We start from the raw sequence: 56,128 nt of genomic DNA, 5'->3' as shown, positions 1-56,128 counted from the left end.
CCCGGCGGATACTCCACGGTAAGGATCAGCGCTTCCTTGCCGGGCTGCTCCGGCAGGGCGCGGGTCATCACCTCGCGCACCAGGGGCTCGGGCGCAGCAGAGGGCGGGGTGGCGGCAGCGCCGCACAGTGGCAGCAGCGCAAACAGGGCCAGAACAGAACGACGCATGGCAGGTCTCCAAAGCGGTAGAGCAGGGCCGCAGCATGGGGCAGCGGCGGAAGGATCAGGCCAGGCCGGCCTTCTCCAGGCCAAAGACTGCGTCCAGGGTGCCGGGCGTGGTACGGAAGGCAACGTTGGCGCGGTTCCAGGCGTTGATCGCCATCACCGCGTGGGTGAGGTCGACAATTTCCTGATCGGACAGCTGGCCGCGCACGCGTGCGTACAGCTCGTCGGGCACGCCCTGCGCCGGCAGCTGGGTCAGTACTTCGGTCCAGGCCAGGCAGGCGCGCTCGCGCGGGCTGAACAGCGTTGATTCACGCCATGCCGCCAGGTGATGCAGGCGCAGCGGACGCTCGCCGCGCAGGGTGGCTTCCTTCACGTGCATGTCCAGGCAGAAGCCACAGCCGTTGAGCTGCGATGCACGGATGTTGACCAGATGGATGATGGCCGCTTCGATCGAGGCGGTGTGGGCGGCATGCGAGTACAGGCCGAGCTTCTTGAACAGTTCGGGGGATTGCGCGGCGTAATCCAGGCGTGCGGTCATGGTGTGTTCCTGTAGCGTGTGAAGGGCACAGCGAGGCTAGGCCTGCATTCGCAATGCCGGTAGGCGGGGGCCGGGCCGCACGCTGTTGTATGAAAAGCACCAATGTCCTGTCACAGCGGCCGATGCTCGGCCGTCTGCCGGGCATGGACACCTCATCGCACCTGCGCACCGCATCGCGCCCTGCCAGCGAACAGGTCTGGCAGGCCTTCCTCACCGCATTGCGCGAACTGCCGCCCGATGCACGTGCGGTACTGTTGCTGCACGACGTGCTGGGTGCCGGATTCGAGGACATCGTGCCCCTGCTGGGGCTCGATCTTGCCGCGTGCAGGCAACGGTTGAAGCTGGCGCGGAGCCACCTGCACGCACAACGTGCCCGCCCGGAGCCAGGCCACCCATGAACGCCTCAACGCCCCGCCTGGCCAGCGACGGCCACGATGCGCTCAATGCGTCCTTCTCCACCAGCTACGCCGGCGTGCTGGCCTTCATTGCAGTGGCGTCCGAGGGCAGCTTCGCGCGCGCGGCCGACCGCCTCGGCATCGGCCGCTCGGCCGTCAGCCGCAGCGTGCAGAAGCTGGAAAGCCAGCTGGGCGTGCGGTTGTTCCTGCGCACCACGCGCTCGACCACGCTCACCCGCGAAGGCGAGCTGTTCCTGGAGGGCTGCAACCCGGGCGTGACCTGCATCCTGCAGGCGCTGGAGGAAATGCGCGACCTGCGCGAGGGCCCGCCGCGCGGGCACCTGCGCATCAGTGCCAGCCACGGCTTCGGCCGTCGGGTGATTGCGCCCTTGCTGGCAGCCTTCCGTGCCGAGTACCCGCAGGTATCCGTGGAGCTGCTGCTGGACGAGCAGGCCCCCGACCTGGCCGGTGATCGCATCGACGTGGCGTTTCGCGACGGCCTACTGGAAGACAGCCAAGTGATCGCCAAGCAGCTGGTGCCGATGCAGCTGGTCGTATGTGCATCACCGGCGTACGCGCAGGTGCACGGCCTACCCGCGTCGGTGGACACGCTGCCCACGCATGCCTGCATCGGGCGGCGCCTGCCGGGCGGACGCATGCAGCCCTGGGAATTCCGTGTCGACGGTGCCGAAGTACACCTGCAGCCGCCTGCTGCACTGGTGTTCAACGATGCCGACCTGGCCCTGCAGGCCGTCATCGACGGGCTGGGCATCGCCCAGCTGCCCAGCTATCAGGTGCGTGAAGCGCTGTGGGCGGGCAGGGTGGTGACCTGCCTGGATCGGCATGCGCCGCTCGATCGCGGCCACTACCTGTGCTACCTCAGCCGCCGCCAGCTGCCCAAGCGCGTGCGTGCCTTCATCGACTTCAGCACGCAGCGGGTGCGCGCGCTCGAACTGGATGTGATCTCGCACTGGGAAGCACGCCAGCAGGCCACCCCTCTGAAGCCAGGCGCACAGCCTGCCTTGGCCTGAGCGTACTGGTGCGTGCCGGGCAACAGTGCGCGGCCGGTCACGGACCTACTCCCTCGCGCCCGCGCCACCTACGATGCCTGCGCCCGGCCACACCCGGCAGCCCCTCTACATACCAGGAGACACGCAATGAAGTTCCTCGTCATCGGTGGTACCGGCCGCATCGGCAGCAAGGTGGTGGAACGCCTGCGTGTCGCCGGGCATGCGGTCGTGGTGGCAGCGCCCTCCACCGGGGTGGATGTACTGACCGGCGAGGGCTTGGATGCCGCCATGGACGGCGTCGACGTGGTGGTGGACCTGGCCAACTCGCCCTCGTTCGAAGACGCAGCAGTGCTTTCGTTCTTCGTGACCGCCGGCCACAACATACTTGCGGCCGCCACCCGTGCCGGCGTGCGCCACCATGTCGCGCTTTCTGTTGTGGGCACCGACAAGCTTGCCGCCAGTGGCTACTTCCGCGGCAAGATCGCCCAGGAGCGGCTGATCCGCGACTCGGGCCTGCCGTACACCATCATCCATTCCACGCAGTTCTTCGAGTTCCTGCCGGGCATCATCCAGTCCGCCGGCGACGGGACGGCCGTGCGGCTGCCGGCCGCCGACGTGCAGCCGATTGCCGCCGAGGATGTTGCCGAAGCGGTGGCACGCATCGCGCAGCAGGCGCCAGCCAATGGCGTGCTGGAGATCGCCGGGCCGCAGCGCAGCGCGATGGCGGATCTGGCCAGGCGCTATCTGCAACTGACGGGTGATTCCCGGCAGGTGGTGGCGGACGCCGATGCACTGTACTTCGGCGCGCCGCTGCAGACCGAGACGCTGGTGCCCGCGGGCCACGCGTGGCTGGGGCAGGTCGATTTCGAAGCCTGGCTGCAGCAGTCCGGTCTGTTGCAGCGGCAGCCTGCCTGAGCGGCGAATCGATCGCCTGCCGCAGCTGCGTTTGATGGAGCCGTGCAATGACCGAGCTGAAGCCGCCTTCGCCTGCCATGCTGGACCGCTACCAGGGCGACGACGTGAAGCCGCTGTACACCGGCCGCGTGCGGGTGAGCGGAGGCCAGGCCCAGCATGGGCGGGCGTCCGGCGTCGTGCGATCGGACGACGGTGCACTGGCGGTGGACCTGCGCCTGCCGCCGGAGCTCGGCGGGCCTGGCGGCGGCGCCAATCCCGAGCAGCTGCTGGCTGCGGGCTATGCCGGCTGCTTCCACGGCGCCATGGTGCTGGTGGCCGCGCGCGCCGGCCTGCTGCTGCACAACCCCAGCATCGAAGTGGCGGTCACCTTCGCCCGTGATCCGGCAGATGGGCTGTACCTGCTGTCGGCCGAGATCGTGGTACATCTTCCCGGCATGGATGAGAACCTGGCCTGCGAACTCGTTCGCAACACCGAACGCGTCTGCCCATACGCCAAGATGTTCCATCGTGGCGTCAGCCATGCGGTGCATGTGCGGGTCGGCCCGCAGGCTTCGCCTCTGTAGAGTCGAGCCATGCTCGACCATGGGAAGTGGCAACTCAGACAAGCCCGCCGTAGTTGGCCTGCAGGCTGGGAATGAGTCCGGGTGTCTTTGAAAGGGCTGGATGCAGTCGATTTCTTCGGACTTGCTACAACATGTTCTTCTGGCACTCAGGCTGGTTGCCTGCCTCGGTAGGGTCGTACATTTCGCCGACTTCACAGATCTGTACCCCGCAGATGGGCATAGTGGCCCTTCGGTAGTGTGAGCGCGTCCATCCAGCCACGGGGTTTCCCCGAACGCCAGGAGGTCACTGTGCCAAGTTGTGATGAAGGAATGAAGTTGACGCGTCGCCAGGTGATCGCCGGCGGCGTCACGACCGTGGCGATGTCCGCCGCACCGGGGGCGTCATCGCTCGCCGCCGAACTGGCGGCGCCCCCGCCGCCCAGGCCGCCGGTCATCAGCACAGTGGCCTTGACCGTCAACGGCGAGCGGCGGGAGCTTGAGCTCGACACCCGGACCACGCTGCTCGATGCCCTGCGCGAACATCTGAAGCTGACTGGAACGAAAAAGGGCTGCGACCACGGTCAATGCGGTGCCTGTACCGTGCTGGTCAACGGTGAGCGCATCAATGCCTGCCTCAGCCTGGCGGTGCAGCACCAGGGCGATGCCATCACCACCATCGAAGGCCTCGGAACCCCCGATGACCTGCATCCGATGCAGGCCGCCTTCATCAAGCATGATGGCTACCAGTGCGGGTATTGCACGCCGGGGCAGATCTGCTCGGCGGTGGCGGTACTGGACGAGATCAAGCGGGGTGTCCCCAGCCATGTGCAGGCGGATGTCAGCGCACGGCCCCAGGCCACCAACATGGAAATGCGCGAACGCATGAGCGGCAACCTCTGCCGCTGCGGCGCCTATTCCAATATTGCCGAGGCGATGGCAGAGGTCGCTGGCGTGACCTCTGCAGGGAGGCGCGCATGAGGGCCTTCAGTTACGAACGCGCGAAATCCCCGGCCGAGGCCGCCAGGGCCGTCGCCGGTACCGAGGGCGCGAAGTTTCTGGCCGGAGGGACCAACCTGCTCGACCTGATGAAGCTGGAGGTCGAGACGCCAGCGCACCTGGTCGATGTGCAGGACATCGGCCTGGACAGGATCGAACCCACCGACGAAGGCGGCCTGCGCATCGGCACGCTGGTCACCAATACCGCATTGGCGTCGCATGAGCGCGTGCGCCGCGACTACGCGGTGCTGACCCGCGCGATCGTGGCAGGTGCCTCCGGGCAGTTGCGCAACAAAGCCACCACCGGCGGCAACCTGCTGCAGCGCACGCGCTGCCCGTATTTCTACGACCCCAATCTGCCCTGCAACAAGCGCCTGCCCGGATCCGGCTGCGGCGCACTCGAGGGGTTCTCCCGGCAGATGGGCGTGATCGGCACCTCGGACAGCTGCATCGCGACCTATCCGGGCGACATGGCGGTGGCCCTGCGGGTGCTGGACGCCTCGATCCAGACCGTCAGGGGTGACGGCAGTACGCGCAGCATCCCGATTGCCGATTTCCATCGTTCCCCCGGCGACAGGCCGCAGCAGGACAACGTGCTGCAGCGCGGTGAGTTGATCACCCACGTCACGCTGCCACAACCCCTGGGCGGTCGGCACGTGTACCACAAGGTACGTGACCGCGCGTCCTATGCGTTCGCGCTGGTGTCGGTCGCCGCGGTCGTGCAGCGTGACGGCTCGGCGCGGTTCGCCTTCGGTGGGGTCGCGCCGAAGCCGTGGCGCGTCGAGGCGGCCGAACCGCTGCTGCGCGACGGCGTAAAGGCCGCGACCCGGCAGGTGTTCGCCGGTGCCCGCCCGACGCGGGAGAACGCGTTCAAGATCGCGCTCGCCGAGCGCACCCTCGCGGCGGTGCTGGTGGAAGGAGAGCGCTGATGCCCCTTGAATTCAACGCCCCCGCCGGCGACAACCTGTTCGACAAGGCCAAGGTCGTCGGCAAGTCGACGCCGCGCATCGACGGCCCACGCAAGACCACCGGTACCGCCCCCTATGCCTACGAGCGCCATGACGTGGCGCCGAACCAGGCCTACGGCTACATCGTCGGTGCGGGCATCGGCAAGGGGCGCATCATTTCGATGGATGCCTCCCGCGCACGTGCCGCGCCCGGCGTACTGGCGGTCATCACCGCACCGGAAACCAAGCCGGTCGGCAAATCGAACTGGAACAATGCACCGTTGTTCGGCGGAGCCGAGGTGGCCCACTACCACCAGGCCATCGCCTGCGTGGTGGCAGAGACCTTCGAGCAGGCCCGCGCCGCCGCGGCGCTGATCCGCACCCGCTACGAGCGCGGCAAGGGCCGCTTCGATTTCCCGGCTCTGGCACCGTCCGCGCCGCTGGCAAAGGGGCGTGACGGCAAGCCCGACCGGCAGACGCTCGGCGATTTCGACACCGCCTACGCGACCGCCGCGGTCAAGCTCGACGAGACTTACCACACCTCCGACGAAAGTCATTCGATGATGGAGCCGCACGCCACCATCGCCGCCTGGGAGGGTGACACGCTCACGCTGTGGACGGCGAACCAGATGATCGACTGGGCCAGGCAGGGCATGGCGGCGATCCTCGGCATCGATCCTGCCAAGGTGCGCGTGGACTCGCCCTATATCGGCGGCGGCTTCGGCGGCAAGCTGTTCATCCGTGCCGACGCGGTGCTGGCCGCGCTGGCGGCCAAGCAGGTCGGGCGGCCGGTGAAGATCGCGCTGCAACGCCCGTTGATGCCCAACAACACCACGCACCGGCACGCCACCCTCCAGCGCGTGCGGATCGGCTGCGGAAAGGATGGCCGGATCTCCGCCATCGCCCATGAGAACTGGTCGGGCAATATCAATGGCGAGGATGGCGAAAACGGCACCCTGCAGACGCCCAAGCTCTATGCAGGCGCCAATCGCCTGGTGGCCAATTACATCGCCACGCTCGACATGCCCGAAGGCAATGCGATGCGCGCACCGGGCGAAGCACCGGGCCACATGGCGCTGGAAGTAGCGATGGACGAAATGGCCGAGAAGCTGGGCCTCGACCCGATCGCGTTCCGCATCCTCAACGAGCCCGAGGTCGTGCCCGGCGATCCGTCCAAGAAGTTCTCCGACCGCAACCTGGTGCGCTGCCTGCGCGAAGGCGCGGAGCGCTTCAACTGGAGCAAGCGCAACCCCAGGCCGGCGCAGGTCAGGGAAGGGGACTGGCTGATCGGCATGGGCGTGTCTGCGGGCTATCGCGGCGCACCGACAATGAAGTCGGCGGCGCGGGTCCGGCTTGACGGCCAGGGCGGGGTGATTGTCGAGACCGACATGACCGACATCGGCACCGGCTCCTACACAATCATCGCGCAGACGGCAGCCGAGACCATGGGCGTGCCACTGGACCGGGTCCAGGTGACCCTCGGTGACTCCCGTCATCCCGCCTCCGCCGGTTCCGGCGGCCAGTGGGGCGCGGCAAGCTCCACCGCGGGCGTGTACGCGGCGTGCGTCAGCCTGCGCCGCAAGGTGGGCGAGAAACTGGGCTTCGACGGCGACACCGCAGACTTCGCCAATGGCCGCATCCAGGTGGGTGGGCGGACCATCAAGCTGGCGGAGGCGGGCACACTGTCGGCGGAGGACGGCATTGCCTTCGGCGACTTCAAGCAAGGCTACGACGTCGGCACCTATGCAGGGCATTTCTGCGAGGTTGCTGTGCATGCCTACACGGGAGAGACACGCATCCGCCGCATGCTTGCCGTATGCGATGGCGGCCGGATCCTCAATCCGCTCTCCGCACGCAGCCAGGTCATCGGCGGGATGGTGATGGGGGCGGGCGCGACCCTGATGGAGGAGCTGGTGGTCGACAAACGGCTGGGCTTGTTCATCAACCATGACCTGGCCGGCTACGAGGTTCCCGTGCACGCCGACATCCCGTATCAGGAGGTGGTCTTCCTCGACACGCTGGATCCGGTGATCTCGCCGATGAAGGCCAAGGGCGTGGGTGAACTGGGCATCTGCGGGGTTGGCGCCGCGATCGCCAATGCGGTCTACAACGCAACCGGCGTGCGCGTGCGCGACTATCCCATTACCCTGGACAAGCTGTTGCCCGGCTTGCCCGACGTGGGCTGATCATTGCGCATGGACCGACCCGCAGCCTCGCCCACTCTGGAGGCCTCCGCCGCAGGCGGAGGGGAGCCCTGCGATCTTGCCGAGCACCTGTCCGCAGCGCCGGGCTTCCTCGCCGAAGGCAGCCCGCGCGGCGTGCTCGAGACGGCCTTGACGCGCGTGCGCGCGGGCGAGCACGCCGTGCTCGCGCTGGTGCTGGAAACCGATGGCTCCACCTACGCCGGTGCCGGCGACATGGCGCTGTTCTGCAACGGCAGCCAGGTCGGCTGGCTGAGCGGCGGATGCCTGGAGCCCGAGCTCGCGCGACGCGCGGAGCAGGTGAGCGCGGCAGGGCGGGTCGACTGGATCGAGATCGACACCCGCAGTGACGACGACCTGTTGAGTGGGTCCGCGCTCGGCTGCCGCGGCCGGCTGCGGATGGCGCTCCTGCCATTGCGTGCCATGGCCGGCATCGACGACGTCATCGAGGCTTGGTTGCGCGAGGGTGTGTCACTCCAGCGCGACCTTCGCACGTCGGGGCAGGTCATTTTCCGTGCCGGCCATCACGAGCAGGCGTGGCAGCTGCATACGATGGAGGGTACGCAGCCCTTTGGCGAGGGTGCGTGGCGTTTGCCGTTGCCCCGGCTTCCGCGGGCCCTGGTGTTGGGGGGCGGTCCCGAAACGCCCTCCCTGGTTCCGTTGCTGCGCGGCCTGGGGTGGCGGGTCAGCGTGGCCGAACGGCGAGCGCGCTGGGCCTCAGCCGGGCAGTGCGCAGATGCGCATCGTCAGACCAACCCGGCCGAGGCCCTTCATGGCGACCCGTGCGACGCGGTACTGGTGATGCATCACGATTTCGAACTGGACCGGGAGGCGCTGGTGGCCCTGGCTGATACCAACGTCGCGTTCATTGGACTGCTGGGGCCACGGCGAAGGCGCGAGGACCTGTTCAAGCTGCTGACACCGGAACAGCGCCACCGCCTGTCCCCGAGACTTCGGTCACCGGTCGGCCTGAGCATCGGCGGCCGGGGGCCAGAGGCGATTTCGCTCAGCATCGCCGCGCAGCTGCAGCAATGGCGAAGCGCGCACGGCAGGTGACTGACGCGCATGCGGTCGTCGTGCTGGCTGCCGGCGGGAGCACCCGACTTGGCCAGCCCAAGCAGCTTCTGACCCGGCAGGGCGAGACCTTGGTACATCGCGTGGTGCGGTTGGCGCGGGAGCTCGCGCCAGCGCAGGTCCTGGTCGTGGTGGGCGCGAACACACAGGCCGTGACATCCAGCATTGCCGGGCTGGATGCCACTCCGGTAACCAACCACCACTGGGAACGCGGCCTGGCGAGCAGTCTGCAGGTTGCCGACGCACACCTGCTGCCCACGGTGGGCGCGGTGATGGTCGTGGCATGCGACCAGCCCGCGATCGAGCACTCCCATCTGCAGGCGCTGCTTTCGGGTGCCCGCGCCTCGGCGTCGGGGTGCGCCGGCACCCGTCATGGAGACGCGCCTGGCATTCCCGCGGTAGTGCCGCGTGCATGGTTCAACTCTGCGGGTGCAACCGGTGACCGCGGCTTCGGAGCGCGCCTGCGGCAACTTCCTGTCGATACGGTGCATGTCCTACAGGCACCGGAACTGGGCCTGGATATCGATACGCCAGAAGATCTTGCGCGTGCGCGCGATGCGGGCTGGATCGATGCCGAGGGGTGACCCGCATGATCACTGGGCCAATGCCTGTCGCGCAGGTGACGAGCGGCAGGGCTGGAGCCCGGACCCTCGCTGCCCTCAGCCCTGTAGAGTCGAGCCATGCTCGACTACGGCACGCCACATCGCGCCCCATCAGGCACATCACCAGCAAGGATCTGCAGCACCCGATCCAACAGAACAGGTTCCGGCACGCCAGCCAGTACCTGCTCCAGGTAATCCAACGGCTCCAACTGCCATTCGAGGAGCGCCCGCAACCGCATAACGGCAGGCGCCCGCTGCTTCGCGTCCAGTGAGACCTGCAACAGCAGATGTTGCGAGCGCCTCTCCAGCCACAGCACGGGTATGCCTCGGCAATGAACCTGGAACTCGGCATCTCGGCGCCGCTCAACGAACTGGAAGCCCTGTCGTGGCCGAGCCTCCACGAACTGCATGGCTTGGCGGCGCAACTGCAGAAAGCGATCGCCGGGGATGCTGTGGAAACCGATAGGCGAGGGCTTGGGCGGCGCCGGCCACTGCGTCTGTGCCGCAACCACCACCACAAGACAGAGCGCGGTGGCCGCCCAGCGCCACCAGGCCACTCAGCCCTCCGGATGCAGTCGGGTACTGGCGTGTGCGGTAAGGCCGATTCCGGCCATGATCAGCCCCTCCATCACGCGCGGGCCGACGTATTGCTCCAGCTCGCCGTTCTCGCGGGCGCGCTGCGCGGCCAGCAGAATCTCCAGGACCACGCGAAGCCCGGCCAGCGAGCAGTCGGTATCCGCCAAGGCGATGCGCCGGCCGGGCATCTGATGGCGTTCAGGCCACGGCTGACCATCGGAGGCGGCGCCGGAGCTGATGCTGTGCAGCAGGGCGATGAGGGTGTTCGGGTCCAAGGCAGGACCGTTGGCAGGCGCGTCGTGGATGGGGTGCGGGGCAGGGGAGGGGGGCTGGGTCATGGCTGGGCTCCTTGCGTGCATGCAGAAGCCGCCACCGATAAAGGTGGCGGACGATGCGTGGTTCGAAACCCCGTGTGTGGATGACCGGGCAGGCGCAAGGCCTCCACGCACCGCCCGCCATAGCCGACTGACGGATTGCCAGCCGGCACCGCGCGAAGCAGTGCCGGCTGGCAAGTGCGAGCAACATCCACACAACCGGGGTTTCGAATCCCGACCACCGATGCACGGTGGCAGGGCAAGGAATACGCGGACCTATGCGTGATGCCAATGCAGTAGGGCTGATGACGTCACCACTTTCAACATTTTCAGAATCGTTGCATACGACGAAACCAAGCTGGAGCCTTGCGCTGCAACGCTATCGACCATGTCGGTGGTGCAGCTCTGCGCGCTGTCGGCATCCGCCCGGCGGGGCTGTGTGCAAGGCAAATGCGACAGGCGTGTCCAGCAATGCGCTACCAATTGCGCGTGACGCGTCACGTTAATAGGTGAAATCTGCGAAGCAAAGCGCTGCGTGTCACCATGTGGCGGGGCGAATCATCTGCACAATGCCCCTTGGTACCTCATGGACGCATCCGCCCAAGAAGGTTTTCATGTCTGGCATGACTGACGGGCAGCAACTACGCAACGCGCAATGGGGCAAGGTGTCGCGCCTGTTCAAGCCTGCGATGATCATTAGCGCGACGCTGGCGGCAAGCGCAGAAACGCTCTATCGCACAGGGGTATACCCGCGAGCCATCTTCGAGGCGGGCAGCGCTGATGCTCGAACCTGGTTGTATGTGGCATTGATGTACCTGATCGCCTTTCCAGTACTGTTTCTTTGGATGAGGCGACTGCTCGCAGGCTATCCCATGCCATGGAACCCGCCATTGAAGCGATGGTTGCTGGGTACCTTCTCCCTGATCCTCTGCAGCGGAATGATCATGCTGCCGGTCATCGTGCTGACTGTTGGAGGCAGCGCTGCAGGTCGCGGCAAAGGGCTGTATCAGCTGTTCACCGGCAGTCTCTTCGGCACATTCCTTGTGGGAACGGTGCTCGCCTACGGAGCGGCCCTGGGTGCATGGCTGCTGTTTATCGGAACCCCCAGGCTGCTCTTCCCCAAGCCGGGCTCCCGCTAGGCCGGCTGCGATAGTTTCCTGGAAGTGCAGGTGTTCGAGCCCACACCTGCTGCCGGGTCGTCAGTAGCCCTTCAACGCCGCCTTGGTTCGCTCCAGCCATGCGGCATTGTGGCTCCGCGCGTGGCGCGACCAGTGCTGGGCATCGTCGATGATGCTGGCGAACAGGCTGCGGGCTTGCTCGCGATCGTCGGGTTGCGGCTGCGCCATCAGCCATTCGGCGTAGAGGCAGCGAGCGGCCGCATCGTTTCCGCATTCGACGGCGCGCTCGAACGCGGCGCGGGTGCCGGGCGCCTGGGTAGCTGCCAGTGCCTGCGCGTAAAGCAGGGTCTGTTCCGGCTTGCGGCGCACATCCGGATGGCGGGCGAACAAGCCGTCCAGCGTCTCCGCCGCAAGCGCGGGCTGCCCGGAATCGAGGCGGGCACGCGCCAGGCCGGTCAGAATGTAGGGATCGTCGCCCAGCGGCGAGTTGGCTGCCTGCTCAAGCAGGGTTCTGGCTTCCTCGGCTTGGCCGGCATCCAGCAGCGTCATGCCCAGGCGAACCCGGTTCTGCACGGTGGGCGTGCGGGCCAGTTCGGCACGGGCGTTGCGCAGGTCCTGGCCCGGGTCCATGAGCTGCTTGGCGGAACGGACGACCTGTCGGGCGCCGCGCGAGTGACGGACTTCCGGGAAATAGATCGCCAGGAAGTAGACGACACTGCCGAGCAGCGGGAACGAGAACAGCAGGATGAGCCAGTAGAGGCTCTGGCCCGAGCGGATGGCGTGCACCGCGAAGTAGATGGCGGCCAGTACGTGGAGTCCGATTCCGATATAGGGCATGTGGGGTGCCTCGTCCTTGTTAGGGGGGGGAACTATAGTAGGGGAGGGGGGGGCGCCAATGAGGCGGGGGGTGAACGGGCGTGACGCGTCACGTTAATAGAGTGATTCTGCAGAGCGGAGCGCAGCATGCCACTATGTGGCGGGGCTGCATCGATGGAAGGGGATACATGGAACGTACGCAGAAGACGCTAACGATGGCTGATGTTGCTGGATGGGGTTCGGCGCTCGTCACCTTTGGATTGATTCAAGGGGCTTTGTACCTAAAGGAGTATTGGGGGCACTTCGGCCTGGATCCCTTTCAGTTTGTTGCGGTGAGTGAGCTTGCACTGGCAGGGCTTGCTGGGATCGGCATGGTGTTATTTCTCATGCTGCTGGCCTCGCTGCTTGGCGGCTGGGTGGAGATGAAGGTCACGAGCGGCAGCTCCAAAAGCAAGCTGTTCGCATGGCTGTTTCCAGTGCTTTTCTTCGCTGTCCTGGGGCTGCTGCTTTGGTGGTCGAACACGTGGCCTCTTCTGATAGGGGTACTTCTGACGATCATCTGTGCGTTGATCGTGCATCTTTCGCCGGTGGTGCCCACCGCAGTGAAAGATTCCCCTTGGCTGATCTACGCCTTGGTGATGTTGGTCTACGTCTCGATAGCGTCAAGCATGCTTGGCTCCCAGCGTGCCGAGAAGATTTCCTCTGGCGGCGGCAAGCACGTGACGGCTGTGACTGTTGATGGAAAGGTGCAGGGCGACCTAAGCCTGATTGGTCGTCTTGGTGACAGCTATGCACTGTGGGACCCGGTGCGGAAGGCTACAGTGCTTGTGCCTGTTGGCGATGTTGGGAGGTTGGAGATTCTGCGAAAGGGTGTGATTCCTGCTCCGGCAGTCCAATAGGGCTGGATCTCGGCAAGCGCCAAGCTGAGAGTGGCAGTGCACTTCAGTACGGGGATAGCGATAAGGGATGTTTATCGGGGGTAGGGGCACGGAAGCTACGGACCCAAAGCGGACATCCATCAGTGCTTCTCCACGGCTCCTGAAATGCGTCCTGCTCAGCTCGGTGGCCCCGGCGATGCATCGGCTTGTTAACCGGACCCCGTCGCCCTAAGATCGGCCATGCCAATGGCATTGTTCGCCATACGGTGCGCTGTGGATGAATTGTATAGCCGGACCCAAGAATCCGGTTACTAGGTAGTTAGACCCCTGCATCCCCACTTCTACAACTCAAAGAAAAAATGGACTTCACTAAAGTAGCGACGATCACTATCGAGTTTGAAGCACTGCAGGATTTACTGGCGGAGCGAACGAACAACCCAATCGCTAACGCGGAAATTCCAGAAATGCTGCGTACCGCGATCCAGTCGGGCACCAAAGTACTTCTCACTGATGCTCTTAGCGACAACTCACTTGAGTTAAAACTTGGCGCTGACGGCAACTTCATGTATGAGCCAGCTGTCTAATAGTTCATCCAAGCCGACGCCGCTTCGCGGCGCGGACTAGTTCAGGCGTTGGGCGACACAGGAGGAAACATGCTTACTGAGAGAGTCCCGAACGAAACAATCTTCTACACTGGCGGCTCATTGGTACGACACGCCATCGCCGAGGGTGATCGGTTAAGCCTCCGCTCTGGAGATCAGAACGTGCTCGTACGGGACATAGCAATCATCGGTCTCGATCACTACGCTGGAACCATCTATGGGTTTGAGCCAAGTCATGCAATTGAGCATAACGGCCTCAGGCTAGATCAGCGGATCGAGTTCTGGGACAAGAATATCTTCGGCGTAGATGCCGTCTAACAATTTATTCAAGCCGAACCCGTCCTGCGGATCGGCTTAACTCTGATGTTAGCGCCCACACAGGAGAGTCCATGAGCACGCTATCGGGACCCGAAGACACATACAAACTCCTTGTCGAGCAGTCTCAGGATAATTGGTTGTATGGTCTTGTGGCCTTCGCCGTTCTTGAAGAACAGCGAATAGAGTGGATGCGCCACATAGAATCAAGAAGTGGCTCGCTACCTAGCTCTCAACAGATTCGAGACTGGTATCAGCAACAACCGGACTCAGTCCTTCTTCGAGTTCGTGGCACCGCTGAAAACGCATTGAAGGTATATGCAGAGGAGATCGCCGCGACGATAGAGGAGGACTATAAGAAAGACATTCTTAATGATGTGATTGTTTCGGAGATCCGCTCTAGCACCAAATTTTGGCCGCAGTTTGGCGCTAACGTTGCCGCCGGGATCGTAAGCACGCTTCTCTTCTCACTGCTCCTAGTACTGCTAGCATTGATTGTTCTTCGTGATCCATCGCCAGTCGCAATGGTCAAACAGGCCCAGGAGGCAACAAATGGCAACTGAAAAGACGTCAAAGCGCGCGGCATCGGCTGCGTCGAAAGTCTTGAGTGACAGTTCCAGTAGCAAGAAATCTAAATCAGCTGCGGGATCTGCACTGTCACAGTTCAAATCAAGCAATGTCACTTCCGCAAGCGCAGCCTCAGCCGCTTCGAGAACGCTGAGAGACTCGTCAACCAGCAAGAGTTCCAAGACTGCGGCCGGCTCGGCCCTTACTCAGCGGTCGGCCAAGAAGCGATAGTGGGCGCTAACAGTTTATTCAGGCCGAACTCGCTTTGCGGGTCTGCGTATTTCAGACGTTGGTCGATGCCCGCTTCTGGCCGGAAGCGGACAGTCGCGGAGTAGGGATTAGGAAGATTTATCAAGGGTAGGGTGGATGTCCGCTTGTGGCCGAGAGCGGCCACTTAGCTGTAGTCGTGCAAGACCCGGCGGCACTGCAATGCGGCGTCTTAGTAATGGCTGGGAGCAGTTGCGAAATGCTAAGGGCGAATGGCTCCGCTGCCGGGAGCCATGAATAAGAACCCTAGAAGGGTATGTCGACCGCAAACCGGAACTTGCCTTGATACCTGGCCCTCTTCTTTAGGAGCGCCGCCACTGAATCGGATAGTTCGGCTTCTTGATTCAGCAGGTCGATAGTGAACTGATCTTCATTCAGTTCGATCTCCAGGAAATCATCCTTAACCCCTAGCTCGATGGAAGACACTTCACCGTAAACCCCAGTCAATCGGCGCAACGCCTCATTGATCCTCCAGGTCAGCATGCCCTTCATGGCTTTTGAGAAATAGGAACGGACATGCACATTGGACTTGATTGCCTCATAGGACCGTCCCACCAACTCGGCGAAGAACTCCGACGAAGGTGCCGTAGACTCTGTAAGACACTTCAAATATTGGGGTAGGGCGCTCGCCTGAACAAAGTGCACCAAGGCGGACAGCTCTCTTCGATTAACCATGTAGCGAGATAGATGGGTAATTCCATCAATTTCGGTCACAGTCGGTGCATTTCCTTTGTAGAAGACATCTACCAAGGGGGCATCCACGATGGAAAGCAAGGTGAAGTGGTAGAGCCGCTTCTTGTTCTTTGCCCTGTTTGGCAAAGACTCCATCTCATGGTCCAGCGCCTTCATCACACTAACGATCGAGCCAAAAATCTGATCATCGTTCTGCGAGGTAACTGGCGCCGTCACAACAGGCTGCGGCACTGCAGCGTCACGCTTCGCAGCACCTCTATTCTTTGCTTGATTCTGCTGAGTCACTCCAAGCTGCTGAAAAGCAAAGACGGATCTTGTTGCAGTGAATAGGTCCTCGTAGCTACCGCCCAGAGCGCCGTAGAGATCTTTTCGCCAATCTTCCGTATTCATGTACGTACGCAAAGGTTCAACGTCCGTCCAGAAGTGCACAGGATTCCAATCATAATTCGGGTCTTGGCGGGGCTTCTCTTCAGTAAGGAAGGCCCATGTACGCGCTTCATCCTTCTTGCAGCTTGCGAGAACTGCCGACACCACATCCAAGTCTCTACTTGCAACAGTCCTGTAAGCGATTAGATCTAGCTCTCGGGCACGCCCGTCCACATCGTCTGCGTAGTAGCGGCTTCCTATGGTTGTCCATCGGGACTTCTTGAAGGCGTCTGCAACGACATGCTCAAGAATGAAGCCCGTCTTTTCTAGAGCTGCCGGTATCTGGTCTAGGGGCACGACCTGTCGCTTGGGTAGCATTACGGATCCTCCGAGGGTTTCATTCCTGATGAGGATCCCAGTTTAGCGGGGTGTGGGGGCAGCGCCCCTACGAAAGCGCCTCACACGCGCTGGCGAGGTTTACGCCCCGGTACCGTCAGGACGCCTATCGATAGGTCGGCGTCAGGGCCAGTCATCGCCACCGCCGAACGCTGTTTGCGCTGGCTCACAACGTCCCGCAGATTAACGACAGTGGCAGGATGATGGCGACTGCCGGCATCGCGATTACGTCCATCCAAGTCGATACGTTGTCGGGGGAGCGAGCAGGCAGGCAAGAGCCGAGCCAGAGGCCCAGCCATTGCCACGCCGAAGACACGAACGCGGCCACAGACCGATACGGCATTTCGCATAATGTATATTATGTTCATTACGCCATTGCCCGATCCAGGCTTCACCAGTCACTGTCGTCGTTCCAAATTGATGGCATTTGTCCCTAGATCGCGCCCCATCTTGATTTTTAAAGAATTTTTAAAGGCCTCGAGCCGGTCAGTGACAACGACTAGGTCCAAAACTGCTCCAAATTTGGCCCTAATTCGTGTCAATCAAGTTAGTCATAGCGCCGCGCTGTCACAGCGATAGCCCGTGGCGACGTGGTATTGGAGTACGCTCTGTACATGGTCACGCCCGATTACAGCAGTCCCGAACCTGAGTCAGCCGAGACCGCTGACAGCTACGCCAAGTGGCTGCGAGCGAAAGTCGAACGCGCCATTGCCGATACGCGACCGGCGATTCCTCACGATCAAGTGGTGGCGCGAGTGCGAGCGACAATCGATGCAGCCAGGATGTGTCGGAAAGCTGCAGAAGATTGATGCACCTCTTCGCGAACCCCTGGGCGCTTACGCTCACTTCGACTTCGGGCTCTGCCGCCGTGCGCGCAACCTCGGGGTCGCATCCTTCGGTGTGTTCCGTTTAAAAGCTGCCTCCAGCTGCGCCGGAAGCTCTCGCAGACTACTGAGTTGCTTCTCAAGTGCCTCGCATCTACCCCGGAGAACATCAGCAGCTTGACCGGCCGAGATGGCTGCAGATTGGGCAGCATGCAGCTCCTTACGTAGCTGCTCCTCAATTGCCCTTTGGGCTTTGGCCTGATTGTTGAGTTGAGCCTGAAGATCTTTCGCCTCCTGCCGAGATCGATCCACGTCGCTGAGCGTTCGATTCTCGACAGATCTGACGTACTCGGTCCAGTCCTCGCGCTCAGATTTCGCCGTTTCCTGCGCTTCATGAAGCCGGGCATCAAGCTGCTGTCTTGCTGCCTCAGCTCGATCGGCTCTCCTAAGCCCGAGATCCCGCTGATCCGTGAGCTCCGAGATCTGCAGGCGTAGCTGGTCGACCAATCGCTCCAGTTCTGCAGCTTGCGTAGTAGCAACACGTTCGCCGGCCATAGCGGCGGCGCGCTCTGAGCGCATTTGACTCAGTTCGTCCGCCACAACCTGTGACCTGGCATCCAGCGCATCACGCTGGGTGGCCAGTGACTGCTCAGACTCTGCGAACTCTCGAAGGGCCACCTCCCTGGCGTGCTTCAGCGCCAGCTCCCACCATTGTCCGGCCAGTTCCGCCAACAGCGCTGGTGCGTCGTCAAAGTCAGGACGCCGTGGCTGCAGGCGCGTGCCGAGTCGGTTCCACCACGTCTCTAGCCATCGAGTGACTGTGTTCGGAGAGCCGGTCCCCAAGTGAGTCCGGATTCGCTCAACGGTTGGACGCTCGCCCTTGGCGACCAACTCGTCGGCAGCGGTATGGACGTCAGTTTCGGTGATGCCGCGGGCCATGCGAAGTCTCCTGTACTGGCACCCTACTCTGCTGATAACGTACTCGTGATAAGTGATGATTATCGCGGGTACGGTCTTCTTTGCGTAGCGTACATTACATATTATGAAAGATATTTCTACAATTCCCGTGTCCGCCGCGACGGCCACCTCTCTGGCACTGCCCGAACAGCTGGCCCAACAGGCTGCCGATGCGGTCCGCGAGCTGCTGGCCGAAGCTGCGGCCGAGAACACCACCCGCAGCTACACCAGCGCCCTGCGGTACTGGGCGGGCTGGCATGCGGCGCGCTACGACATCGAGCTGGCTTTACCGGTACCCGAAGCCACCGTGCTGCAGTTCGTGGTCGATCACGTACAGCGCCGCTCAACCGACGGCGAATTGGCATGGGAACTGCCACCAGCCGTCGACCAAGCCTTGGTGACCGCCGGCCTTAAGGCCAAACTTGGCCCCTGGACCTTGGCCACAGTGCGCCATCGCGTTGCCGTGCTGTCCACCGCGCACCGACTCAAGCAAGTGACCAATCCCTGCGAGCAGCCGGTAATCCGCACCGTGCTCAGTCGCGCGGCGCGGGCCGCGGTCAAGCGCGGCGAGCGCCCACGCAAGAAGACTGCGATCACCCTGGCCGAGCTGGAGGCCATATTGGCCACCTGCGACGATAGCCTGGAAGGAATTCGGGATCGCGCCCTACTCTGCTTCGGCTTTAACAGTGGCGGGCGCCGGCGCAGCGAGATCGCCGCCGCCGATCTTCGCGACCTGCGTCGGATTGGCGAGGCGGGCTATATCTACCGGCTGGAGCACAGCAAGACGCAGCAAGCCGGCGTCACGGCCACGTCGACACCGGATAAGCCGGTGCTCGATCGGGCCGCCCTCGCCCTGCAGGACTGGCTGGACGCAGCCGGGATCAGCGAAGGGGCGATTTTCCGACGGCTGTGGAAGCGGCGCGTCGGCCCTGCTCTGTCTCCGGCCGCTGTAGGCGAGATCGTACAGCGGCGGGCGCGACTGGCCGGACTGGAGGGGGATTTTGGTGGACATAGTCTCAGGTCAGGGTTCGTGACTGAGGCAAGCCGCCAAGGGGTGGCACTTCCCGCGATCATGCAGCTTACCGAGCACCGGTCTGTGTCGAGTGTGGTGGGGTATTTTCAAACAGGTGGAACGACAGCCAATCCGGCTGCACGGCTTTTGGAAGATACCTAGAGATCGGAGAGAGAATTGGGCGCAGTAGCCTCAACCTCTGTCAGTCGCGCTATCCTCGGTAAATCCGCACACCACAGGGATGAGCCGTGCACCTTCATTCAATCAATGCCGTCAACTTTCGCATTTTCGGTGACGGCAAGACTGCGCCCAAGCTGGACTGGACGCTTAGTCCGACGCTCAACATACTCGTGGGAGAAAATGATGCCGGAAAGAGCGCCATTGTTGACGCCATCCGCCATGTGCTCTGGACCACAAGCTTCGAAGCAACCCGACTGCAGGAGCAGGACTTCCATGTCTTCGGGGCCTCGCGTGCCACAGAACTGACGATTTCTGCAACTCTCAAGGGACTGGATGAGGACCAGGAGTCTGCCCTACTCGAGTGGCTGACCTATGAGGAGGACGGCACTAGTACGCTATACCTTACGCTCCACGCTAGGTGGATAGCTGGCAATCCGCCGAAGCGTCGCGCGCGCATCGAAACCGAAGTGCGCTGCGGCGCCGACGGCACGGGCCCGGAGCTTGGCGCGGCTGCTCGAGAAATGGTCCGGACCACCTACCTCCGCCCACTTCGTGACGCAGAGAACGAAATGCGCCCGGGGCGCGCCTCTCGACTATCCCAAATTCTTGCCGCCCATCCCGCCACTCAGGACCAAAAGCACAACGATTTTGACAAGGAAAAACTCGATGAATTGCCTAAGACCCTAGTGGGACTGATGGCCCATGCACAGCACCACATGGGCAACCACGCGGTCATCCAAGCAGTCGAAGAGAGCATCAATACACACTACCTCGACAAGTTCGCATTTGCCGGTGACACTCTCGCCGCACGCATACGGCTGGCCACGGAACTCGCCCTCAATCCCATCCTCGAGCGCTTCGAACTGACACTCGAGCCCACCGGCGACGTGCACGCTAACGTGCGCTGTCCGCGCGGACTTGGCTACAACAACGTTTTATTCATGGCGACCGAAATGGTGTTGCTGAAAGGAAGTGAAGAGCTCGCCCTGCTCCTCATAGAAGAACCAGAGGCACACCTGCACCCCCAGCTCCAGGACCGCGTGATGGCGCTCTTGGCCGAAACGGCAAGTGATGCGACTGGCGCCTTGCAGGTGGTGATGACCACACACAGTCCTTCGCTCGTTGCGGGTGCGCCAGTTCAAGCCATGACTCTTGTGGTCAAAGGCAAGACGTTCCGGCTTGACGAGGATACTACTAGACTTGAGCAATCTGACTACGCCTACCTTCGCCGCTTTCTCGAATCAACACGAGCTAACCTCTTCTTTGCGCGTGGTGTTGCCATCGTGGAGGGTCCCGGAGAAGCGCTCCTGCTACCCGCCCTTGCTAAGACATGTGGTTTTGACCTCGCAAAGCATGGCGTGTCGGTCGTCAATGTCGGCGACGTCGGGCTGTACCACTATGCACGCATCCTCCAGCGTAAGGACGACACCGAGGTTCCCGTTCCGGTTGCATGCATTACCGACTTTGATGTGGTTCCAGACGAGGCTAAGGGGTATGTGCCGATTAGGGGCGCAGGAAATACGGGGTCTGCCGGCGACCAAGCACCACCCGACGAAGACGAAGTCGATGAGGCGGAGCAAAGCGACGCCGGGCGCGGGGGCGAGGACTGTAAGAAGAAGCGCAAGCCGCAGAGCCGATTCTTCTCCGATTATGCCGCCGACGAACTCGTGGCCCGTCGCGAAGACAAGGAAAAGCGCGCCGCCGGCGGCAACACCATCGTATGCGTGTCTGAACACTGGACTCTGGAGTATGACCTCGCATATTCGGGTTGCGGCGAACTGATGCACATGGCCATCGGCCTTGCGGCGGCCGCCAAGAAACATGGAGGCTTTCTTCCAGTCGAAAGCGTAGCAGGGGTCAAGGCGGCCCGTAGAGAAGCCTGGAAGAAGTTATGTGCACAGGGCCTCACACAGGCGGCACTGGCGAGCGAAATATACAGGCCCTTGTACAAGAAGCAGGCGTCGAAGGCGGTCGCAGCTCAGTACGCTGCAGCTCTACTAGAGAGCGGCGCCTATGGACAGGGCGAAGACCTACTCAAGTCGCTCCCGCCTTACCTGCAGCGGGCCATCCGCCACCTCATGTCAGATGGGAGGAAAGGCGGAAAATGACGATTCCCCTCATTGCAGAAGAAGACCTCGAAAGCCTCATCATTGCGTTCCCAAAACTCGACTTCACTGACCCCGAATGCCGGGCAGTGCTTCTGGCCAGTGGAAGCGTTGACATCCAGGCTGCGCCCGGTAGCGGTAAAACGACGATTCTTGCGGCGAAGCTCTACTTGCTTAGCCGCAAGTGGGCTTCGGATCGTCATGGAATCTGTGTCATCAGCCACACCAACACCGCAGCGAACGAAATCCGCCGCCGCCTTGCGAGCACATCAGAGGGCGTCCGACTGCTGGCTTACCCGCACTTTATCGGCACCATCCACGGCTTTGTGAACCAGTTCCTCAGCCTGCCCCGGTTGAGAAGCGACGGCGGCACTATTGACGTAATTGATGATGAAGTTTTTGCAAAACTGGCCCAAAGTCGTGCTCGAGCAAATGGTACGACAAGGGCTTGGGCGGACTACCAGTCAAACGGTAACGAGCTGATAGGCCAGATGCGCTTTCTCGGACCGGACCTTGAGATTGTCTCCGGCAAGAACTTCCCCTCACCTGCCAGCCCATCAGGGAGACATCTTCGCAAGATTAAGAAGGACCTAGCAGTAGAAGGTGTCTTTCGCCACATTGACATGTTCGCGTTCGCGGAGCGTGCTATCGCTGTCGCGCCAAGGCTCGCACAACTCCTCGCGAGACGCTTCCCTTTAGTCATGATTGATGAGATGCAAGACACCTCAGCCAGTCAGAAGGCTCTCTTGGCCAAGGCATTTGAAGGGGGCTCAGTGATCCAGCGCTTTGGCGACATCAATCAGCGCATCTTCTTCAGTGACGACGAAGGTGAGGATGAGAATCAGGCTCCGTTTCCAGAGGAACCTCAACTACCCATGAGCACTAGTCGGCGCTTTGGCCAGACTATAGCCAGTCTTGTTTCTAAAGTTCAAGAGAAAGGCGCTGCTGTGATTGGAAAGGGTCCCGACCTCGCTGCACCTCTAACATTGCTGGTCTATACAGCGCAAACGCTGGATCGTGTCATTCCCCGTTTCGGTGAGCTGGTGTTGGACGCTTTAGACGACGAGAGTATCACCAACGGAGGCCACATCCGTGCCATATGCGCGCGCCGAGGCGGCGAGTCGAAAGAGGCGCCCGGACGGCACATCGGTGACTTCTGGCCGCCGCTCGCCATGCACGCCAATACCGCCGCCCCGAAGGCGACAAGTGCCTGGCGCCTTCTGGCGGAACATGCGGGTATGGGACATATGCCGGTCGAACTTGCCGGCCGTTCTGAGAATATGCGGCGCATCGTGCTTCTTGCGCTACGTGAAGCCAAAGCGCCCATCGCAGACGATGTCCGCGAGCCCTGGCGCCTTTTTCGCGCTATGAGGGAGCTGCAGGTAGACCTCCGCCCCCTGCGACGTGCCATGCGGGATGTCGTCATGAACAAAGACTCGGGGTCCACTGAAATATTGCGTGTCGAGACTATACGACGGCTTTATCGGGAACTCTCTCCTTTCATGCCGGGAACGACCCTCGAGGACTTCACCGTTCTCCCGGTGTTTGCCGATCCAAAAGGAGATGATGATGCATCAGTCTCAAAGAGCCTTCTGCGAACCTGTACCGTCGAAGCGAGCGGACGCTCTGTCAATGTCACCGTGGATACCGTGGGCAATACAAAGGGGGAGACGCAGCTCGCCACGCTTTATCTCGAATCAATCGGACGCTACTCAAAGCGATTCGACGTGGTCGAAGCAATCGCGCGCCAGACCGGGCGCAAGACGGTCAAGGGCAAGCCACTCAAGACCCTCCCCTCCCAGATGCGCCATGCCTACGTCGGGTTCTCCCGGCCCACGCGGTTTCTCTGCCTTGCCGTCAACAGTGAGCGCCTTAACGCGGAAGATCGAAAAACTCTAATCGACAACGGGTGGCGAGTGGAGAACCTAGGATGACGATGCGATCCTCCTCCGCACAGTGGCACTCGCAACAGTGATTGCAATCGAGCAAGCCGCCGCGATTATCGCATCACAACATTCCAATCGATCTCGTATTCTGCGGCTGCCAACTCTTTGGCCAACTCCTGCTTCCATGCGCCATTTGCGTCCATAGTCGACCAGACTACGCCGGCGAAATCGCTCGGTATCTCTAGGGCGCCGCGTTTAAGCGTGCACACGTTCTCCCGCCCCAGACGGGCAATGAAGTAGCCAAGCTCAAGAAGTACGTTCTGGCGGGCACGCGCCTCCAACTTGTCCGCTCCCAGCGCTCGCCCTTCGTCGTCTGGAGTCAGCAGTACTACTGCGAACCCCACGTCACTGTTAGCCTCGACTTTTTCGATGATGGTGCGGCCGCGATTGGCTTGTTCATGGAGAATTATTGGATCCAGGCCCGCGCGCGTCAGGAAGCGGGCTACAGCCTCCCTTGCTTCGCCGTCGTGACCATGGACGATAAAAACCCGGTTAGATTTTTGGGCGATGACCTTGATCTCAACGCGACCCTGGCTGAGCACGTAAGTCTTGTAGTCCCTCACGAACGGAATAAGCAGCTGACGTGTCATTGAGTGGATGCCAGCAACGATGGAGCGCCCCGAGTAGAAATACTGATGGCAGAAACTCAGCGCGTGGTCCGGGCGGGAAGCCAAATCCTGCACCACCAGCAGCATCATCCCCAGTTGCTCAGTTGGGTTATCCGGCCAAACCAGACGGTGGCTTCCTGACATGCCCCCGCCGGTATTTTCGCTCTCAACAAGAAACGCCTGCAGATCCAATCCCTCTGTAAGCAAACGGTTGGCCGTCTCAAGATCTGGATGGACGAGTAGCTGGCCCAAACGTCGTAGCGGTCGCTCATAGCTTTGGGGCTCTGAAGCCTGCAAATCCAGAACGGCAGCATTAATCTGCTCAAATAGGTTGACAGCGGTCATTTACCTTCGGCCTCCAACCGCGCAGCAGCTGCTCGATCGATGATCGCTTGCCGGTACTGCTCCTTCATCCCTTCAACCAATTGCGATACGAGAGGGTTGTCCGCCCAGGGGCGCGCCTTGGTATCGACCAGTATTTCGACCTCCTGGATCGCCGCCTCAATACTGGCCGGATCATTGGGGTCGAAATTAACCACTCCGAGTTCGCCATCCAACTCTTCAAAGGCTTTTTGGGCCTGATCTAACTGATGGGTCAATGCGTCCAGCCCGGAGATATTGATCATTGAAAAAAACCTGACGGATGAGTTCCTCCAACCTTATAGCATCCAAGTCGCACCTGCTGAGATATGACACGTATGATGGCGGCCGGGGATGGGGCCGGGTGGTCATGACCGGCTGGACAGCCCGCGAGGTTGCCTGGGCACGAGTGCCTCAGCTGCTCTGCGAAGCGACCAATAGTGTGCTCCTCACAGGGGGATCTAAAGTTGAATGGTAGTTGCCCTCCTCTACCCGCGATAAATCTTCCTAATCCCCTGCCCCGCCAAGCATACGTCAGGCTGCCGAATGGAATCAGGACGTCCGAGCCCTGTCTGATGGTGTCTACGCAGCTGAACATACACACCATGTGTGATGCGGTGGCCCAGGCTGCTACTGGGGGGAGCTTGATCGGGACTTATCATGCGAGTCGGAGATGGCGATTCACCGTCGTCTCGCTGGCATCAGGGTTCAAGGGCGGCGAAGTCACCCCGCTCTTCTACATCGGCGCCACCTTGGGCAATGCGTTGGCTCACTTGGTGCATCTTCCGTTTGCCTTCATGGCCGGCATCGGATTTGTCGCGGTGTTTGCCGGAGCTGCCAACACCCCTATTGCAACTACCCTGATGGCCGTGGAGCTGTTTGGAGTGGAGATGGGACCGCTGGCGGCGATCGCATGCGTCATCGCCTATCTGTTCTCAGGCCACACCGGCATCTACAGCGCGCAACGCTTGGCGCATGGAAAGCGAACGTTGGAACTGCACGCTGCCGAGCCGCGTCTGTCCGACCTGGCGGCGCTGCCGCGCCACCACCTAACCGGCCATAGCAGCCAGCAGCACGACCAGGACCGGCGGAGCTCGCGCGACGACCAGTAGCCCGAACGCAACCAGTGCCATCGCGACATCCCATCGGTCATGGATCGCGCTCGTCCACACCGGGTCGTACAACCCCGCCAGCAGGATCCCGACGACCCCGGCATTGACGCCTGCAATCGACGCCTGCAGGTCCCTGCGGTGGCGCAGGGCATCCCAGAACGGCAGCACCCCTGCGAGCACGAGAACGGCTGGCAGGCAGATGACCACCAACAGCGCAAGGCCTCCTGCCCAGCCACCCAGCGGCCCCTCGGCCATGGCCCCCAGGTATGCCGCAAAGGAGAAGAGAGGGCCCGGCACCGCCTGCGCCGCGCCGTACCCGGCGAGGATATCCGCCGTGCTCACGGTGCCGCTCTGGACGACCGCGTTCTGCAGCAACGGCAGCACGCCCTGCGACTGGGCAAGCGCTACTTTCCTGCCGATGCACGGAGCCGCTGAGCCATTGGTAAAGGCTGTGGGATCATACCCCCAGCCGCTTGGTAACCTCGGCTACTGCAAAGCCCCTTTGGGTAACCTGCTTGACCGCTTCGGCCTTGAACTCATCCGTGTACTGCTTGCTCGCCATAGACACCTCTCTCGCTTCCATTGATTATGGCTCTGAGATGTCTACGAAATCCTGGCCGGTCCAATTGGATGTGGGTTATGCTCCGCTGGCGGAAAGACGGATCCAGCACTCATCTATGCTTTGGAGTCAACTATCGTTGTCCACTTTGGGTTGGAAGCTGCCCCTTATCTCGTGCTCCACGGGGTCATCAATGGCAGAGATTCACACCGACCGGCGGACGGGCGCGAACGACAGGCGCTCGCCCGCGGCGCTTACCTTGAGCTGCGAGTCTTACGACTAGCTTAGTACTCGGAGATCTTGACGTAGCCTTCCTGCACGAGCTGGGTCGTTCTCGCCATGGCGTCGGTATTGATCTTGATGCCCGGCAAGATGTCACCGTTGCCCCAGCCATGGACTTGGGCTGTTGCCCCGCACAGCTCAACGGCCACGCCGCGAGCCATCAGCTCCTGGACCAGCCCCTTGTACGGATTGCCGGTGCTGATGTTCCGATCAGCGTTGTAGATGGTATCCGCCAAGGTCACGTGACCGGCATTGGTATGGAATACAACGATCACCGACGACTTTGCCTTCCAGGCGGATATGTCATCCATGATCAAGCCAAGGTGGAACAGGGAGGCGGGTAAGTCCCCCTCGAATGAGAGGGCCGCGACACTGAAGACGCTTTTTACTTCGGAAAGCACAACCGGAATATCGATGTTCAGGACTGGATTCTGAGCAGACATAAATCACCTCATGGACGGCAGTGTGTCAGGGTTCGATCAGTCCGCTTTCTTGGGCGGCATCTTGGCTGCAAACTCGGGGCGCGTGGAAGGGTGGCCGTCGATCATCTCGAACAAATGCTTCGACCGCTGCAGCGTCTCCATCAGCGATTTGGGTCCTTCAAAGGGTCGCCCCCCGATGTGCCAGCCATCGGTGTGAAGTTCTTCAATCAGCACCCAGACAACCTCGCGGAAAGCTTCAGAGCCTTCACAGCGCACCATGACGTCGGTGATCTGACGGGCCATGTCATGCTTCTGCTCCGGTGTAAAAACGCCATCTACCAGTTTTATGTTGACGAAAGGCATTGTTCTAGACCTCGATGCGTAGGGAATGCCTCGGCTAGCCCGGGATCGGAGGCGCGTCGTTGGCTCAGTGCGAGGCTGATGAAAAATGGTGGTGGAGACCGAGCTGCTTGGGTATCGCTGCAACTTCGAGCCCACCGCGCTCCAGCCAAACCTGTGTGGACAAGTGAGCCCGGCTGATCAGTTCGCTTGTTTCGGTGAAATCGTACGGTGATGTTTTGAGTGGACAGATGCTCGGTACGATCCTCAGTTCGATGTGACTGTTATACCAATGCTCGGCATCACGTAAGAGTTGCGATGCAATCAGCATGCTGATTGCATGCATGGCTCTGGGCACCACGCCTTCCGCGCCCGCCCTTCTCGCACACGCGAATCCGGTCGGCAGGACGATCACGCGCTTGGCACCCTTGGCGACCGCGACAGAAATGGGGGCGTTGTTGGATAGGCCGCCGTCTACAAGGAGATGTCCATCGATCATCACCGGTGAGAACACGCCTGGGATCGCAGTGCTAGCGAGCACCGCATCGATCGCGCTACCTCGGGAGAGAACGACTTCACGTCCGGACACTACATCGGTCGCAACCACATGAACCGGGAGCAAGGCGTCCTCCAGGCGTGAGTATGGCAGGTGCCGTCCCAGCAGCTGCCGCAATCCTTCGGAACTGACCAAATGGCCGCTACCCCCGAAGATGCAGGAGACCACGCCACTGAGCTTCATTGGAAATACGTCGCGACGACGTACCCCCTGCCAGTTCGATGCCATCCGAAGAACGCCGTCCAAGGTGGGCTGCGCGGCAAAGAGCACCGCATTGATGGCGCCGGCCGAGGCTCCCACCAGAAAAGCTGGCCGTTCACCCCACTCCATGAGGGCCAGAAGCATGCCGACTTCGACAGCGCCAAGGCTGCCGCCACCGGCGAGGACGAACGCGGTCACCGGTTCAGGCCATGTCTCCGCTACGTCCATGCCGATCTCCCTCCTTAATACATCGAGCGATGGAGGCTGCCCGCCACAGCAGCCTCCCTGGTCGCCTAGCCGTATCCAAAGCTCAAAGTCCGCTATAGACCAGGTGCACGAAAAAATCCGGGTTGATGACGAAGTTGCCCCACTTGGCGTCGTAGGCGGCAGTGGGCTTTGCGGCGATCGCGTCTTTCTCGCTCTTGCCCGACGCCTTCAGTGCGGAGACGTTGTCACGAATCGTCTGTAGCATCGATCTGAAGGCGACAAGGTCCTGCTTGTTGCCCGCCGGTCCGTGGCCTGGAACGATGATCGTGTTGGGCCCGGCGACCTTGAGGCCGACATCCACGGCACGAATCATCCCGTCGATGCTGCCGCCATGCTCATTGTCAATGAAGGGGTACACCCCATTCCAGAACGTGTCACCTAGGAAGAGTACATCCGCCTTCTTGAAGTAGATGTACAGGTCGCCATCGGTGTGGGAAGGCGGCAGCGCCACCACCTCGATGCCTTCCCCGCCCAGCTTGTACGACTTGTGATGATCAACGAGGTCCTTTGGTTGGCCAGATGCCGCGAGTGGTTTGAACGTGTAGTTCCAGTCATCCACTCGCTCAGTTTGAGCCAGGTAACGCGCGGTGTTGGGGTGGGCGACGACCACAACTTCGTTCCCGGGCAGCCACGGGTTGCCGTCGGCGTGGTCCCAATGCCAGTGGGTGTTGACGACATGACTGATCCTTCCTGGGCCCAACCCTTGTAGTGCGCGGGTTAGCTTGTCCTTGGAAACGGAAATTCCTGCGTCGACCAGAAACTTGGTGTCTTGTCCTGCCAGTGCACCGATGTTGCCTCCCGAGCCTTCCAGGAGGTATACGTTGCCCCTCAACGGGATCACTTTGATCTCCGCCTTCTCAGCTTCGGCATTGATCTTGATGACAGGACTTTCCTGGGCCAGGGACAGTCCGGGAGCAAGCACAGTGGCGATCAGAAGCAGGATCTGGGAGGCACACGCAAGGTGGCGTGGCAGTCGGTGATGGGTGTTCATGGAGGTTCTCGAGGACGTGCGACTGACAGGGTCAGCCGCGGATGAAGGTCATGACATCGGCAAGGAGCCGATCACGATAGGTATCGACCAGGCCATGAGGCGCACCTTCATAGACCAGCAGCTTGTTGTCCTTGACGAGCTTGGCTGCTGCCTCAGCGGCCGCGATGATCGGCACGACCTGGTCTTTGGATCCATGCACCAGAAGCGTCGGTACATCGAACTTCTTAAGGTCTTCGGTCAGATCGGTCTCCGAGAACACCTTGATGCACTCATAGGTGTTCTTGTAACCACCCATCATGCCCTGGAGCCACCAGAAGTCGATAAGGCTCTGTTGTGGCTTCGCGCCGGGCAGGTTGAAGCCATAGAAGGGGCCAGAAGGAACGTCGCGGAAGAACTGAGAACGGTCGGCCAGGAACGCCTTGCGCAAGCCATCGAACACTTCCATCGGCGTCCCGTTCGGGTTGGCCGGTGTCTTGAGCATCAGCGGGGGAATCGCGGAGATCAATACGGCCTTCTTGACGCGCTTGGTTCCGTGCCTACCGATATAGCGAGCGACCTCGCCCCCGCCGGTCGAGAAGCCGATCATCGTGGCATCAGTGACGTTCAAGTGCTCCATCAGCTGCGCCAGGTCATCGGAATAGGTGTCCATATCATTGCCATCCGACGGCTGGCTGGAGCGACCATGACCTCTGCGATCGTGCGCGATGCAGCGGAAGCCTTGTGAGGCAAAGAAGAACATGTGGGCTTCCCAGCTGTCCGATGACAGCGGCCATCCATGACTGAAAGTGATGATGGGGCCCTTGCCCCAGTCTTTGTAATAGAGGTTCGTGCCATCTTTGGTGGTGAAGGTGCCCATGGCTTTACTCCAGTGTTCTGTGGGTTTGGCGGGTGCTTCGCTCGTCGCCGCCGGTTGGCGGCTGCAGCCAATGAGCGGGAGCTGCAGGCCGACCGCGACGATGCCGCTGGTCACGATGAGAGATCGGCGCCGAAGATCGACAGGGCCTCGGGGAGGGGGGGGCGTTAGCTGCATGGCGAGCTCCAGGGGGGACGAGCGAAGGCACCAGGGAGATGCGGAGAGTCGGCGAGGCAGGGCATCGGATCGCCATCCATCAGGGCGGCGAGAAATCCGGTCGAAGGCGCTTTAGCCGGTTAGATCTTCGACGGTACTAGGACACGCCTGGGGGCGTCGTCCGTCAAGATGGTTTTGGGTATCGCCGACTCAAGATCGCAATCGCGAAGAATCCGACCACAATCGCGCTAAAGCCGACCTGCTAGGCAGGTCGCTACGACTGTGTCGCCGTGAATAATCGCAATTACAAAACTAGTTACGGCGCAAATTCTTGTACGCCCGAGGGGATAGCCCAGTGAACCTGTGGAAGGCTGTAGAGAAGGAGGCGATAGAACCGTAGCCCACAGCCACTGCGACGTCTCCGATCAGAAGCTGGGTTCCTCGCAGGAGGCCGCACGCCATTTCCATGCGCATGCGGGTGAGATGCGCATGAGGTGCGGCGCCGGTGGCCTTCCTGAAAGCCGTACAAAAATGAAAACGGCTCATGCCAAGGATATTGGCGAGTTCTTGTAGGGTCAGATCCCGCGTCAGGTTGTCGCGCATGTACTGCGTGACACGTTTGACTTGCCATGGAGCAAGTCCATGTTGGCGATTCTGTAAGGGTCTGGAGAGCGAGGTATGCGTCCTGAGCAACTGTATACACAGCAGGTCCACGGCTTGCTCGAGAAACAGGCGTGAATGCAAGCCTGGCTGATCAGCCTCGTCCGCAATCATGCGCATGATCGCAAATGCACGCTCATCGGGATAATGGATGCGATCCATAAGATCAAACGAACGCCCCTCAGCGAGATGATCCGCGCAGCCCTGCAGTCGATCGTGACCCAGGTAGATGTTGGAGGTCGTATTGGCCGTGCATCGGTAGGTGCCATCAAAGCCTCGGGGCAAGAAGGTGATGGTCCCCGCTCTGGCCTGCGCACGCGTGGTCTTGCCCTCGATGCTAGAGGTCGCCCAGCCGCTGCCTTCGTAAGTCGCGGAAAGCACATGCTCATGCATCGGAGGTACATATGCCTCGAAGGCACCGTGCTGCCATCGGCCCGTAACCCGGGTTTCGCCCTGGAGGATCTCGGCCAAGACATTGGGGACACTCGCCGAGATGCGAGTGACTTCATCCAAAGAGCTACTTAACCGAGCGTTCGCCATAGGGAGCCTTGCATGCCAAGATGTCAGTGTGCAACGCCGTGAAGCTACCGAGAAGACACGTCGCGTCAATGACCAAACGGCCGGTCGAATACATGATCGCAATGACGCGAAAGCCACCCGCAAGGGCGCAAAAGACCGCAATGCGCGACGAATAGCGCGCTGCCTATACTAGCCCCATCGAAGCGCAGCCAGTTCAGAACCAAGATGCCGCGCTGCCCTACTCCGTCGCGGAGCTCTCCATGACCACCGATCTCTTCAGACTCGGCTTTACGTCCACCGCCCACGATGTACTTGAGGGCGTGGATCTCACCGGACAGCGTATCCTCGTAACCGGCGCCTCGTCGGGGATCGGCGCAGAGACCGTGCGGGCTTTGCACCAGGCAGGTGCTGACGTCGTCCTGGCCGTTCGCGATCCCAGCCGTGTCCAAGACGTGGTGGACACATTGCCTGTCGTCCGAAGCCCCGGCTCCTTCCGCATCGAGCGGCTGGATCTCGCGGACCTGCGCAGCATCTTGGATTTCGTGAGCCGCTGGACGGGCCCGTTGAACGTGCTGGTGAACAATGCGGGGGTGATGGCGTTTCCGGCACTAGAGCGCAACGCGGACGACATGGAGGCCCAATTCGCGATCAACTACTTCGGCCACTTTGCTCTGACCTTGGGACTCTTGCCTGCACTCACACAGGTAGGTGGCGCTCGCGTCGTCTGCCTGAGCTCGAGCGCGCATCAATTCAGTCCGGTTATCCTTCAGGACCCGGATTTCAAGTTCCGGCCCTACGATCCGATTCTGGCTTACGGGCAGTCCAAAACCGCCTGCTCGCTGCTCGCTGTCGAAGTGGCGCGCCGGTTGGGACATGAGCGCGCCATCTTCGCCAACGCGGTCCATCCGGGCGCGATCGCCACAGGTCTACAGCGTCACACGGGTGGCTTGCGCACGCCCGCTCACCGGCGAAAGACCGTCGAGCAAGGTGCTGCGACGTCGGTTCTCCTTGCAGCGTCACCCCTCCTGAAGGAGGTGGGTGGTCGCTATTTCGAGGACTGTCAGGAGGCGATGGAAGTGGCATCACGCACGGATGAGCTAACCGGCGTCGCGCACTACGCGTTAGATCCCATAATTGCCCGAGAGCTCTGGGATCACTCCCTTGCCCGCCTTCACCGCCTCAACCGGTTTAATCGTGTCACGCGTGATCTCTGAGCGAATGGGTCATGTCGCCGCCTATCATCCCTGCTTCCTTCTTCGGCATCGTTCTAGGACTGGTGGGGCTTGGCAGTGCGTGGCGGGCTGCCACCCGGCTGTGGGGGTTGCCTGCTGCTATCGCCGAAACATTGATGGCGTTCGGCGCCATGGTTTGGGCGCTGCTCGTCATCCTGTACGGGATGAAATGGCTGTTGGATGCCGAAGAAGCGTTGGCCGAGATCAGTCACCCTATCCAGTGCTGTTTCGTCTCATTGGTACCCGCCACTACCACGCTGATGGGGTTGGTGGTCTTTCCTTACCTGCCCACCGCTGCACTCGTACTTTGGGTCATGGGAACGGCCGGCCAGCTCGCCTTCGTGACGTGGCGTGCTGCGGGCCTCTGGCGCGGGGGCATGAACTTGGAGTCGGTAACTCCGGTCCTCTATCTGCCGGCAGTAGCGGCCAACCTCATTAGCTCGATAGTAGCGGGCGTCCTGGGGCTTACCGATTGGGGAAAGCTGTTCTTGGGTATGGGCGTCCTGAGTTGGCTGGCGATCGAATCCGTATTGCTATTGCGGCTATGGATCGCTTCGCCCTTGCCGCCCGGTCTGCGCCCGACCTTGGGCATTCAAACGGCCCCGCCCGTGGTCGCTGCCGTTGCCTACCTGTCCAACGCACCCGTCCCTGAGGACTTCATCGTCTCGGGCCTTTGGGGTTACGGGCTGCTCCAGCTCCTTTTCGCCCTCCGTCTCCTGCCCTGGGTGCTACAGCAGCCGTTCGGCGCCAACTACTGGGGCTACAGCTTTGGGGCTACTGCCATTTCCGTCGCTGCATTGCAAATGGCACTTCGAGCACCCGACGGTATCGCTCAGACAGTGGCTCTTCCCATCTTCGTTTTCAGCAATCTGACCATCGCACTACTGCTATCAGGGACGTTGGTTAGATTGTGGCAGAGACGTCTTCTACCTCCGCACCTTACGGATAGCCGTAAAGCCATGACAACCATACAACGATGAGCATCGTTAGCGAGGTGCGCTATGGAACCAGAAGATCGCAACGGCATTCGTGCAGCGAAGGCCAAGTACTGTCGATTTCTTGATACCAAGAATTGGCGTGGCTTTGAAGCGCTGTTCGCAAATGAAGCGAAGATCTCGATTTTCGATGTCGAGGGCAACGCATTGGTCAGCTTTAGAGGCGGAGCTGAGTTTTCGGAATCGGCACAGCTCTACTTAACTGGCGCGCGATCCATTCACCAGGTGCATAACGAGGAATTCTCGTTTGAGTCATCCTTTGCGGCGTCGGTCATCTGGTCGATGGAAGATTACATCGTCTATCCGGATGCGCGTCGAGGTGAGCCCTCCTCAATACATGGCTATGGCCACTATCTCGAGGGTTGGGAAGAGCGCGGAGAGGGGTGGAAGATCTCGTCGATCGAGCTCCGCAGAACCATCCTTGAAACCACCATAAGGAGCTAGCGTCATGGCCTTCAATCCGATACGTGTCGGGATCATTGGGGTTCATCCTGATCAGGGTTGGGCGTCCTCGGCACACATCCCCGCCCTCAAGGCGCTGCCTCAGTTCAAGCTGCAGGCCCTCGCTCATCACCAGGAGGACGTTGCCAAAGCAGCGGCTGAGAAGTTTGATATCCCAACCTACCATCTCTCCACGCATGATCTGGTCAATGATTCGGAGGTGGACATGGTAGTCGTCACCGTCAAGGTGACCCGGCACCTTGATGCCATTAGCAAGGCCATCAATGCGGGCAAGAAAGTCTTCTCAGAGTGGCCTCTGGGGGTCAATCTTGCAGAAGCAGAGGCATTGCGTGACCTGGCACGTGAAGCCGGGGTTTCGAACTTCATTGGACTCCAGACGCGTTCGGCACCCGCTTTCAGAACGATGAAAGCTCTGGTTTCCGAAGGGTTTGTGGGTCGTGTCCTGTCCGCGACAATGATCGGCTCCGGCATCGCGTGGGGCCATGAGATGAGTGACGGCTTCGAGTACACATTGGATCCTGCCAATGGTGCTGGCATGTTGCAGATTCCGTTCGCTCACTCACTCGACGGGCTGTTGGATGCGTTGGGTCAGCGCGTTGTTGATCACGTCTGCACGTTAAGCAACTCGCGTCACACGATCAGATTGAGCAACTCGGGGCGTAATGTCCCCCTTTCCGTGCCTGACCAGATCCTGCTATCGGCTCGTTTGAGCGATGGTACGGCCCTTGTGAGCCACTTCAGAGGAGGTTTGTGTCAAGGGACGAACTTCCATGTCGAGGTGAATGGCACCGAAGGTGATCTGCTTCTAACAAGCCCCGTGGGCTACGTCGGTATCGGAGGCACCAGGCTTCAGGGGGCAAGGAACGGGGCACCGCTGGAGGATCTGAACATTCCACCCGAACACAATATGCATGCGGCCGTCGGATCACCTGCTCAGAACGTCGCAATTCAATATGCTCGCATCGCGAATGATTGCTTCAGGGGCACGAGAGACGCGCCCGCTTTTGAAGACGCGAGTGACTTGCATGCCCTCATAGCCGCCCTGGGACGGGGCGGTTCATGGCACTAGGGGGGGGGGCGCTCCATGAGATCCATCATGATGATGCGGGACGGCGGCAACGAGGCGCTGGCGCTTCGTGAGGGTCCCAATTGTCGCCCGGGGCCGGGTGAGGTTGCGGTTGAAGTCAAAGCGGCGGGCGTCAACTTCATGGACATCGGTGTTCGTGAAGGAAGATTTCTGAGGGAAATCCCTAATCCGAAGACGCTGGGAGTCGAGGGCGCGGGCGTAGTGCGCGCTTTGGGTCAGGGCGTAACGCGTGTCAGTCTCGGACAGCGGGTTGCCTGGGCGTTCGTGCCGGGCAGCTATGCAGATTGGGTATGCGCCCCGGAAGATGCGCTCGTCCCCATTCCCGAGGGTGTCAGCGATCAAGAGGCGGCATCGATCATGATGCAGGGTCTGACCGCCAGTCACTTCGCAACGGAATTTTATCCAATTCAAACAGGTGACATCGCGCTCATTCATGCCGCTGCTGGCGGCGTCGGCACGCTGCTAACTCAGATCGTACGAATTCGTGGAGGAACGGTCATTGGCCGAGTCTCCAGTCCGGGAAAGGTGGCCGTGGCAGAAGCTTCAGGTGCTGGCGACATCATCGTCGACAACACCGGAAGCTTTGCGAACAGAGTGCTGGAGCTGACCCAGGGTCGAGGCGTCGACGTAGTTTTTGACGGTTCCGGCGCTGAAGCCTTTGCCGACTCGCTGGCCAGTCTGAAGAACGGCGGGACACTGTGTTGGTACGGTACGGCCTTGGATGGGCTTCGGCACATCGATCTTGTGACGCTACCCCGTAGTGTGAAGATCGGCTATGCGGTCTTCTTGGACCACATCCGCACGTGGGAATTGCTGCAGCTGCGAAGCAAGCAGCTGTTTCAATGGGTGATAGACGGCAGACTCCGCGTCCATGTCGGACAGATCTATCCGCTGGATAATGCTGGTGAGGCGCTGGCACAGCTCGAGGCTAGACGCACCACTGGCAAGGTGTTGTTGCTGCCATGACTCCCGGCGGGCTAGTTCACCCATTGCGGCTTGGGGCTGTTCTGTCTCAGCCACCTACTCGTGTCGTTGTTCGGTCGAATGCGGGTCGTAGGGAAAGTTGGCCTCTGGCCGACGGGGTCGCGGCACCTCCCTCACCTCGTGACAACGGGAGTGGCTCCCGCATTCGCCAGCAGGCCGGTAACCTCAGCCTCCAGATGACTGATCAGAGAGCGAAGTCGCGGCAACTCACGAAGGTCCTGGTGATAGCCGAGCCAGATGGTTCGTGCAGGCGGTTCTTCTTTCACGCTGATACGCCGAAGACCAGGAAACCTATTAGCCAGAGCCAAGGGCAGGACGGCCATGCCGACCCCCTGCTGACATGCTCGCGCTTGGATTTCCCGGCTATTGCTTCTGAAGACTATCTTCGCGTCCGGCACATGCTGGACCAGCCATCGCACATCGGGCAGATCCTCAAAGGCCGCATCCATAGTGATGAGACGAGGCTCCGGATAGTCCCCGGACACAGCGCTGAAGAGGCCATAGTCGAGTTCGACGAAGCGCCGGGACACGATGTCGTCGACTGTAAATGGGGTCAGTCGGAAGGCCAGGTCCGCCTCACGCCGTGTCAGGTCATAGAGTCGACTGTCCGTCAGCAGCTCAACCTCAACCCCCGGATGAAGAAGGCAAAATGCTGCTGCTGCAGGGGCGATCACATGGGAACCAAACCAGTCAGACGAGGTAATGCGCAGCAACCCCGCGATCGAGTGGGGGTCACCCAGCAGATGACGCTGAAACGCCAAGGCTTGCGCCTCCATCGCCTCGGCTGCCGCCAGCACCTTGAGCCCCTCCTCCGTCAGTACCAAACCCCGATGGGAGCGCTGGAACAGTCGCGTCTGCGTGGCCTGTTCCAAAGCCGTCACCCGCCGGCCTGCGGTCGGCTGCGTGATGCCCAACTGGCGTGCAGCGCCGCCTAACGACCCTGTGCGCGCGACCGCCAGGAAGATCTGAACATCGCTCCAGTCCATGACTCATTCAAATTTGCATGCGCAGCATTAGATTCTAAGTCTACCAAAACAAAAATACGCCAGTACCCTCCCCTCTGTTCCTCAACTACGGATCACGCCAATGAAAGCGCATTTCTCCCCCATCACGATGAAAGCCGCCCTCCTGGTCAATGATGGCGAACCCTTGCAGCTCACAGATGTGCCCATTCCCGAGCTGAGTCCGGGCCACGTCAAGGTACGCGTGGCAGCCGCGGGCCTGAATCCGCTGGACACAAAGATTCGCGCGGGAAGGGCGTCGCACGCACAACACCCCCTGCCCGCGGTCTTGGGGATCGATCTGGCCGGCACGGTCGAGGCGATCGCCGAAGACGTGACCACCTTCGCCCCCGGCGACACCGTGTTTGGCATGACCGGAGGGGTAGGCGGGGTACAGGGCGCGCTGGCCCAGTTCGCCATCGTAGACGCCGCCCTTTTGGCAAACGCGCCCAGTTCCTTCTCCGCCCGCGAGGCCGCCGCAATCCCCCTGGTCTTCATCACCGCGTGGGAAGGGCTGGTCGATCGTGCGGGGGTGAAATCCGGGCAGCGTGTCCTGATTCATGGCGGCGCAGGGGGTGTGGGACACGTGGCCGTCCAGATTGCCCACGCATTCGGCGCGCAAGTGTTCGCGACTGGCAATGACACCCAACGGAACTACATTGAGAGTCTGGGCGCGACCTTCATCGATTATCGCGCACAGACGGTCGATGACTATGTGACCCATCACACGGGTGGCGAAGGTTTTGACATCATCTTTGATACCGTCGGTGGCACGACGTTGGACGACTCCTTCCGGGCAGCGCGCCGCTACCACGGACACGTGGTGAGTGCTTTGGGTTGGGGTACGCACTCTCTCGCTCCCCTCTCCTTTCGCGCGGCCACCTACTCCGGTGTATTCACTTTGCTTCCCCTCATAACAGGCCGTGACCGGGCGCATCATGGCTACATCATGAAGGAGGCTGAGCGTCTAGCCAACGAGGGCAAACTCACTATTCGGCTTGACCCTCACGTATTCGGCTTGAGCGCCGCCGAAGAGGCGTATCAGTTCCTCGAGTCGGGAGATGCCCAAGGAAAGGTGGTAGTAGACGTCCACTAGGGATGGTCTGATCAATCCTTGCTGAGTCGTGGGTTATCAGCACCGGAGTCATCCGGGGCCATCAGACGGGGCCCATTGCCATGTTTTCCGCTTTGGAAGTGCCCTTGCGGGCACCTCCAGACGGAGTTACCCCCGTGCCGGCAACAGCTGCCGGCGCACCATCCACAGGTTGGACAGCGCGAACAGGGTGAGCACCTGTGCGGTGTTCTTGGCCAGGCCGCGATAGCGCACCTTGGTGTAGCCGAACTGCCGCTTGATCACCCGGAACGGATGCTCGACCTTCGCGCGCACACTGGCCTTGCAGCTCTCCCAGCGCTCAACCTGTCTGCGCTCACGCGCGTTGCCAATGGCTTGGACCTTCGAGCGCTTGGCGGCGATGAAAAACGTGGCGCTGCAGCCGGACAGTTCAGTGCGCTTTTCCACGCCGGTGTAGCCGCTGTCGCCGAACACGCAGTCTTCCTTGCCGTGCAGCAGCTCATGGGTGACCGTCACGTCGCCTACATTGGCGGCAGTGCACGTCACGTGGTGCACCAGACCGGAGAATTCATCCACGCCGATGTGCGCCTTCATGCCGAAGTACCACTGATTTCCCTTGCGGGTCTGGTGCATTTGCCGGTCGCGCGCTTTGTCGGCATTCTTGGTCGAGCTGGGCGCGTGAATGATCGTCGCATCCACGATCGTGCCCGCGCGCAGGCTCTGGCCCTTGCGGGCCAGGTGCGCGTTCACCGCTTCGAGCATCTTTGCCGCCAGACCGTGCTTCTCAAGAAGACGACGGAAGTTCAGGATCGTGGTCTCATCCGGGATTGCATCGAGCCCGCTGAGCCGGGCGAACAGCCGCATCGAAGCGATCTCATGCAAAGCCTCTTCCATGCCTGGATCGCTCAGTGCATACCACTGCTGCAGCAGGTGGACGCGCAGCATCGTCTCCATCGAGTATGGCTGCCGACCCACACGGCCCGGCCGCGGGTAATGCGGCTCGATCAGCGCCAGTAGAGACTTCCACGGAACGACCTGCTCCATCTCGCCGAGGAAGATTTCCCGGCGGGTCTGTTTGCGCTTGCCCAAGCCCTCGGCGTCGCCGAATGTCAGCTGCATGGATGCTCCTCGGTATGTGCCGCTATTGTCTATCAAGCGGCCGGCCAGCGGCCGGCACTACCGGGGAGTTGTTCAGAGCATCCCTAGGCGACGCAGAAAAAATACATGGCTTCGCGCAGTCCACCTAGTAACAGATGCTGGCCGTGACCAATATGCTAAAAGCAGCGAGACCCGGCGGAGCTGGCGAGGCCCTAGTGATAGTTCCCAGACCGATATTGTCGCGGCGAAAGTCCGCAACAGCGCCTGAAGGCGGTCGAGAAAGCCGCCGCATTGCCATAACCGACTGCAAGCGCTATGTCGGCAATTGTCAGCGGACTATTGCGCAACAAGTCATAAGCAGTCTCCATGCGTAACTGAGTCAGGTAGGCAAATGGCGTCAAGCCGGTCGCGTTACGAAACGCTGCGCAAAAATGGTACCTGCTCATGTGCACAAGCTCAGCGAGCTCTTGGAGCGAAACCTCCACGCCTTGGTGTTCACGCATGTAGGCGAGGACCCTCTTAACCTGCCAGGCTGCGAGGCCATGCTGGCGCTGAGCTGAAGGAGCACACAAGGTGGAGTGGGTTCGGAGCAACTCTAAGCAGAGAAGATCCAGCGCCTGCTCGACGTAGAGTTCACCGTAAGGTCCCGGAGCGGCCGCCTCATGGCGTAAAAGATCCATGATCGCGAACAATCGCGGATTGTCCCCCTGCACCTGGTCCAACAATTCAAATGATCGACCTTCCGCTAACTGTTCGGCGAAGCCCAAGAGGCGGCCGTGCCCGAGGAAAACGTTAGAGACGGTCTGCCCTCCCGTAATTTCCCAAGGACCGTAATGCCCTCGTGGCAAGATGGTGTAAGTGCCGCCGCGTATCCTGGCTTGGCTTCTCACGCCGTCGATTCTGGAGGCGGACACCCCACTACCCCCGTGGATGGCCGCAACGATATGCTGTTCCATCGGAGCCACGTCAACGGAGTAGGCTCCGTGCGTCCAAATTCCGGTGATACGGGTCTGGCCCCGGAATACTCGCTCTGCGAGAGGCAGAGCTTGACCGCCCGCGATTCGGGTAACTTCCTCGTTGGTGTCAGCAAGAGCGCGCGTGCTCATGGGGATACCCGTCAATCCGACACTTGGATGGTGTACCACGCCTCCTCGCGTACGCTGAGTGTCTTGCCTTGGCGGTAACCTGTCAATACCCCAAAAGCTTGACTGGGATCGGCGGCGCGATGGCCGGCCCGTCAAGCAGGGCGCTCGGAGCCGATGCTCGCTGGGCATCTCGCCCTACCCCCGATAACGATCACTAATCGGCGTGGTCAGACCCTCCACTTGACTCGCATTTCCGCAGCCAAGCAACCAGCACTACAGTTCCAAAATAACCTACCGCACTCACTTGGACGCGATAGATGCAGAGACCGCCCAAGCGAAGCCGGCCCATGATGTTTGGTTGCGAGGCAATGTGACCATGGGTATCGCCGCCCCTGGTTCTTGGCATTGGCCATTAAGAGAATGAATGCCGGTTGGGTCGGCACATCCAGGCACTGATAGCCTCAGAAGCCGGCAGCCGTGACGGCGTGACGCCGACATCATTGGCCTGGATAGAAGCCGCCGGCAGCCGAAGAATCGCGTGCAATCTCTAACGCCCTAGGCAAGTATCGTCGTAGGATGTGCCGACTCGGATTGAACCTGAATCAATTCAGGACATTATCAAGCTGCAGACGTCCCGGCCGCCAATTACAGGGCCACGCGTCAAGGTGATTCGGAATTGCCGACTCCCACTGCTCGACCCAAGTCTTCAATGAGGGAGCTCGGAGCGAGCCCGAGATGAGTGGTCAGCTCGATGAATTCGACTACGTCCAATCGCCGCGCACCCGCTTCGACTGCCGAAAGCCGCTGCTGTGGCCAGCCCAACCGCGCCGCCACTTCGGTCTGGGTCAGGTGCAATGCCTCCCGGCGCGAGCGCAACTGGTGCACTAGCATTCGGTAAGCCTGCGTGTAGATCGTCTTTGAGCCCATGGCCGCCTTCCAGAAGCGACCAAGGAATCTATGACTGGGCACCGAATACACGAAAATCATGTAGCCTCGTATCGGACGCCATATCGAGCGCCTCCATGCCACGACCCAAAGCGAAGCCGGACCCAGCGAGCTTGCCGAGAATTCCGGCGAATCTAAGCCTGTCGCGCCTGCTGGCCTGGTGGGCATTTGAACGGTCTACCTCTAGGGCACTCCGTGTTTCACCGTCTGATCGCCTAAGCTCGCGCCTATTTCGTGAACTAGAAGAGGCAATGGCCTTCTCCGCCGCCACCGAAGGCAGCCGGACGGCGCGAAGATCTCTACTTGGGCCATGGTGCTGGTAGTACAGCCATTCAGTCGGCTTTACCGGCGATCAGCTATGCGTCGCTCTTCAGCGTGCGATATCTGCCTATCAGTCACGCGATAGCTGGCAGGTGGAGTGCTCAGCTTTATGGCGCTCCTTGGTAGATGCCGAATCATTCGAGTACCTGCTGCACCTGCTAGCGCAGCACCACCTTGATCTGCCGATCGAGCTAGCAAGTGGTAGCGCGCTCGGCGAGCTATGGGCAGAGCATTCGCTCGGGCGTCGTCGCTATCTCGCTTGGTACGCCGTAAGAGGTGCGTCTGCAGCACTTCTGCGCAGCGGCTTGAATCAAGCCTCAGCAGGGCAGGCGCTACAAGACGAGCTTAGACGCCGAAGTCGATGGCTGCTGCATAGCGATAGCCCTCAGTCCAACAACTCCTCGAACTACTGCTTCGCGCCACCCCAACATCGCGGCTCGCCCTTGATGGTGCAGCTATTTCTTAGCGACTTGGCGCCGATCGGGAGCGCGTACTGGAGCCGCGCTCCCGGACCTCTCGGCCACCTGCAGCCACCGACGAAGTCGTGCATCATCACATCACCTTCGAACGGATGAAGATGAAGGATGCCTCCGCGACGCCTCGCGTCGACGGGACAGGGTGTCGACCACTCCGGAGAGTTGTTTTCCATACTCGCAGCGCCCTCGATTTCGCCAACGGCGCTCAAGCCACACCCAGGCGCTAAGGGGCCAGTGCGGAAGCGCTGCGGCGAGCTCCCCCCGAATTGCGAGCCACGCCCTCCAGGCAGCAAAGAGCGCGGAGAGACGATCCGCCCTTTCAAGCGAACCCACCCTGCAAGGCCCACCAGGCTCATGGCGGCGACCAGGCGGGCCTTTCAACCACCCCCTCTGTCGCAGATCCCAGTCAGCTTCCGCACTAGCAATCGGGCCACGACCTGGTCCCCAGTTGCGGGCGCCAGCAAGCAGGAGATCGCGCCTGAAGTGCCTCTCAATCTGGCTAATGCATCCATCAACCCGCCACTCTTTGAGCCACAGATGCCAACGCAGTAATTCATCATACTCATGGATGCTCACTTGCGCCCAAGGTGAGCTGTCTCCGAGCAGCAAGCCATGCTCCTCGCAACAGATAGTTCTCACATCAAGCCACGCAGCTGCCACCGGAGACCGCTCCCCCCAAGGCTCCATTACCTTACAAGAAGTGCATCGTAGTACACGCAATCTAGGGCCGATTCGAAAATCTACAGGTATAACCTCAACCGATCCCAGCCCAGGCGGAAGTCCGCGCCACGCTCTCCGGCCTAGAGGCCTCTCCGGCTCGTCAGGATCGCAGGAGCACCAGTCCCACCAGTCCTCCTCACCTAATCCTAGACAGCTTCGGGTTGCATCCAGCCAAGAGCGAACACTTTCACCGGGGTAGACGCTGGCAAATACTGGAAGATCCGTGATGTCCATTCTATGCACCCTCGCCCACAAATCCGTGTCCAAGTGCTCGCTCTAGAAGGGGTACGTCTATACGGGGCAGCCGCTCTGCCTCCGCCAGTCTCCTGGCTGCAGATAGCACCTCGAGCACTTTTGAAGTTGAGCAGCATCCACGCGAGACCATCCAGCGCACAGTCGCCTGATCATCCAGTCCGGAGGGCTGAGGCAGACCTAGCTCTGCTTCGACACTAGCAAGAAACGAGCGAAACGTCTGGGACTCAGTCCAGAGTGGAATTTCCACACGTGTGAATCGCGATTGCAGTTGCTCGTCTGCCGCCAGCACGTTGACTAGGTTCATGGTTGAGGCAATCGAGATGGTCACCCCTCTATTCGAGATCGCTTTGATAAAAGCCAAAGCTTGCTGCTGTGTTGATCTACCAGCGTTGAGAAGGTTCCCTGCCTCGTCGATAAGAATCTGACGAACTCCGCACCCTGACAACAAGGTCAGGGCAGTTTCACATAGCAGGGATGGCCTGCGCACGACATAGCCCCCTGGCAAGCATGCATCGATGATTGACCGTGCCAACTTGCTGTGGTGACCGTCATAGGGCGCCTCTACATAAATCACCTCCCTCTGCCTTGCAGGGGACTCATGTGCAAGCGGCGCGACTTGCTCCAAATAGTGCACCTGAAGCCGAGTCTTTCCTGCACCCGGCCCCGCGGCGAGGTGGACACACTTGGGTCGATCCCTACCGGCCTCATGCCTACGGAGATGACTTGCAAGCTTCAGATAAGTAACCGCAGCCGGGTGGGGTATAAAACGAAACGAGTGAACTAGCCCCAACCCTCTCTCGCTAGGATCTTGAGTCATCGTTGTCTGATTGACCTCGGGGCCGTTCATTCGACCACCCCGTCATCCCAGCTGAAAGGAGACACGCCGCGCGCGTAATCCACTTGAGGCTTCTCAGCGCTTTGGGGCGCCAGTGGCATCCTCGCAATCTTCTTTCTTGCTGCCTTAGATGATTTCTCTGCCTCCACGACGATCGCTCTCTGGCGTTCTATCGCCTCAAAAACCTCAGCCTCTTCAAATGCCGCCCTTCCTTTGGCCCTCATCTCAGATCGAGCCTCTCGCATTTCCCATAGAGAGAACGCGCCTTGTGATCTGTCGAGCAGAGGAACATCGATAAAGCCATCCCCCTGCCTCAGGTACACCTTGCTCAGGTCGCGTTGGCTGAAGTGGATCTGGTGGTCCTGTCGATCATTGATGAGGGGAGCGAGGCAAGGATCCCAATAGCGAAGCCCATTCACCACTACGCCGTCTCGTCCAACCCGCCTCGTTACAGATGGAAAGAAAGCTAGCAAGAAACCCCTTCGGTCTCCGATGATGGGAGGGATCAAATTCTCCCCTCCCCTTCCCTTCCAAGCATCTTCCCACGCAGCCGCAGGCGTCCCCCCTCCCAGACCCCGGTGGGGTCTATTGTGATAGTGCCCAGCAATTTCTTCCGCAAGCCACCTCTCCAGGTCGTTGAGAGACATTGCTGCACGCTTCTCGGAGGAGTAGTCGCCACGCGCTTTCACGTTCGAGAACGTCGTCCCTGGCAACAAATGAACCGCCCCCATCATGGTCCCTATCACGCGCTCCACATAAGCACCATAGTGCGGACTACGCACTGGCCTCTCCTGGATGCGAATTCCATATCGCTCGCACTGTGCCTTCACACCCTTCGCTTGAAACGTCTTCGCGTTATCCCAATGAATGCACTCGGCCTTCCCAAACATGGGATAGGAGACGTCGACGCCCAACTTCTTCATCCATGCACCTTTCGGGAAAAAGGCATGTTCGAGCGTATGGGCCACTGACGTCTGATTCGGTGTATCGAAGCTCAGGTAGTACCCTAGGATGCACCTCGTGTAGACATCAATTGCAACCGTGATCCATGGTCGACCAACTGGCTTTCTGGTTACACCGGAGACCACGATTAGGTCGACGAGGGCGTGATCGATCTGTACCGCCTCTAGGGCCCTGGTCACCCTCAGTCCATTGACTGAAGGTGCTTGGCGTGCCATTCCCTCGTGACTACCTAACCGCTTCTTGGCCACAGCCAGTGGATCACGTAGAGCGATGCGCGCAAGAACCGCTCTTCTTCCAGGCGCAACGACTCCAGCTTCTGCTGCCAGACTGCCCAGGCGACGCACCACAGCAGCCACCGGGCGCTTCTCTCGCGATAGGTAGACCTCCTCAATTGCTCTATCAATCAAGCTTTCAATAACGGGTGCAAGCCGACGACTGCCGGGGAGCGGGCCAGGCAGGCAGTTCAACTGTGATGCGGGGATCGGATTTCGAAGGTGGGCTTTAAGCCTCCGCCTTACGGTGCGCGCACTCACCCCCATCTCATGTGCAAGTTCCGCGCACCCTGCACTTGGGACTCTGCCCGGATGCTTAACTAGAAGGCTCGCAAGAGCGTCGCACCACCTCTGTGATTGAATTTCCGCGTCAGGATCGGCATCAACCGACGCTCGCACAGAGCGTTGTCGGGAGTCTGCGACAAAGGGAGAGATCATGCTGGCGTCCGCCCACAAGAACTCGGAGGTGCCGTTCACCTTTAGGTGAATTCGGCCTTCCCCGTGAACGCTCACCACTGTGACTGCTCGCCCCTCACATACAACCACTAGGCCCTTTCTGATCTTCAGATCCGGGGCAACATTTTTCGTTCTTCTTGGCGCTGTCATTGAACTGTCCTCTGGCAGAAGACAGCAGCTGTCCATCCCTCTTGACGACGGGAGAGCAAAGTGGGAGGCTGAGCGGCATAGGAACTAAAAACCTATTTTTTGGAATGGCTCGGGCTGCCACCCGGGCCATTCTGCGTTTCAGCCAAGACGGCTGCCGAATCACGCCATGCTATGAACCCCGACGTCAAAGGTTCAGAGGTGATAGCACGGACTGATCATTCGGGCAATGCAAGCAATTGAATAATATAGTTTTTATACTAAGTTTTGCTGAAAAATCGTTCACTTTTTCAGCGAGCGAAGTTTGTGTCACTACCGCGAGATCTGACCTAAGATCGTGTCACTGGGACGCCCGCCCATTGCTGCAATGAATGCTTGAGAGGAGAAGTTCCTCGTAAGCCATTGATTGTACAGGCTCATGTTTTCGGGCAGGATTTAGGAACGCTGACAACCGCACTTTGGGCTTCCCTCAACCTCTGCAGGAATGGCAAAGGATCTTGCGGATCTGACAGTGGCGGGTAAAGACGGCTTTGCGGGCGTAGTTTTGCCGCTGATCTTGCCGTGGCTGCACGCCAGCCTGGCAAGAGCGCTTTCGCCGATTCGGCACCAACGACCGAGGCCTCAGGAGCGCGTTCTGGCACCCCAGCCGTAGCCACTCACTGGTCGTGACGCGTCACGCTATCCACGTGCGACCAACGCATCGCATCACAGGAACCTGTGCATCACAAAGACATCCACCAAGCCCAGCGTCCCATGCCGGAACGCCTTCGGTAGCGTTCCCACCACCTCGAACCCCAGCTTACGGTACAGCGCCACGGCCGGCCCATTGGTACTGACCACGTAATTGAACTGCATGGCCAGGAATCCTTCCGCCCTCGCCCGCTCCAGACTGTGTTCCACCAGGGCCCGGCCCACACCTTGCCCTTGTGCCGGCGCATCCACCACATACGTGGCGCTGGCCACATGCGCCCCAAGGTCGGGGAAATTCGGGCCCATCTTGTACATGCCCACAACTCGGCCCTCCAGCATAGCTACATGAGGTGCCTGGGCCTGGAACCAATGCGCGCGAAACGTTTCGACTCCAAAAGAGCCGGCAAAGGGCAGCGCATCCTGCGCCGCAATGGCCGCCTTGAACATGCCCCACATCGCGTCGAAATCGCCTGCACGGGCGGGCCGGATCTCCATGCGTCTCCTACAGATCTGTGGTGGTGACCAGGCCGGACACTACCAGAATCCAGCCCCTGCCCCATGGCTGCTTCACGCGCCACCGCCATCGGCTCCGCAATAGTTGTGGGAATTTCAGCCCTCAGAGCAGTAGATGCCTCCTGTTTCCGTGCACATCTCGCACCGGCTTCGACGGTGGCGCGTTCCCGCCTACGTCCTGCTGGGCATCTACCTGCTGTACCTGCTGGCCGGCAACATCTTCCTCAATACCCCGCTGTTCGATCAGGTCACCAACCGCAAGCCGCACAAGTTCGTGATGACCACCGGCCCGGCCATCACGCTGCTGCCCGGCCATGTCATCGCCTGGAACGTGCACATGCGCGGCCACGTGAACCACACGGTCTACGTGCTGCATGCCGAGCGCGCCAGCGCCCGGTTGGCGGTACTGCCCCTGTTCCAGCGCGAGGTACGGGTTCCGCGCTTGCAGGCGACGGGGGTTTCCGCCGAGATCAGCCGCGTCGAAGAAGCCATCCCGCCACCGCCGCGCAGCGACCGCGGCTGGACGCTCCGTTTCGACGCCATCCACAGCGACAGCATCCGCAGCGCACGCTTTGGCAAGTTGCTGATCATTGGCAAGGGCCGGGGTACGGTGGGCTTCCTCAAGCAGCTGCGCGGCGGGCCGTCGGAGCTCTTCGAATCCGAGGTGGCGTTCAGCGATGCGGACACCAGTTTTGACGGCGTGCAGCTGTTGGGCGACATGGATCTCACCGCGCGCTTCAGCTATCCGCGCCACTATCGGGACCAGGCGCCCGGTCTGGCCAAGTTGAAGCTGCTGCATGCCCAGCTCGAGGTCGACGCCCGCAGCCAGGGCCTGCGCATGGATACGGATGCCACAACGCCGAAGATCTCCAGCGCGCCCGTACCCGGACGCCTGCAGCTGGCGCTGCACCTGATCGACGGCCAGCTGCAGCCCGGGGACCGCGCAATCTGGCAGGTGCCGCTCTACCTGGGTGATGGTGCCCCCGATCGCGGCGTGCTGGCCCTGCAGCTCAATGTGTCGAACGACCTGCGCCTGCAGGCCCGCCTGCCGCCCAAACCCGGCTCAGGCAGTGAAGTGGATGCGGATCTGCACGTCCGTGGCCGGGACATCCCCTTCCAGCAGCCCGCCCAGCTGCTGGAACGCAGCTCTGGTACCGTGCGCGGCGAATGGACGTTCACTTCGCTCAACTGGATCCCTGCCCTGTTCGTTCGCAAGCCGTGGCTGCAGCTGGACGGCGGCGGCACGCTGAAGGCGGACCTGCGCGTGCGCAACGGCGAACTGATCGAAGGCAGCACCGTGGACATTCCGGCCGCCGAAGCCGTGGCCGAAGTCGCCGGCGTACGCCTGGCCGGCACGGCCAGCGCCCATGGCGAACTGAAGGCCGGCAGCCCCAGCCAGGCACAGCTGGCTGTCCGGCTGCCACGATTCACTGCTCGGCCAACCGATGCCAAGGACGTGCGCCTGTTCGACGGCCGTGATCTGGCCCTGGACCTGACCGGTGATGGTCGCCTGCAGGAGCTGCGCAAGGGTGTCCGCGCGCACCTGCGCTTCAGCCAAGCAACGATTCCCGACCTGGCCGCCTACAACCGTTATATGGGCTCGCCGCAGGTGCGGCTGCTCCGTGGCACCGGCAGCCTGAGCGGCGATGCCACGCTCGACACCGATGGACGCGTCGGCCACGGCACTGCCCGGCTGCTTGGGCGCAATGCCAGCGCCAAGGTGGCAGGGCTGGACATGGGCGGCGACGTCGACGTGAAGGCAACGCTGCGCCGCGGTGACTTCAATCAGCGTCATTTCGATCTGTCCGGCACCACCGTCGAGCTGCGCAATGTGCAGGTGGCGGATACAGAGCAAACAAGCCCATGGAAAGGCCGCGTGGCCTTCAAGCGTGGCCGCATCGACGCGCAGTCGCCCTTCCAGGTCGATGCCACCACGGATCTGGATCTCAGCGATGCCCGCCCGTTGCTTGCACTGTTCGCAGAGCGTACCGACTACCCGCGCTGGACCCTGTCGCTGTTGGATTCCGGCCAGGTGCAGGCACGGGCAACGCTGCGCTGGCGCCCGGGCCATCTGATCATCGATGGACTGCAGGCCGAGAACGATCGGCTTTCGGTACGCGCGCGGCTGGATCTGCTCGACCAGCGCAAGCGCGGTGATCTCTACCTGCGCTGGGGGCTGCTGGGTGCGGGCATCGAGCTGGACGGTGACCAGCGCCAATGGCACCTGGCGAAAGCAAGGGAGTGGTTTGACCAGCGACCTTCCCTGCTGCCAGCGAGCCAGGGAGCGGGTGCCGTCGGTTCTTCAGATTGAAGGCCAGCAACCTGCATCCGTTCGCTGCCCCTGTGCGTAGACAGGCAGCACAAGCATCAGGGAGCTGCACGCTATGAAGCGGAGTTCACAGGTTTCCGGATTTCTGGGATGGGTGGCAATCACTTTCGTCGCGGCCACGCTGGGGGCATGGGCGTCCACGTCCGCGGCAAGCTTCTACGCTACCCTCACGCTTCCGGCATGGGCGCCACCGGCCAGCGTCTTTGGTCCGGTGTGGACGCTGCTCTACGCCATGATGGCGGTTGCCGCGTGGCTGGTCTGGCGCGAACGTGGCTGGCGCGGGGCACGACCCGCGCTGCTGCTCTATCTGGTGCAGCTGGCCGTCAACGCACTGTGGAGCTGGCTGTTCTTCGGCTGGAAGCTGGGCGCGCTTGCCTTCGCCGACGTTCTCGTATTGATCGTGTTGGTGTGCGCGACGATCGTCGCGTTTGCGCGTACCCGCCCGGCCGCGGCAGTGCTGCTGCTTCCCTATCTCGCCTGGATCCTGTTCGCCTCGGCGCTCAACTTCGCCGTCTGGCGGGCCAATCCAGGGCTGCTGTGACACGCGGATCCAGCGTTCAGGCCTGGGCCACGGCCTGTGGGCACCAGGTCCGCAGCAGGGCCGGCTTGAACGCCTGCTGCCCGCAACCGGTGGGGCACCGCACCACTCGCGCTGCAGTATGGCTGACCAGGCCCTGCCCTTCTTCTGCCTTGAAGATCGTCTCGCAGGAAAGGCAACGCGCTACCAGCGAGTACAGGTGCAGCAGCCGGCCACTGGCTGGATCCTGCAGTGCATCCACATCCAGCAATTCAAATTGGCAGCTGTCAGGGAGCATGCGGTACTGGGGCGCGGGTTCGGTCTGCAGGTTCACGGGCGTGGCATCTGTTGGAATTGCAGTCACCGTAGGGCAGCCGCTGTCTAGCTGGCGTGCAGCGCAGATGTGCTGGCCGCGAAACCTGCACCGGTCTCTGCATCGAAATCTGCTAGGGTGCGCGCCGATGCCTACATCCACATTGCCAGCACAACCCGATCACCCCATTGCCCTCAGCGCCGCCCTGAAAGCGCACACCCGAGCGGCCCACGATCGCCTCGACCAGCACCTGTTGCAGCAACACATCTTCGCGTCGCGCCAGCGTTACCTCTGCTTCCTGCGCGTGCAATGGCACTTCCATAGCGCCGTTGCGCCGCTGTACCGGATGCAGGATCCGGGCGCGACCCGCTTGCCGCTGATCGAGGAGGATCTTCGCGACCTCGGCGCTTCCATGCCGGTACCCCATGCCTGGCAACCGCAGCCTCAAGCATTCTCGAAAGCGACCGTTCTGGGCTGGCGCTACGTGGCGGAGGGCTCGACGCTGGGAGCGTCCGTGCTGTTGAAGATGGCCGCTGCGTTGCAGCTTCATGCCGGGTACGGGGCGCGCCACCTGCGTCCTTCCGAGCTCGGTGTGGCCGAGTACTGGAGACGCGAGCGGGAGGAACTGGATGCGCTCGTTCTAAGTGGCCAGGAGCGCGCACAGGCATGCAGGGGCGCGACAGACGCCTTCCAGTTCATCCGTCGCTGCGTAGATGAAGAATTCAGGTTTGAATGAAAGCCCCTTCACATTCACGTGGTGGTATCCGGCGGCACGCTTTTGCTTCACCATCCATGCACACCGGATGCAGTGCTGGGCCGTTCCAGCCATCCACGAATCATGAGTGCCGCCCTTGACGCCTCCTACCGAATCCGCGCACGACACTGCCCTGTCCCGTTGCGCGCGCGAACCGATCCACACCCCTGGCGCGATCCAGCCCTACGGTGTGCTTCTGGTCGTTGAACCGCAGTCCCTGCAGGTACGCGAGCGCGCCATCAGCCACCCCGGGCTGCTGAAACAGTTCGGCGAACCGTTGATGCAGCACGTCAGTGAAGTGCTGGGCGGCGTGCTGGCACCGTTCCAGGGCGTGTTGCAACAGGCGACGGTGGGCAGCAGCGCGCATGTCGGTGCCGTGCACCTGGATGGGCACGGCCGCCATCAGTTGCTGGTGCACCGCTCCGCCACGGATCTTCTGGTCGAGCTGGAAGCACCGGTTCCCGGCCAGCCCGGCTCGCTGGAAGAACTGTATCCAGCCATCCGCGAGCTGATGACCGGCATTGAATCGGCAGCGACGGTGGAAGACCTGTGCAGGCTTGCGGCCGCGCACATGCGGCGGCTCACCGGCTTTGACCGCACCCTGGTCTATCAATTCGATGCTGGCTGGAATGGCATCGTGGTGGCCGAAGATGGCAATGGCCTGTTGCCGTCCTACCTGGACCTGCGCTTTCCCGAGTCGGACATTCCCGCACAGGCCCGCGAACTGTACCGCCGGAACCGGGTGCGCCTGATCGCGGACAACAACTATACCCCTACCCCGCTGATGCGGGCCGAAGACCACCGCGAGGCGCCACCGACCGACCTGAGCCTGGCCGTGCTGCGCAGCGTGTCCCCCGTGCATCTTCAGTACATGCGCAACATGGGGACCGGGGCGTCGATGTCGGTGTCACTGGTACATGAGGGGCGGTTATGGGGCCTGGTGTCCTGCCATACCGTGCAGCCACGCCGCCTGCCCTACCACGTGCGTACCGCCTGCGAGTTCATGGGCCAGATCCTGTCGCTGCAGATTGCACTGAAGGAGCGCGCGCTCGCGATTGAAGAACGCGTCGCGCGTCGCTCGATACTGGTCAAGCTGCTGGGCCGCATGGCCGGCGACGAAGAATTCATGGCGGCCCTGCGCCAGGACGAAGGCAGCCTGCTGTCGCTGACCGGCGCGGCCGGGGCTGCCATCGTGCACAAGGGCGACTGCATGCGCGTGGGTGAGTGCCCACCGGCCAGCGACGTGCTGGCCCTGGCCGATTGGCTGGCTACCCGGCAGGCCGGGCAGGAAACCTACTGCACCGACCACCTTGCCGCCGACTGGTCGCCTGCCGCGCACCTGGCCGATGTAGCCAGCGGCCTGCTGGCAGTGTCCATTTCGCAGCTGCATGACAGCTACCTGATGTGGTTCCGGCCGGAGGTGGTGCGAACCGTGCGCTGGGGGGGAGACCCCCGCAAGACCGCAGCGCCCGGCGTCGCACTCTCCCCGCGGAGCTCCTTCGACGCCTGGAAAGAGACCGTGCGGCAGCGCAGCCTGCCGTGGACCGACGCCGACTGCGATGCGGCACACGAGATGCGCACGGCCATCGTCGATATCGTGCTGCGCAAGGCCGAGGAGATGGCGGAACTGAACGAGCAGCTCCTGCGCAGCAACAAGGAACTGGAAGCCTTTTCCTATTCGGTCAGCCACGACCTGCGCGCCCCCTTCCGCCACATCGTGGGCTATTCGGAGCTGCTTGGCAGCTCGGCGGGCGACCGCCTCAACGAGACCGAGCGCCGCTTCCTGGATACGATCGTCGATTCGGCAAAGTCCGCCGGCACACTGGTGGATGACCTGCTCAGCTTCTCGCAGATGGGACGCTCCACGCTGGGGCGGGCGCGGCTGGACATGGCTGCGCTGGCCGAGGACGTGCGCCGGAGCCTGGCGCTGGATTACGCCGGCCGCGACGTGCAGTGGACGCTCGCGCCGCTGCCGGAGGTGGAAGCCGACCCGACGATGCTTCGCCTGGTCTGGCAGAACCTGCTGGCCAACGCGATCAAGTTCACCCGCGAGCGTGAGCACGCGATGATCGAGATTGGGCACGACCGCAGCGACGACGAAGATCACTTCTTCGTGCGCGACAACGGCTGCGGCTTCGACATGCGTTACGTCGACAAGCTGTTCGGTGTGTTCCAGCGCCTGCACCATGTGGAAGAATTCGAAGGCACCGGCATCGGCCTGGCCAACGTACGCCGCATCATCGGCCGCCATGGCGGCCGTACCTGGGCCGAGGGCGAGCCCGGCAAGGGCGCGACCATTCACTTCACCCTACCCCGCTCCACAGGAGAACACCCATGAGGGACCTGCGGCCGATCCTCCTGGTAGAGGACAGCCCCAAGGATGCAGAGCTGACGATGGCCGCGCTTGAGCGCTGCCAGCTGTTGAACGATGTCATCCATGTACGCGACGGCGCCGAAGCGCTGGATTACCTGCGCTGCGAAGGCAAGTTCGCCGGTGCCATGCACGGCGGCCCGGTGGTCGTGCTGCTGGACCTGAAGCTGCCCAAAGTCAATGGCTTGGAGGTACTGGAGCAGGTCCGTGGCGACCCGTACCTGAGCAGCACCCCGGTTGTGATGCTGACCTCTTCGCGCGAGGAGCAGGATCTGGTGCGCAGTTACGAACTGGGCGTCAACGCATTCGTGGTCAAGCCGGTCGACTTCAAGGAATTCTTCGACGCCATCCAGGGCCTGGGCATGTTCTGGGGCATCACCAACCAGCCGCCACCGCATCGGCCCAACGGTTCGGGGCAGCGCAATGCGTGATGGATCGCGCCGCAGCGAGCGCCTGCGCATCCTCATGCTGGAGGACAGCGCGCTTGATGCGGAGCTGATCAGCGCCCAGCTGCAGCGTGCCGGCCTCGATTTCGAGGCCGAGCGCCTGTGGACCCGCAACGCGTTCATCGAGGCCATCGAAAACCGCCCGTTCGACGTGATCCTCGCCGATCATGTCCTGCCAGGCTTCGATGGTGACGCAGCACTTGCCCTGGCGCGCGAGTGCGTGCCGCAGACGCCTTTCATCTTTGTTTCCGGCACCCTGACCGAGGAACTGGCGGTACAGGCACTCACGCGCGGCGCCCGCGACTACGTGGTGAAGCAACGCCTGCAACGCTTGCCCGATGCGATCCGACGCGCCCGCCAGGAGGCGCACGAGCGCACCCAGCTGGCCAATGCGCAGGCCGCCCTGAACGAAAGCCAGGCCCAGCTGCAGATGGTGACCGATGCCGTCCCGGCGCTGATCGCCCAGTTGGACAAGGACCATCGCTACCGGTTTGCCAACAAGGCGTTCCTGGACTGGCATGGATTCAGCCTTGCAGAACTGCTGGGTCGGCCGGCTCGGGATGTCAGCGGCATTTCCGCCTTCGAGCACGCCCTGCCCAGCCTGGAACGCGTACTGCAGGGCGAGCGCACCCGCCTCCAGGTCGAACTGATCCATCGCAGTGGCGAATCACGATTCGTGCAGATGGACTGCGTGCCTGAGCATGCCGCCGATGGCAGCGTGGCCGGGTATATCTGCCTGGGCAGCGACGTCTCGCTGCTGAAACAGGCCGAGCTGGCCCTGCGCGAAGACAACCAGCTGCTCGAGCAGCAGGTACAGGCACGCACGGCCGAGTTGCGCGCCAGCAAGCGGCGCCTGCAGGCGATCTTCGAATCCAGTTTCCAGCACCAGGTGCTGCTGGATCTGTCCGGACGCGTGGTCGATGCCAATGACGCGTCACTGGCCGCGGTGCTGGCAGACAAGAAGGACGTTGTTGGCCAACGCTTCGCCGAATCGGTCTGGTTCGGCACCACCGAGGGCATCAGCGCGCTGATCGATCGGGCCGTGGCCGCAGCCGTACAGGGCCGCAGTTCACTGCATGCGCTGGAACTGGAACTGCCGACCGGGCGGCGCAGCTTCGATTTCTCGTTCCGTCCACTGCTCGATACGGAAGGGGTGGTCACCGCTCTGGTCTCCGAGGCCGTGGAAACCACCGCGCGCGTGCAGGCTGAGCATGCGCTGCGCCAGTCACAGAAAATCGAGGCGGTCGGCCAGCTCACCGGCGGCATCGCACATGATTTCAACAACATCCTGACCGTCATTTCCGGCAATGTCGAGCACGCCATGCTGCTCAGTGAAAGGGCTGGCGAGGCCGGTGCGCTGGTGGGCCGTGCGCTGGACAATGCGCTGAAGGGGGTGGGCCGTGCCGCCAGCCTGACCCAGCGCCTACTGGCGTTTGCCCGCCGCCAGCCGCTGCGCAGCCAGGCCGCCAACCTCAACGAGCGCCTGCTGGACATGCACGACATGCTGCAGCGTGCGCTGGGTGAGCTGGTGCAGTTGGAGATCCGCAGCGCCGAGGACATCTGGTGTGTCGAGATCGACGTCAGCCAGCTGGAGGCCTCCGTACTGAACCTGGCGGTGAATGCCCGCGATGCGATGCCGCACGGCGGCCGGCTGGTGATCGAGGTCGACAACAGCCACCTCGACCACGACTACGCTGCGCTGTTCCCGGATGCGACGCCGGGCGAGTACGTGATGCTGCGGGTGCGTGACAACGGCCACGGCATGGATGCGGCGACGCTTGCCCGGGTCTTCGAACCCTTCTTCACCACCAAGCAGGTTGGCCGTGGCACCGGCCTGGGCCTGTCGATGGTGCACGGGTTCGTCAAGCAGTCAGGCGGCCACGTACTGATCGATTCGGTGGAAGGCGGCGGCACCAGTATCACCATGATGTTCCCGCGCTCACCGCTGGCCCTGCCCTCCGAAGCGCGTCCCCCGCAGACCGGCCTGGCGGGCTACTCGCCGCGCGAGGAAACCATCCTGGTGACCGAGGACAACGACGATGTCCGCGCCCACACGGTGGATGCACTGCGGCTGCTGGGCTACCGGGTATTGGAAGCCCACGACGGCCCCTCCGCACTGCGGCTGCTGGAACGCCCTGATACCAAGGTGGACCTGCTGTTCTCTGACGTGGTGATGCCCGGCATGTCGGGCTGGGAGCTGGTGCGTGAAGTCCGTGAACGCTGGCCGGAAGTCGCCGTCCTGTTCACGTCGGGCTATCCGCGCGACCACGACCAGGTGGGCAGCCAGGGACGGGCCGTTGCACTGCTGCCGAAGCCGTTTACCCGCAGTGACCTGGCGACTGCGGTGCGCACCGCGCTGGAGACGGTGCCACTCTGAGATCAGGACGCCGGATCGCGCGCGCCAGCAGCGATCCGGTTGATGTCCGCGCATTCCACCGTGCCCGGCGGATGCTCCCGCCCGGCCAGTGCGATCATCGCCTGGCCCAGCGCCAGATTGCTGGTCATCAACGACGGCGCAACGGCGCCGGCCAGCTTCATCAACGGCGCGCCACCCCAGTACAGGGGCTTGAGCAAGCCGTGACGCGTGC

Annotated in this window: 54 protein-coding genes and 2 pseudogenes (2 of these 56 cut by a window edge); 30 read left to right on the top strand and 26 right to left on the bottom strand. The window is 61.7% G+C overall.

The window, feature by feature from the left end:
- A protein-coding gene (locus ACM0PB_RS14800; protein WP_065186737.1) for a cupin domain-containing protein crosses the window boundary here: on the bottom strand, positions 1–167 show its start. It extends 238 nt beyond the left edge of the window; only the first 167 of its 405 coding nucleotides appear in the window; it begins with the start codon at positions 165–167; its stop codon lies off the left edge, out of view.
- A gap of 55 nt (positions 168–222) precedes the next feature.
- A complete protein-coding gene (locus tag ACM0PB_RS14795) occupies positions 223–702 on the bottom strand; it encodes a carboxymuconolactone decarboxylase family protein (protein WP_414604423.1) in 480 nt (159 codons plus the stop codon).
- Between the two features lie 89 nt (positions 703–791).
- Between ACM0PB_RS14795 and ACM0PB_RS14790 the strand changes: the two genes are divergently transcribed.
- From ACM0PB_RS14790 to ACM0PB_RS14750, 9 genes are all read left to right on the top strand, one after another.
- A complete protein-coding gene (locus tag ACM0PB_RS14790; protein WP_065186736.1) occupies positions 792–1,100 on the top strand; it encodes a sigma factor-like helix-turn-helix DNA-binding protein in 309 nt (102 codons plus the stop codon).
- Positions 1,097–2,128, top strand: coding sequence for a LysR family transcriptional regulator (locus ACM0PB_RS14785; protein ID WP_065186735.1), 1,032 nt, complete (start codon positions 1,097–1,099; stop codon positions 2,126–2,128). The genes ACM0PB_RS14790 and ACM0PB_RS14785 overlap by 4 nt, the downstream gene beginning before the upstream one ends.
- 126 nt (positions 2,129–2,254) lie before the next feature.
- The gene (locus ACM0PB_RS14780) at positions 2,255–3,022 is read left to right on the top strand and encodes an SDR family oxidoreductase (protein ID WP_005416551.1); all 768 of its coding nucleotides are present in this window, start codon (positions 2,255–2,257) and stop codon (positions 3,020–3,022) included.
- A 47-nt stretch (positions 3,023–3,069) separates the two neighbouring features.
- Positions 3,070–3,585 (top strand): Ohr family peroxiredoxin, encoded by a 516-nt coding sequence (locus ACM0PB_RS14775; protein WP_065186733.1) that lies wholly within the window; start codon positions 3,070–3,072, stop codon positions 3,583–3,585.
- A gap of 309 nt (positions 3,586–3,894) precedes the next feature.
- On the top strand, positions 3,895–4,542 hold the full coding sequence (paoA, locus tag ACM0PB_RS14770; RefSeq protein ID WP_414604463.1) for an aldehyde dehydrogenase iron-sulfur subunit PaoA: 648 nt from the start codon (positions 3,895–3,897) through the stop codon (positions 4,540–4,542).
- On the top strand, positions 4,539–5,489 hold the full coding sequence (locus ACM0PB_RS14765) for an FAD binding domain-containing protein (protein WP_065186732.1): 951 nt from the start codon (positions 4,539–4,541) through the stop codon (positions 5,487–5,489). Before paoA ends, ACM0PB_RS14765 begins: the two co-directional genes overlap by 4 nt.
- On the top strand, positions 5,489–7,693 hold the full coding sequence (gene paoC / locus ACM0PB_RS14760) for an aldehyde oxidoreductase molybdenum-binding subunit PaoC (protein ID WP_414604422.1): 2,205 nt from the start codon (positions 5,489–5,491) through the stop codon (positions 7,691–7,693). Before ACM0PB_RS14765 ends, paoC begins: the two co-directional genes overlap by 1 nt.
- A 9-nt stretch (positions 7,694–7,702) precedes the next feature.
- Positions 7,703–8,764 carry an XdhC family protein gene (locus ACM0PB_RS14755; protein WP_065186730.1) on the top strand — a complete coding sequence of 354 codons (1,062 nt, stop codon included), beginning with the start codon at positions 7,703–7,705 and terminating at the stop codon, positions 8,762–8,764.
- On the top strand, positions 8,740–9,366 hold the full coding sequence (locus tag ACM0PB_RS14750) for a nucleotidyltransferase family protein (RefSeq protein WP_065186729.1): 627 nt from the start codon (positions 8,740–8,742) through the stop codon (positions 9,364–9,366). The genes ACM0PB_RS14755 and ACM0PB_RS14750 overlap by 25 nt, the downstream gene beginning before the upstream one ends.
- A 104-nt stretch (positions 9,367–9,470) precedes the next feature.
- On the opposite strand, the gene ACM0PB_RS14745 is transcribed toward ACM0PB_RS14750, so the two are convergent.
- Complete coding sequence (locus ACM0PB_RS14745; RefSeq protein ID WP_065186728.1) at positions 9,471–9,941, bottom strand: hypothetical protein; 471 nt, start codon at positions 9,939–9,941, stop codon at positions 9,471–9,473.
- Positions 9,942–10,298 carry a hypothetical protein gene (locus ACM0PB_RS14740; protein ID WP_414604421.1) on the bottom strand — a complete coding sequence of 119 codons (357 nt, stop codon included), beginning with the start codon at positions 10,296–10,298 and terminating at the stop codon, positions 9,942–9,944.
- A gap of 590 nt (positions 10,299–10,888) precedes the next feature.
- On the opposite strand from ACM0PB_RS14740, the gene ACM0PB_RS14735 reads away from it, so the two are divergent.
- The gene (locus tag ACM0PB_RS14735) at positions 10,889–11,413 is read left to right on the top strand and encodes a transporter (RefSeq protein ID WP_414604420.1); all 525 of its coding nucleotides are present in this window, start codon (positions 10,889–10,891) and stop codon (positions 11,411–11,413) included.
- Between the two features lie 60 nt (positions 11,414–11,473).
- Here ACM0PB_RS14735 and ACM0PB_RS14730 read toward each other — a convergent pair whose 3' ends face one another.
- Positions 11,474–12,229, bottom strand: coding sequence for a tetratricopeptide repeat protein (locus ACM0PB_RS14730; RefSeq protein WP_414604419.1), 756 nt, complete (start codon positions 12,227–12,229; stop codon positions 11,474–11,476).
- A 167-nt stretch (positions 12,230–12,396) separates the two neighbouring features.
- On the opposite strand from ACM0PB_RS14730, the gene ACM0PB_RS14725 reads away from it, so the two are divergent.
- The 3 genes from ACM0PB_RS14725 (at position 12,397) to ACM0PB_RS14715 (ending at position 14,566) form a co-directional block, all read left to right on the top strand.
- Complete coding sequence (locus ACM0PB_RS14725) at positions 12,397–13,107, top strand: hypothetical protein (RefSeq protein WP_151354706.1); 711 nt, start codon at positions 12,397–12,399, stop codon at positions 13,105–13,107.
- 338 nt (positions 13,108–13,445) lie between these two features.
- A complete protein-coding gene (locus ACM0PB_RS14720) occupies positions 13,446–13,670 on the top strand; it encodes a hypothetical protein (protein WP_151354707.1) in 225 nt (74 codons plus the stop codon).
- A gap of 407 nt (positions 13,671–14,077) precedes the next feature.
- Complete coding sequence (locus tag ACM0PB_RS14715; RefSeq protein WP_151354708.1) at positions 14,078–14,566, top strand: hypothetical protein; 489 nt, start codon at positions 14,078–14,080, stop codon at positions 14,564–14,566.
- Between the two features lie 517 nt (positions 14,567–15,083).
- Here ACM0PB_RS14715 and ACM0PB_RS14710 read toward each other — a convergent pair.
- Complete coding sequence (locus tag ACM0PB_RS14710; RefSeq protein WP_151354710.1) at positions 15,084–16,274, bottom strand: hypothetical protein; 1,191 nt, start codon at positions 16,272–16,274, stop codon at positions 15,084–15,086.
- 632 nt (positions 16,275–16,906) lie between these two features.
- On the opposite strand from ACM0PB_RS14710, the gene relB reads away from it, so the two are divergent.
- Positions 16,907–17,101, top strand: coding sequence for a type II toxin-antitoxin system RelB family antitoxin (relB, locus tag ACM0PB_RS14705; RefSeq protein ID WP_331600968.1), 195 nt, complete (start codon positions 16,907–16,909; stop codon positions 17,099–17,101).
- Between the two features lie 33 nt (positions 17,102–17,134).
- Here the strand turns inward: relB and ACM0PB_RS14700 are convergent, their stop codons facing one another.
- Positions 17,135–18,055: a DNA-binding protein gene (locus ACM0PB_RS14700; protein WP_414604418.1), complete on the bottom strand. Its 921-nt coding sequence runs from the start codon at positions 18,053–18,055 to the stop codon at positions 17,135–17,137.
- A gap of 103 nt (positions 18,056–18,158) precedes the next feature.
- On the opposite strand from ACM0PB_RS14700, the gene ACM0PB_RS14695 reads away from it, so the two are divergent.
- From ACM0PB_RS14695 to ACM0PB_RS14685, 3 genes are all read left to right on the top strand, one after another.
- On the top strand, positions 18,159–19,247 hold the full coding sequence (locus ACM0PB_RS14695; RefSeq protein WP_414604417.1) for a site-specific integrase: 1,089 nt from the start codon (positions 18,159–18,161) through the stop codon (positions 19,245–19,247).
- An 86-nt stretch (positions 19,248–19,333) separates the two neighbouring features.
- Positions 19,334–21,373 carry an ATP-dependent nuclease gene (locus tag ACM0PB_RS14690; RefSeq protein WP_414604416.1) on the top strand — a complete coding sequence of 680 codons (2,040 nt, stop codon included), beginning with the start codon at positions 19,334–19,336 and terminating at the stop codon, positions 21,371–21,373.
- Positions 21,370–23,304, top strand: coding sequence for a UvrD-helicase domain-containing protein (locus ACM0PB_RS14685; RefSeq protein WP_414604415.1), 1,935 nt, complete (start codon positions 21,370–21,372; stop codon positions 23,302–23,304). Before ACM0PB_RS14690 ends, ACM0PB_RS14685 begins: the two co-directional genes overlap by 4 nt.
- A gap of 65 nt (positions 23,305–23,369) precedes the next feature.
- On the opposite strand, the gene ACM0PB_RS14680 is transcribed toward ACM0PB_RS14685, so the two are convergent.
- Positions 23,370–24,269 carry a TIR domain-containing protein gene (locus ACM0PB_RS14680; RefSeq protein ID WP_282262349.1) on the bottom strand — a complete coding sequence of 300 codons (900 nt, stop codon included), beginning with the start codon at positions 24,267–24,269 and terminating at the stop codon, positions 23,370–23,372.
- Positions 24,266–24,550 (bottom strand): YuaX family protein, encoded by a 285-nt coding sequence (locus tag ACM0PB_RS14675; RefSeq protein WP_414604414.1) that lies wholly within the window; start codon positions 24,548–24,550, stop codon positions 24,266–24,268. Before ACM0PB_RS14675 ends, ACM0PB_RS14680 begins: the two co-directional genes overlap by 4 nt.
- Before the next feature lie 414 nt (positions 24,551–24,964).
- Here ACM0PB_RS14675 and ACM0PB_RS14670 point away from each other — a divergent pair.
- Positions 24,965–25,396, top strand: a pseudogene (locus ACM0PB_RS14670) (chloride channel protein); the annotation flags it as partial.
- Here the strand turns inward: ACM0PB_RS14670 and ACM0PB_RS14665 are convergent.
- From ACM0PB_RS14665 to ACM0PB_RS14630, 8 genes and pseudogenes are all read right to left on the bottom strand, one after another.
- On the bottom strand, positions 25,334–25,780 hold the full coding sequence (locus ACM0PB_RS14665; RefSeq protein ID WP_495495129.1) for a chromate transporter: 447 nt from the start codon (positions 25,778–25,780) through the stop codon (positions 25,334–25,336). The pseudogene ACM0PB_RS14670 and the gene ACM0PB_RS14665 overlap by 63 nt on opposite strands.
- A 76-nt stretch (positions 25,781–25,856) precedes the next feature.
- Positions 25,857–25,958 (bottom strand): annotated as a pseudogene (locus ACM0PB_RS14660) (transposase); the annotation flags it as partial.
- A 281-nt stretch (positions 25,959–26,239) separates the two neighbouring features.
- The gene (locus tag ACM0PB_RS14655) at positions 26,240–26,680 is read right to left on the bottom strand and encodes a DsrE family protein (RefSeq protein WP_414604413.1); all 441 of its coding nucleotides are present in this window, start codon (positions 26,678–26,680) and stop codon (positions 26,240–26,242) included.
- A gap of 36 nt (positions 26,681–26,716) precedes the next feature.
- Positions 26,717–27,022 (bottom strand): tautomerase family protein, encoded by a 306-nt coding sequence (locus tag ACM0PB_RS14650; RefSeq protein WP_414604412.1) that lies wholly within the window; start codon positions 27,020–27,022, stop codon positions 26,717–26,719.
- Between the two features lie 64 nt (positions 27,023–27,086).
- A complete protein-coding gene (locus tag ACM0PB_RS14645; protein ID WP_414604411.1) occupies positions 27,087–27,983 on the bottom strand; it encodes a patatin-like phospholipase family protein in 897 nt (298 codons plus the stop codon).
- 82 nt (positions 27,984–28,065) lie between these two features.
- Positions 28,066–29,013 (bottom strand): MBL fold metallo-hydrolase, encoded by a 948-nt coding sequence (locus ACM0PB_RS14640; RefSeq protein WP_414604410.1) that lies wholly within the window; start codon positions 29,011–29,013, stop codon positions 28,066–28,068.
- Positions 29,014–29,044: 31 nt separating this feature from the next.
- Complete coding sequence (locus ACM0PB_RS14635; protein WP_414604462.1) at positions 29,045–29,869, bottom strand: alpha/beta fold hydrolase; 825 nt, start codon at positions 29,867–29,869, stop codon at positions 29,045–29,047.
- A gap of 465 nt (positions 29,870–30,334) precedes the next feature.
- Positions 30,335–31,153 carry a helix-turn-helix domain-containing protein gene (locus tag ACM0PB_RS14630; protein WP_414604409.1) on the bottom strand — a complete coding sequence of 273 codons (819 nt, stop codon included), beginning with the start codon at positions 31,151–31,153 and terminating at the stop codon, positions 30,335–30,337.
- A 308-nt stretch (positions 31,154–31,461) separates the two neighbouring features.
- Here ACM0PB_RS14630 and ACM0PB_RS14625 point away from each other — a divergent pair, with 308 nt between their 5' ends.
- Genes ACM0PB_RS14625 through ACM0PB_RS14605 form a run of 5 tightly spaced genes read left to right on the top strand, consistent with a single transcriptional unit; the run spans position 31,462 to position 35,943 of the window.
- Positions 31,462–32,415: an SDR family NAD(P)-dependent oxidoreductase gene (locus tag ACM0PB_RS14625; protein ID WP_414604408.1), complete on the top strand. Its 954-nt coding sequence runs from the start codon at positions 31,462–31,464 to the stop codon at positions 32,413–32,415.
- 11 nt (positions 32,416–32,426) lie between these two features.
- A complete protein-coding gene (tehA, locus tag ACM0PB_RS14620) occupies positions 32,427–33,413 on the top strand; it encodes a dicarboxylate transporter/tellurite-resistance protein TehA (RefSeq protein ID WP_414604407.1) in 987 nt (328 codons plus the stop codon).
- A gap of 21 nt (positions 33,414–33,434) precedes the next feature.
- Entirely contained in the window at positions 33,435–33,872 is a 438-nt protein-coding gene (locus ACM0PB_RS14615) for a nuclear transport factor 2 family protein (protein ID WP_414604406.1), read from the top strand.
- 4 nt (positions 33,873–33,876) lie between these two features.
- The gene (locus tag ACM0PB_RS14610; protein ID WP_414604405.1) at positions 33,877–34,959 is read left to right on the top strand and encodes a Gfo/Idh/MocA family protein; all 1,083 of its coding nucleotides are present in this window, start codon (positions 33,877–33,879) and stop codon (positions 34,957–34,959) included.
- Positions 34,960–34,986: 27 nt separating this feature from the next.
- Positions 34,987–35,943: a quinone oxidoreductase family protein gene (locus tag ACM0PB_RS14605; RefSeq protein WP_414604404.1), complete on the top strand. Its 957-nt coding sequence runs from the start codon at positions 34,987–34,989 to the stop codon at positions 35,941–35,943.
- 131 nt (positions 35,944–36,074) lie between these two features.
- Here ACM0PB_RS14605 and ACM0PB_RS14600 read toward each other — a convergent pair whose 3' ends face one another.
- Positions 36,075–36,947, bottom strand: a complete 873-nt coding sequence (locus ACM0PB_RS14600) for a LysR family transcriptional regulator (protein WP_414604403.1) — start codon at positions 36,945–36,947, stop codon at positions 36,075–36,077.
- 100 nt (positions 36,948–37,047) lie between these two features.
- On the opposite strand from ACM0PB_RS14600, the gene ACM0PB_RS14595 reads away from it, so the two are divergent.
- A complete protein-coding gene (locus ACM0PB_RS14595; RefSeq protein WP_414604402.1) occupies positions 37,048–38,058 on the top strand; it encodes a zinc-dependent alcohol dehydrogenase family protein in 1,011 nt (336 codons plus the stop codon).
- 126 nt (positions 38,059–38,184) lie between these two features.
- Here the strand turns inward: ACM0PB_RS14595 and ACM0PB_RS14590 are convergent, their stop codons facing one another.
- The 6 genes from ACM0PB_RS14590 to ACM0PB_RS14565 form a co-directional block, all read right to left on the bottom strand.
- On the bottom strand, positions 38,185–39,153 hold the full coding sequence (locus tag ACM0PB_RS14590; protein WP_065179837.1) for an IS5 family transposase: 969 nt from the start codon (positions 39,151–39,153) through the stop codon (positions 38,185–38,187).
- A gap of 191 nt (positions 39,154–39,344) precedes the next feature.
- Positions 39,345–40,238 (bottom strand): helix-turn-helix transcriptional regulator, encoded by an 894-nt coding sequence (locus ACM0PB_RS14585; protein ID WP_414604401.1) that lies wholly within the window; start codon positions 40,236–40,238, stop codon positions 39,345–39,347.
- 639 nt (positions 40,239–40,877) lie between these two features.
- Entirely contained in the window at positions 40,878–41,108 is a 231-nt protein-coding gene (locus ACM0PB_RS14580; protein WP_414604461.1) for a helix-turn-helix domain-containing protein, read from the bottom strand.
- 1,806 nt (positions 41,109–42,914) lie between these two features.
- On the bottom strand, positions 42,915–43,751 hold the full coding sequence (locus ACM0PB_RS14575; RefSeq protein WP_414604460.1) for a TniB family NTP-binding protein: 837 nt from the start codon (positions 43,749–43,751) through the stop codon (positions 42,915–42,917).
- 26 nt (positions 43,752–43,777) lie between these two features.
- Complete coding sequence (locus ACM0PB_RS14570) at positions 43,778–44,911, bottom strand: TnsB C-terminal domain-containing protein (RefSeq protein ID WP_414604400.1); 1,134 nt, start codon at positions 44,909–44,911, stop codon at positions 43,778–43,780.
- A 1,401-nt stretch (positions 44,912–46,312) separates the two neighbouring features.
- Positions 46,313–46,792 (bottom strand): GNAT family N-acetyltransferase, encoded by a 480-nt coding sequence (locus ACM0PB_RS14565; protein WP_414604399.1) that lies wholly within the window; start codon positions 46,790–46,792, stop codon positions 46,313–46,315.
- 133 nt (positions 46,793–46,925) lie between these two features.
- On the opposite strand from ACM0PB_RS14565, the gene ACM0PB_RS14560 reads away from it, so the two are divergent.
- Positions 46,926–49,121: an AsmA family protein gene (locus ACM0PB_RS14560; RefSeq protein WP_414604398.1), complete on the top strand. Its 2,196-nt coding sequence runs from the start codon at positions 46,926–46,928 to the stop codon at positions 49,119–49,121.
- Between the two features lie 73 nt (positions 49,122–49,194).
- Complete coding sequence (locus tag ACM0PB_RS14555) at positions 49,195–49,680, top strand: TspO/MBR family protein (RefSeq protein WP_414604397.1); 486 nt, start codon at positions 49,195–49,197, stop codon at positions 49,678–49,680.
- 16 nt (positions 49,681–49,696) lie between these two features.
- Here ACM0PB_RS14555 and ACM0PB_RS14550 read toward each other — a convergent pair whose 3' ends face one another.
- Positions 49,697–49,990 (bottom strand): hypothetical protein, encoded by a 294-nt coding sequence (locus ACM0PB_RS14550; RefSeq protein WP_151354712.1) that lies wholly within the window; start codon positions 49,988–49,990, stop codon positions 49,697–49,699.
- Between the two features lie 127 nt (positions 49,991–50,117).
- Between ACM0PB_RS14550 and ACM0PB_RS14545 the strand changes: the two genes are divergently transcribed.
- The 4 genes from ACM0PB_RS14545 (at position 50,118) to ACM0PB_RS14530 (ending at position 55,917) form a co-directional block, all read left to right on the top strand.
- The gene (locus tag ACM0PB_RS14545) at positions 50,118–50,705 is read left to right on the top strand and encodes a biliverdin-producing heme oxygenase (protein WP_172412153.1); all 588 of its coding nucleotides are present in this window, start codon (positions 50,118–50,120) and stop codon (positions 50,703–50,705) included.
- 115 nt (positions 50,706–50,820) lie between these two features.
- Positions 50,821–53,061, top strand: coding sequence for an ATP-binding protein (locus ACM0PB_RS14540; RefSeq protein WP_414604396.1), 2,241 nt, complete (start codon positions 50,821–50,823; stop codon positions 53,059–53,061).
- Positions 53,058–53,525 carry a response regulator gene (locus ACM0PB_RS14535; RefSeq protein WP_005416517.1) on the top strand — a complete coding sequence of 156 codons (468 nt, stop codon included), beginning with the start codon at positions 53,058–53,060 and terminating at the stop codon, positions 53,523–53,525. Before ACM0PB_RS14540 ends, ACM0PB_RS14535 begins: the two co-directional genes overlap by 4 nt.
- Entirely contained in the window at positions 53,518–55,917 is a 2,400-nt protein-coding gene (locus ACM0PB_RS14530; RefSeq protein WP_414604395.1) for a response regulator, read from the top strand. Before ACM0PB_RS14535 ends, ACM0PB_RS14530 begins: the two co-directional genes overlap by 8 nt.
- A gap of 2 nt (positions 55,918–55,919) precedes the next feature.
- Here ACM0PB_RS14530 and ACM0PB_RS14525 read toward each other — a convergent pair whose 3' ends face one another.
- Positions 55,920–56,128 carry the 3' end of a Rossmann-fold NAD(P)-binding domain-containing protein gene (locus ACM0PB_RS14525; protein WP_065178597.1) on the bottom strand. It continues 484 nt past the right edge of the window, so only the last 209 of its 693 coding nucleotides appear in the window; its start codon lies off the right edge, out of view — the gene reads right to left on this strand; its stop codon occupies positions 55,920–55,922.

The organism is Stenotrophomonas sp. AR029 (genome assembly GCF_047520695.2).
Lineage (GTDB): Bacteria > Pseudomonadota > Gammaproteobacteria > Xanthomonadales > Xanthomonadaceae > Stenotrophomonas > Stenotrophomonas sepilia.
Note: the sequence above shows the minus strand (reverse complement) of the source record. Positions and strands in the feature narration are given on the sequence as shown.

Bases quoted from the DNA above. Each gene is read 5' to 3' on its own strand.
- ACM0PB_RS14655 (WP_414604413.1), bottom strand. From the start codon at position 26,680: ATGTCTGCTCAGAATCCAGTCCTGAACATCGATATTCCGGTTGTGCTT.
- ACM0PB_RS14610 (WP_414604405.1), top strand. From the start codon at position 33,877: ATGGCCTTCAATCCGATACGTGTCGGGATCATTGGGGTTCATCCTGAT.
- ACM0PB_RS14700 (WP_414604418.1), bottom strand. From the start codon at position 18,055: ATGGCCCGCGGCATCACCGAAACTGACGTCCATACCGCTGCCGACGAG.
- ACM0PB_RS14565 (WP_414604399.1), bottom strand. From the start codon at position 46,792: ATGGAGATCCGGCCCGCCCGTGCAGGCGATTTCGACGCGATGTGGGGC.
- ACM0PB_RS14780 (WP_005416551.1), top strand. From the start codon at position 2,255: ATGAAGTTCCTCGTCATCGGTGGTACCGGCCGCATCGGCAGCAAGGTG.
- ACM0PB_RS14730 (WP_414604419.1), bottom strand. From the start codon at position 12,229: ATGCCCTATATCGGAATCGGACTCCACGTACTGGCCGCCATCTACTTC.
- ACM0PB_RS14640 (WP_414604410.1), bottom strand. From the start codon at position 29,013: ATGAACACCCATCACCGACTGCCACGCCACCTTGCGTGTGCCTCCCAG.
- ACM0PB_RS14710 (WP_151354710.1), bottom strand. From the start codon at position 16,274: ATGCTACCCAAGCGACAGGTCGTGCCCCTAGACCAGATACCGGCAGCT.
- ACM0PB_RS14790 (WP_065186736.1), top strand. From the start codon at position 792: ATGAAAAGCACCAATGTCCTGTCACAGCGGCCGATGCTCGGCCGTCTG.
- ACM0PB_RS14590 (WP_065179837.1), bottom strand. From the start codon at position 39,153: ATGCAGCTGACATTCGGCGACGCCGAGGGCTTGGGCAAGCGCAAACAG.
- tehA (WP_414604407.1), top strand. From the start codon at position 32,427: ATGTCGCCGCCTATCATCCCTGCTTCCTTCTTCGGCATCGTTCTAGGA.
- ACM0PB_RS14750 (WP_065186729.1), top strand. From the start codon at position 8,740: ATGGCGAAGCGCGCACGGCAGGTGACTGACGCGCATGCGGTCGTCGTG.
- ACM0PB_RS14595 (WP_414604402.1), top strand. From the start codon at position 37,048: ATGAAAGCGCATTTCTCCCCCATCACGATGAAAGCCGCCCTCCTGGTC.
- ACM0PB_RS14635 (WP_414604462.1), bottom strand. From the start codon at position 29,869: ATGGGCACCTTCACCACCAAAGATGGCACGAACCTCTATTACAAAGAC.
- ACM0PB_RS14530 (WP_414604395.1), top strand. From the start codon at position 53,518: ATGCGTGATGGATCGCGCCGCAGCGAGCGCCTGCGCATCCTCATGCTG.
- ACM0PB_RS14555 (WP_414604397.1), top strand. From the start codon at position 49,195: ATGAAGCGGAGTTCACAGGTTTCCGGATTTCTGGGATGGGTGGCAATC.
- ACM0PB_RS14585 (WP_414604401.1), bottom strand. From the start codon at position 40,238: ATGAGCACGCGCGCTCTTGCTGACACCAACGAGGAAGTTACCCGAATC.
- paoC (WP_414604422.1), top strand. From the start codon at position 5,489: ATGCCCCTTGAATTCAACGCCCCCGCCGGCGACAACCTGTTCGACAAG.
- ACM0PB_RS14765 (WP_065186732.1), top strand. From the start codon at position 4,539: ATGAGGGCCTTCAGTTACGAACGCGCGAAATCCCCGGCCGAGGCCGCC.
- ACM0PB_RS14695 (WP_414604417.1), top strand. From the start codon at position 18,159: ATGAAAGATATTTCTACAATTCCCGTGTCCGCCGCGACGGCCACCTCT.
- ACM0PB_RS14605 (WP_414604404.1), top strand. From the start codon at position 34,987: ATGATGATGCGGGACGGCGGCAACGAGGCGCTGGCGCTTCGTGAGGGT.
- ACM0PB_RS14715 (WP_151354708.1), top strand. From the start codon at position 14,078: ATGAGCACGCTATCGGGACCCGAAGACACATACAAACTCCTTGTCGAG.
- ACM0PB_RS14535 (WP_005416517.1), top strand. From the start codon at position 53,058: ATGAGGGACCTGCGGCCGATCCTCCTGGTAGAGGACAGCCCCAAGGAT.
- ACM0PB_RS14675 (WP_414604414.1), bottom strand. From the start codon at position 24,550: ATGATCAATATCTCCGGGCTGGACGCATTGACCCATCAGTTAGATCAG.
- ACM0PB_RS14580 (WP_414604461.1), bottom strand. From the start codon at position 41,108: ATGCTAGTGCACCAGTTGCGCTCGCGCCGGGAGGCATTGCACCTGACC.
- ACM0PB_RS14795 (WP_414604423.1), bottom strand. From the start codon at position 702: ATGACCGCACGCCTGGATTACGCCGCGCAATCCCCCGAACTGTTCAAG.
- ACM0PB_RS14725 (WP_151354706.1), top strand. From the start codon at position 12,397: ATGGAACGTACGCAGAAGACGCTAACGATGGCTGATGTTGCTGGATGG.
- ACM0PB_RS14775 (WP_065186733.1), top strand. From the start codon at position 3,070: ATGACCGAGCTGAAGCCGCCTTCGCCTGCCATGCTGGACCGCTACCAG.
- ACM0PB_RS14560 (WP_414604398.1), top strand. From the start codon at position 46,926: ATGCCTCCTGTTTCCGTGCACATCTCGCACCGGCTTCGACGGTGGCGC.
- ACM0PB_RS14645 (WP_414604411.1), bottom strand. From the start codon at position 27,983: ATGGACGTAGCGGAGACATGGCCTGAACCGGTGACCGCGTTCGTCCTC.
- ACM0PB_RS14720 (WP_151354707.1), top strand. From the start codon at position 13,446: ATGGACTTCACTAAAGTAGCGACGATCACTATCGAGTTTGAAGCACTG.
- ACM0PB_RS14625 (WP_414604408.1), top strand. From the start codon at position 31,462: ATGACCACCGATCTCTTCAGACTCGGCTTTACGTCCACCGCCCACGAT.
- ACM0PB_RS14600 (WP_414604403.1), bottom strand. From the start codon at position 36,947: ATGGACTGGAGCGATGTTCAGATCTTCCTGGCGGTCGCGCGCACAGGG.
- ACM0PB_RS14755 (WP_065186730.1), top strand. From the start codon at position 7,703: ATGGACCGACCCGCAGCCTCGCCCACTCTGGAGGCCTCCGCCGCAGGC.
- ACM0PB_RS14680 (WP_282262349.1), bottom strand. From the start codon at position 24,269: ATGACCGCTGTCAACCTATTTGAGCAGATTAATGCTGCCGTTCTGGAT.
- ACM0PB_RS14650 (WP_414604412.1), bottom strand. From the start codon at position 27,022: ATGCCTTTCGTCAACATAAAACTGGTAGATGGCGTTTTTACACCGGAG.
- relB (WP_331600968.1), top strand. From the start codon at position 16,907: ATGGTCACGCCCGATTACAGCAGTCCCGAACCTGAGTCAGCCGAGACC.
- ACM0PB_RS14575 (WP_414604460.1), bottom strand. From the start codon at position 43,751: ATGACTCAAGATCCTAGCGAGAGAGGGTTGGGGCTAGTTCACTCGTTT.
- ACM0PB_RS14615 (WP_414604406.1), top strand. From the start codon at position 33,435: ATGGAACCAGAAGATCGCAACGGCATTCGTGCAGCGAAGGCCAAGTAC.
- ACM0PB_RS14545 (WP_172412153.1), top strand. From the start codon at position 50,118: ATGCCTACATCCACATTGCCAGCACAACCCGATCACCCCATTGCCCTC.
- ACM0PB_RS14785 (WP_065186735.1), top strand. From the start codon at position 1,097: ATGAACGCCTCAACGCCCCGCCTGGCCAGCGACGGCCACGATGCGCTC.
- paoA (WP_414604463.1), top strand. From the start codon at position 3,895: ATGAAGTTGACGCGTCGCCAGGTGATCGCCGGCGGCGTCACGACCGTG.
- ACM0PB_RS14735 (WP_414604420.1), top strand. From the start codon at position 10,889: ATGTCTGGCATGACTGACGGGCAGCAACTACGCAACGCGCAATGGGGC.
- ACM0PB_RS14685 (WP_414604415.1), top strand. From the start codon at position 21,370: ATGACGATTCCCCTCATTGCAGAAGAAGACCTCGAAAGCCTCATCATT.
- ACM0PB_RS14740 (WP_414604421.1), bottom strand. From the start codon at position 10,298: ATGACCCAGCCCCCCTCCCCTGCCCCGCACCCCATCCACGACGCGCCT.